This is a genomic window from Enterobacter sp. 168J2 (assembly GCF_034107265.1).
In the GTDB taxonomy this organism is placed as follows: Bacteria; Pseudomonadota; Gammaproteobacteria; order Enterobacterales; family Enterobacteriaceae; genus Enterobacter; species Enterobacter nematophilus.
Genome location: NZ_JAWNEB010000002.1, coordinates 57,104 through 113,077 on the forward strand (window position 1 = coordinate 57,104; position 55,974 = coordinate 113,077).

Here is a 55,974-nt window from a genome sequence, read left to right on the forward strand (position 1 = left end):
TAGCCATAGTGTAGTTGTCTGCGAATTTAGTTTTGGGGGTATGTTCCCGAAGTGTTATCTGGGACGTAATTTTCGAATGAAAATAGCGTCAAACCGTAATCCAGTTCTCAACATTATGAATCATTCATTCGTACAGGGTCGACAATGATTGAAATTGAAATACGCCATCTCGGTGAACATGAAATTTTACACGCTGTGCCGGCAGGGAAACGTGATAAACCGCTACCTGTTGTGGTTTTTTATCATGGGTTTACCTCATCGAAGCTGGTTTACAGTTATTTTGCGGTGGCGCTGGCGCAGGCGGGTTTTCGCGTGGTGATGCCGGATGCGCCCGACCACGGCGCGCGCTTCACGGGCGATGAACATGCGCGGCTTGGGCAGTTTTGGCACATTCTGCACGGCAGCCTGACCGAGTTTGCCGGGTTGCGCGATGCGCTCTATGAGGCAGGGCTGGTGGCCGACAATCGGCTGGCGGTGGCCGGGGCGTCGATGGGCGGTATGACGGCGCTGGGGATTATGACGCATCATCCTGAGGTGAGGTCTGTCGCCTGTCTGATGGGCTCTGGCTATTTTACCTCGCTGGCGAAGACGCTTTTCCCCCCTCAGGATTTAACGGGAATTACGGCGATGCTGGCAGAGTGGGAAGTGACCCGGGCATTGCCGCGCCTGGCCGATCGCCCGCTGCTGCTGTGGCACGGTGATGCGGACGATGTGGTCCCGCCCGATGGAACCTTCCGCCTGCAGCAGGCGTTAAAGAATGAAGGGCTGGACGGTAACCTGACCTGTTTGTGGGAATCCGGCGTCCGCCACCGCATCACGCCAGCGGCGCTGGACGCCACGGTGGCGTTTTTCCGCCAGCACCTTTAAACGCGGAGAACTTTGACGCCCTGATCTTCCAGCTTCTGTAGGATCTCGGGGTTCGCCCCTTTGCCGGTGATCACCATGTCGATCTGTTCTGCGCGGCTGAACAGCATGCCTGCGCGTTCACCGACTTTGCTGCTGTCGACCAGCACAACGAGCTTGCCCACGACGTTGAGCATGTTTTGTTCCGCCATCGCGGTCAGCATATCGGTTTTATACAGGCCGTCAGCGGTCAGGCCTTTGCCGCTGGTAAACATCCAGTGCCCGGCGTAGAGACTGTTTTCGCTGTCCTGAGGGCTGAGCGTGATGGACTGGCTTTTGTTGTACTGGCCGCCCATGATCACGACGCTCTCATGTTCCTGATCGATCAGGTAGTTAGCCAGCGGCAAATAGTTGGTGATGATTTGCACCGGCTTGCCGCACATCTCGCGACCCAGCAAAAACGCCGTGGAGCCGCAGTTGATGACGACGCTCTCACCGGGGTTCACCAGCTGCGAGGCCGCTCTGGCAATCCGTACCTTTTCATCGTGATTCTGGGCCTGATGAATATTCATCGGCGACCAGCGTGGACGCTGCTGGCTGATGGCTTCCGCGCCGTTGCGGACTTTTTTCAGCTTGCCGCTCTCATCCAGCTTGTTGATGTCTCGCCGCGCGGTGGCTGGTGAGATCCCTAAACGTTCGATCACTTTCTCGACGGTGATAAACCCTGTTTGCGCCAGGAGTTCCAGTAAAATTTGATGCCGTTGCGCTTCCGTCATGAGCTATTCCGATAAGAATTGATTTGAAAAGATGATATTTGAAATAGCGTGAAATTACTAAAATAAATATGAAATCGCCAGACACAGGGTCTGGCGATGTGGCCTCACAATCAGAGGAAGGACTTGAACGGCAGATCTGGCTCAATGGTGAAGCAATCATCGAAGCCGCGTGGGTAGTGATACTCGAGATTGTCTTTGTCCAGAGGCCAGGTGAACTTGCCGCCAACCTGCCAGATAAAGGGCTTGAAGCCGTACTTCAGGCGGTCTTTTTTCATCTCCCACAGCACGCGGATTTCCTGCGGATCGGCCTGGAAGTTTGACCAGATATCGTGGTGGAACGGGATCACCACTTTGGTGTTCAACGCTTCCGCCATGCGCAGCATATCGGCGCTGGTCATTTTGTCCGTAATACCGCGCGGGTTTTCGCCGTACGAGCCCAGCGCCACGTCAATCTGATGTTCGTTGCCGTGCTTCGCGTAATAGTTGGAGTAGTGGGAATCACCGCTGTGATACAGGGAGCCGCCCGGCGTTTTGAACAGGTAGTTCACCGCGCGCTCGTCCATGCCATCCGGCAGTACGCCCGCGGCTTTCTGATCGGCCGGCAGGGTAATCAGCGCGGTACGGTCAAAGGCATCCAGCGCGTGGATTTCAATGTCTTTAATTTTAACCACGTCGCCAGGCTTCATCACGATGCAGCGCTCTTTCGGCACGCCCCAGCCAATCCAGAGATCTACGCAGGTTTGCGGCCCAATAAACGGCACGTCGTCCGCGCAGTTTTGCATCACCGCTGCCGCCACGTTCACGTCAATATGGTCGTTGTGATCGTGGGTAGAGAGAACGGCGTCGATCTGACGAATGGCAAAAGGATCAAGCACAAACGGCGTGGTGCGCAGGTTCGGCTGCAGTTTTTCCACGCCGGCCATACGCTGCATCTGGTGGCCTTTTTTCATCAGCGGGTTACCGTGACTCTGTTTGCCGGTGCCGCACCAGAAATCGACGCAGATATTGGCGCCGCCTTCTGATTTCAGCCAGATACCGGTGCAGCCCAGCCACCACATAGCAAACGTGCCAGGAGCAACCTGTTCCTGCTCGATCTCTTCGTTCAGCCAGCTACCCCACTCAGGGAATGTGCTCAGAATCCATGATTCACGGGTGATGGTTTTCACTTTACTCATCGTTTTGACTCCTGGTTTTAATCAAAAGTAATCACATGGTGATTTGTTATGATTAATGCTGGCACCATTTGACGCGCTTTGCAATGGTAAAAATGAGGAATTTTATCTGCGCGACTTCACGGACTCTCCGCTATTTACTTGTTAGATTATCCTGTATTAAACATTAATTTGATGAATTATAAGGATTAATTTATTTTCGTGGTGCGGTAGTGAAAATCATTACTAACAGCGTGGAAATAAATTGCGTGATGCGTCACAAATAATCAAATGCAATCTTGTGGTGATTATTTGTGATTAATAGAGTGATGGCACCAACCGCACAGGGATTGCCCCTCGTGTTCTCATTTCTGGAGAGAGTTATGGAGATCCTCTACAACGTCTTTACCGTTTTCTTTAATCAGGTAATGACCAACGCCCCGCTGTTGCTGGGTATCGTGACGTGCCTGGGGTATATCCTGCTGCGCAAAAGCGTCAGCGTGATTATTAAAGGCACCATCAAAACCATTATCGGTTTCATGCTGTTGCAGGCGGGGTCAGGCATTCTGACCAGCACGTTTAAGCCAGTTGTCGCCAAAATGTCGGAAGTGTATGGCATTAACGGGGCTATCTCTGATACCTACGCCTCAATGATGGCGACCATCGATCGCATGGGCGATGCCTATAGCTGGGTGGGGTATGCGGTGCTGCTCGCGCTGGCGCTCAACATTATCTATGTTCTGCTGCGCCGCATTACCGGTATTCGCACCATCATGCTCACCGGGCACATCATGTTCCAGCAGGCGGGACTGATCGCGGTTTCTCTCTATATCTTCGGTTACCCGATGTGGACCACGATTATCTGCACCGCCGTGCTGGTCTCGCTCTACTGGGGTATCACGTCCAACATGATGTACAAGCCAACGCAGATAGTAACCGACGGCTGCGGCTTCTCCATCGGTCACCAGCAGCAGTTTGCCGCCTGGCTTGCTTATAAAGTCGCGCCGTACCTGGGTAAAAAAGAAGAGAGCGTTGAAGACCTTAAGCTGCCTGGCTGGCTCAATATTTTCCACGACAATATCGTCTCAACCGCGATTGTGATGACCCTCTTCTTTGGCGCCATTCTGCTCTCCTTCGGTATTAACGTCGTGCAGGCGATGGCGGGTAAAACCCACTGGACGGTCTATATCCTGCAGACCGGTTTCTCCTTCGCGGTAGCGATTTTCATCATCACTCAGGGCGTGCGTATGTTCGTCGCCGAGCTGTCGGAAGCCTTCAACGGCATCTCCCAGCGCCTGATCCCTGGTGCGGTACTAGCGATTGACTGTGCGGCTATCTATAGCTTTGCGCCAAACGCCGTCGTCTGGGGCTTTATGTGGGGCACCATCGGCCAGCTGATTGCGGTGGGCATCCTGGTGGGCTGCGGCTCCTCAATCCTGATTATTCCTGGCTTTATCCCGATGTTCTTCTCCAACGCCACTATCGGCGTATTTGCGAACCACTTCGGCGGCTGGCGCGCGGCGCTCAAGATCTGCCTGGTGATGGGCATGGTGGAAATCTTCGGGTGCGTGTGGGCGGTCAAGCTCACCGGTATGAGCGCCTGGATGGGCATGGCGGACTGGTCAATTCTGGCCCCGCCGATGATGCAGGGCTTTGCCTCCGTCGGGCTGGTCTTTATGGCCGTCATCATCCTGATTGCTCTGGCTTATATGTTCTTCGCTGGCCGTTCGCTGCGAGCAGAAGAAGATGCAGAAAAACAAACAGCAGAAGTTTCTGCTCACTAAGGAGTTTCGATTATGACCGTACGTATCCTGGCTGTGTGTGGCAATGGGCAAGGTAGCTCCATGATCATGAAGATGAAAGTGGACCAGTTTTTAACCCAGTCAAACATCGACCACACGGTGAACAGCTGCGCAGTGGGTGAATACAAAAGTGAACTGAACGGCGCGGACATCATCATCGCTTCAACTCACATTGCCGGTGAGATTAGCGTGTCGGGCAACAAATATGTGGTAGGCGTACGCAACATGCTGTCGCCTGCGGATTTCGGGCCAAAACTGCTGGAAGTGATCAAAGAACACTTCCCACAAGACGTGAAGTAAGGACGCCACATGAAACTACGTGATTCGCTGGCAGAGAATAACTCCATCCTTTTACAGGCCGACGCCAGCACCTGGCAGGAAGCGGTGAAGCTGAGTGTGGATCTGCTGGTTAAGGCGGACGTTGTCGAGCCGCGCTATTACCAGGCCATTCTGGATGGCGTGGCGCAGCACGGCCCCTATTTCGTGATTGCGCCGGGCCTGGCGATGCCGCACGGCCGCCCGGAAGAGGGCGTCAAGAAAACCGGTTTTGCGCTGGTGACCCTGAAAACGCCGCTGGTGTTCAACCACGAAGATAACGACCCGGTCGACATTCTCATCACCATGGCGGCCGTTGATGCCAACACCCATCAGGAGGTGGGCATCATGCAGATCGTCAACCTGTTTGATGACGAAGCCAATTTTGATCGTTTACGCGCCTGCCGCACCGCGCAGGACGTGCTGGATTTAATTGATAACGCCACTGCGGCGGCCGTTTAAGAGGAATTGAACATGTCATTACCAATGTTGCAAGTTGCGCTGGATAACCAGACGCTGTCTCACGCTTACGAAACCACCCGCCTGATTGCGGAAGAGGTGGATATCATCGAAGTGGGCACCATTCTGTGCGTGGGCGAAGGCGTGCGCGCCGTTCGTGACCTGAAGGCGCTCTATCCGCACAAAATCGTGCTGGCGGATGCCAAAATTGCCGACGCAGGCAAAATCCTTTCCCGCATGTGCTTTGAAGCTAACGCCGACTGGGTCACCGTGATCTGCTGTGCGGATATCAACACCGCCAAAGGCGCGCTGGACGTGGCAAAAGAGTTTAACGGCGACGTGCAGATTGAACTGACCGGTTTCTGGACCTGGGAGCAGGCGCAGGAGTGGCGCGAAGCGGGCATCCAGCAGGTGGTGTATCACCGCAGCCGTGATGCGCAGGCCGCAGGCGTGGCGTGGGGCGACGCGGATATCAGCGCAATTAAGCGTCTGGCGGATATGGGCTTTAAAGTCACCGTCACCGGTGGCCTGGCGCTGGAAGATCTGCCGCTGTTCCAGGGCATCCCGATTCACGTCTTTATCGCTGGCCGCAGCATTCGCGACGCGGCCTCTCCGGTGGAAGCGGCGCGTCAGTTCAAACGCTCAATCGCTCAGCTTTGGGGCTAAGGAGCGGGTATGTTGTCAAAACAGGTCCCGCTTGGCATCTATGAAAAGGCACTCCCTGCGGGGGAGTGCTGGCTGGAGCGGTTACGGCTGGCAAAACAGCTGGGTTTCGATTTTGTCGAAATGTCCGTGGATGAAACAAACGAGCGACTCTCTCGCCTGGACTGGAGCCGCGAGCAGCGTCTTGCGCTGGTGAGCGCCATTGCCGAGACCGGCGTGCGCGTCCCGTCCATGTGCCTGAGCGCTCATCGTCGTTTCCCGCTGGGAAGTGAAGATGATGCCGTGCGCGCTGAAGGGTTGGAGATCATGCGCAAAGCCATTCGTTTTGCGCAGGATGTCGGCATCCGCGTGATTCAGCTGGCGGGTTACGACGTTTACTATCAGGAAGCCAACGACGAAACGCGCCGTCGTTTCCGTGACGGCCTGAAAGAGAGCGTTGAGATGGCAAGCCGCGCGCAGGTCACGCTGGCGATGGAGATCATGGACTACCCGTTGATGAACTCCATCAGCAAGGCGCTGGGCTATGCGCACTATCTGAATAACCCCTGGTTCCAGCTTTACCCGGATATCGGCAACCTGTCGGCCTGGGATAACGACGTGCAGATGGAGCTGCAGGCGGGCATCGGGCATATCGTGGCGGTGCACGTTAAAGATACCCGTCCTGGCGTGTTTAAAAACGTGCCGTTCGGCACCGGGGTGGTGGAGTTCGAACGGTGCTTCGAGACGCTCAAGCAGACAGGGTATTGCGGGCCTTACCTGATTGAGATGTGGAGCGAAACGTCAGACGACCCGGCTGCGGAAGTGGCAAAAGCGCGGGACTGGGTGCGCGAGCGGATGGCGCGGGCGGGTTTGCTGGAGGTTGAACATGCTTAAGCTGAAACAGCAGGTCTTTGAGGCCAATATGGATCTGCCGCGCTATGGCCTGGTAACGTTCACCTGGGGCAACGCGAGCGCCATCGACCGCGAACAAGGTCTGGTTGTGATCAAGCCGAGTGGCGTGGCGTATGACTCCATGAAAGCGGACGATATGGTGGTGGTCGATCTCGAAGGAAACGTCGTTGAGGGCAAATGGCGGCCTTCCTCAGATACGGCGACCCATCTGGCGCTGTACCAGCGTTATCCGTCGCTGGGTGGTGTTGTCCACACCCACTCCACGCACGCCACCGCCTGGGCACAGGCGGGGCTGCCTGTCCCGGCGCTGGGCACGACGCATGCGGACTACTTCTTCGGCGACATTCCCTGCACGCGGGCATTAACGCAGGCTGAAGTAGAAGGGGAGTACGAACGCAACACCGGCAAGGTGATTATCGAAACGCTGGGTGAAACGGAACCGCTGCATACGCCGGGGATTGTGGTGTACCAGCACGGTCCGTTCTCCTGGGGTAAAGAGGCTCACGACGCGGTACACAATGCTGTCGTGATGGAGGAGGTGGCTAAAATGGCGTGGATTGCCCGCGACATTAATCCACAGCTTCAGGGCATTGACGATTACCTGATGAACAAGCATTTCATGCGCAAGCACGGCCCGAATGCCTACTACGGGCAGAAGTGAATAAGTGCTCTGGAATACCGAAAACAGTTGTAACCGGTGGTATTCCGGAGCCATTCACAAAAAAAGCCCCCGGACAGGGGGCAACGTCAACTATGGCTATGTTCTCGTTGTTGGCTTTCCTGGTGCTAGCGTTAAGCGTTACCGGTAGATATCTGCACTGGCGTGCATGTTGCCGTTGCTGCCGGGCTCACGGGTTAATATCACGTGGTAATAGGTTGCGCCCTGGGCATCGGTCTCTTCATTTAGTGCCTGATCTGCTTCGCTTTCAGTGGCGAAATTATGATTGATATAGATTACGCCCAAGCTGTGCACATCATCCATGTTTCTGGCCTGCTGGCCGTCTATTTTGATGGCTGCCATCGCGTTTGCACTGAGCAAAAGCGCCGCCATTATGGCTACTGCGATTTTTTTCATGATATGCGCTCCACGACTGCGTGCTGTGTGAGGGGAATGCTTCTTCTTTAATTCAGTGGGTCTCTAATTAAAGTGTAATCACTCATCCGGCGGGGATGCGTGACCATTTCTGATGCAGTTGTTCAAAAAAACAACGCTTCCTGATGCGATTAATTTTAAATCACCCACTTAGACCAGCTTTACGCTTTGTGCGAATTATTTGTGCAATCAGCTTGAGTTTCCGGGGGCGCGCAAGTATTATGACGCGTCAATTTTTCAGCCGACCTTTAACACGTTCCTTGCCTCCCCGGGCCTCGGCTGACCCAGACAGGAGGCTGAATAATCCGTAAGGAGCAATTCGATGCGTCATTACGAAATCGTTTTTATGGTCCATCCTGACCAGAGCGAACAGGTTCCGGGTATGATCGAGCGTTACTCTGCTGCCATCACTGGTGCAGAAGGTACGATCCACCGTCTGGAAGACTGGGGCCGCCGTCAGCTGGCTTACCCGATCAACAAACTGCACAAAGCACACTACGTTCTGATGAACGTTGAAGCGCCGCAGGAAGTGATCGATGAGCTGGAAACTACCTTCCGCTTCAACGATGCCGTTATCCGCAGCATGGTTATGCGTACCAAAAACGCAGTTACCGAAGCATCTCCGATGGTTAAAGCGAAAGACGAGCGCCGTGAGCGTCGCGATGATTTCGCAAACGAAACCGCAGATGATTCTGATGCTGGGGATTCTGAAGAGTAATTTCTGATGACCAACCGTCTGGCGTTGTCCGGCATCGTATGCAGGGCTCCCCTTCGAAAGGTCAGTCCATCAGGAATTCCGCATTGCCAGTTCGTGCTTGAGCATCGTTCTGTGCAAGAGGAAGCCGGGTTTCACCGGCAGGCGTGGTGCCAAATGCCCGTTATTATTAGCGGACACGAAAACCAGGCCATTACTCACAGTTTAACGGTCGGTAGCGCAGTAATCGTTCAGGGGTTCATCTCTTGCCACAAGGCAAAGAACGGCCTGAGCAAAATGGTTCTGCATGCCGAGCAGATTGATTTGATAGATTCTGGAGACTAGCCATATGGCACGTTATTTCCGTCGTCGCAAGTTCTGCCGTTTCACCGCGGAAGGCGTTCAAGAGATCGACTATAAAGATATCGCAACGCTGAAAAACTACATCACCGAAAGCGGTAAGATTGTCCCAAGCCGTATCACCGGTACTCGTGCAAAATATCAGCGTCAGCTGGCTCGCGCTATCAAACGCGCTCGCTACCTGTCCCTGCTGCCGTACACTGATCGTCATCAGTAATCGGGCACGGTCCATTAATACGACTTTAAGAGGATAAGGTAATGCAAGTTATTCTGCTTGATAAAGTAGCAAACCTGGGCAGCCTGGGTGATCAGGTAAACGTTAAAGCGGGCTACGCTCGTAACTTCCTGGTTCCACAGGGTAAAGCTGTTCCAGCTACTAAGAAAAACGTAGAGTTTTTCGAAGCACGTCGCGCTGAACTGGAAGCCAAACTGGCTGACGTTCTGGCGGCTGCTAACGCTCGCGCTGAAGCAATCAACGCACTGGGCACTGTTACCATCGCTTCCAAAGCTGGCGACGAAGGTAAACTGTTCGGTTCCATCGGTACCCGCGATATCGCTGATGCAGTTACTGCAGCAGGCGTTAAAGTGGCTAAGAGCGAAGTTCGCATGCCGAACGGCGTTCTGCGTACCACTGGTGAGCACGAAGTTGACTTCCAGGTTCACAGCGAAGTGTTCGCTAAACTGGTTGTTAACGTTGTAGCTGAGTAATTTTTTACTCTGCTCGCGTCGAAGCGCCGGCCTTGTGCCGGCGTTTTGCTTTTTAGCGTGACCCTACGTCATGTTTTGCTATTGTAAGGTCGCTATTCCTGACGCATTCTCTGATAATAAAATGAAACGCAATTTTATTTATGAGATTTGTCATGGATACCGCTCTGCCCACGCCCGTCTTTGCCCGTCGACATGTGGCCTACGCCTGCGCTACGCTCTGCTGCCTGCTTTGGGGTAGCTCGTACCCGGCCATTAAAAATGGCTACGAACTCTTTCAGATAGCGACCGATGACATCCCGTCCAAAGTTGTTTTTGCCGGATACCGTTTTCTGTTTGCCGGTGTGTTGCTGCTGCTGTTTGCGCTGGCCCAGCGCAAGCCGATTGGCAGGCTCACGTCCGCGCAGTTTGGACAGCTCACGATCCTCGGGCTGACCCAGACCACCATTCAGTACACTTTCTTCTATATAGGGCTGGCCTACACGACGGGGGTAAACGGCTCAATCATGAATGCCACCGGGACTTTCTTCAGCGTGCTGCTGGCGCACTTTATCTACCACAACGACAAACTCAGCTATAACAAAACGCTGGGCTGTATTCTCGGGTTTGCCGGGGTGATGCTGGTGAACTTCCACAGCGGGTTAAGCGATTTCCAGTTTATCTGGAAAGGCGACGGCTTTGTGGTGCTGGCTGCCTTTATTCTCTCTGCCGCCACGCTTTACGGGAAACGTATTTCCCAGACCGTTGACCCAACGGTGATGACAGGCTGGCAGCTGGCGATAGGCGGGGCTGCGCTGGTTGCGGGAGGTTATGCCACGGGCGGGACGCTGGAAGTGCACAGCATGAAGGCCGTTGCGGTGCTGGGGTATCTGACGCTGCTCTCATCCGTGGCGTTCGCCCTGTGGAGCGCGCTGCTGAAAGTGAACCGGGTAAGCATGATTGCCCCGTTCAACTTTGTCATTCCTGTGGCAGGGACGGTGCTTTCCGCCATTTTCCTCGGCGAAAACATTCTGGATATCAAATACGCGATTGCGCTGGTGCTGGTCTGCTCGGGGAGCTGGTGGGTGAATAAACGGAGTGCCTGAGAACAAAAGTGCCGGGTGGCGGCTTCGCCATACCCGGCCTGTGCCATTAACGTGCTCTGATGAAACTGCCGTCCGGCTGGCGGGTAAACAGCACCTGCTGCCCATTTCCGGTATCAATCGTTAGCCCGGTGACCACCCCGCTGGCGTTCTGGCGAATCTGCACCATCTGGCCGTTCTGTAAGTTGCTCAGCGGTTTACCTGCACCTTCCACTTTTGCCATGGCATACACGTCGGTCGGCGGCAGGTTATGGTCGCGGAAAAGCTGTGCCAGGGTTTTGCCCGGCTCCACGCGATAGGAACGCCACTGCTGCTCAATGCCGGTCGGCTGCTGGGTTTGCGGCTCAGACGGGGCTGCGGCCTGCTCCTGCGGCTGTTCATCCTGAACGGGTTCAGGTTCAACCGGCGCGACCTGGCCAGGATCGTTAGACGGAGTTACCAGCTGTGTCTGCATAGGCTGCGCGTCAGGCTGTGGCCGCGTTTGCGACTGAATATCCAGCTGCGCATTGCGGGTGACAGGCGCGGTATCGACATCATCACCGCCGGATGGAAGCAGGAAGCCCACGATGACCATCAGCGCACCAATGATGATCCCCCTGCGGTGCAGAGGAGGCAGCGGGTCCATAATGCGAAAATTGTCCGGCGCCTGCCAGATTTTCGCCAGGGTAGGTTTCAGTTCAAATCGCCCGGGCATGGCTCTCCTCCTGCTCCGCGTCTTTTATATCCTGTGCTTCGAAGTATAGTTCGCTAACTGCCTGAACGACGTAGCAAACCCGACATCCGTGACATCAGTTCGGGATTAATCCTGGTTGTCTCTATTGTTTCTGTTTCGTCGCGGTTTGTCACCTTAACTTAAGACAAAGTTTTACCCATAAGGGCATGGCTGATATGCTGCCCGCTACTTTAAATGTGATGGAAGGAAAACCCATGACCACCCCGACTTTTGACACTATCGAAGCGCAGGCAAGTTACGGTATCGGCTTGCAGGTAGGACAGCAGCTGAGCGAATCCGGCCTGGAAGGTCTGTTACCTGAAGCGCTGGTGGCGGGTATCGCTGATGCGCTGGAAGGTAAACAGCCTGCCGTTCCGGTTGACGTTGTGCACCGTGCGCTGCGTGAAATCCACGAACGTGCTGACGCCGTGCGTCGCGCGCGTTTCGAAGAGATGGCCGCCGAAGGCGTGAAATATCTGGAAGAGAACCGCGAGCGCGAAGGTGTGAACAGCACCGAGTCTGGCCTTCAGTTCCGCGTGATCAACCAGGGCGACGGCGCTATCCCGGCGCGTACCGACCACGTTCGCGTGCACTACACCGGTAAACTGATCGACGGAACCGTGTTCGACAGCTCCGTGGCGCGCGGCGAACCGGCTGAATTCCCGGTCAACGGCGTTATCGCGGGCTGGATCGAAGCCCTGACCCTGATGCCAGTGGGTTCCAAATGGGAACTGACCATCCCACATAACCTGGCTTACGGCGAGCGTGGCGCCGGCGCGTCCATTCCGCCATTCAGCACTCTGGTATTTGAAGTCGAGCTGCTGGAAATCCTGTAATCGACTTTTCTTATTTCCTCTCTCCGTCCGGGGAGAGGAAAGTAGTGATAAAACCTATAGTTACGACAGAATCAACATTTTATCTTGCAAACGAAACTGTTGCGTGTATTTTTGTGAGCTGTTTCGCGCTGTATGAGTGATATGACACTCACTTCCAACATATTATTAACATAATATCTAAATCATAGTATTCATCCCGCCGATTCTTACCTAATATCGATAAACCCTTACAAAGGGACCGTCATTTATTTGACGTTTTTAAAGGCCAGAAGAGCCTTAACAACACAGACAGGCATAAACAGGAAAATTACATGGTAGATCAGGTCAAAGTCGCCGCTGCAGAAGAGGCGACGTCTGAACAGTCGCTACGGCGCAATCTCACAAACCGTCATATACAGCTTATCGCCATCGGCGGTGCCATCGGCACCGGGCTGTTTATGGGGTCGGGCAAAACCATCAGTCTTGCCGGGCCGTCGATCATTTTCGTCTATATGATCATCGGTTTTATGCTCTTCTTCGTGATGCGCGCAATGGGTGAATTGCTGCTCTCGAACCTCGAATACAAATCCTTCAGCGACTTCGCGTCTGACCTGCTCGGCCCGTGGGCGGGCTACTTTACCGGCTGGACCTACTGGTTCTGCTGGGTGGTCACCGGCATGGCGGACGTCGTGGCGATTACCGCCTACGCGCAGTTCTGGTTCCCGGGGCTGTCGGACTGGGTCGCCTCGCTGGCGGTAATTATTCTGCTGCTGAGCCTCAACCTCGCCACCGTGAAAATGTTCGGTGAGATGGAGTTCTGGTTCGCGATGATCAAGATTGTCGCCATCGTGGGGCTGATTGTGGTGGGCCTGGTGATGGTCCTGACGCACTTCCAGTCGCCAACGGGCGTTCAGGCGTCCTTCACCCATCTGTGGAACGACGGCGGCTGGTTCCCGAAAGGCATCAGCGGGTTCTTTGCCGGTTTCCAGATTGCGGTGTTTGCGTTTGTGGGGATTGAGCTGGTGGGAACCACGGCTGCGGAAACCAAAGATCCGGAGAAATCCTTGCCGCGCGCCATCAACTCCATTCCGCTGCGCATCATCATGTTCTACGTCTTCGCGCTGATCATCATCATGTCCGTGACGCCGTGGAGCTCCGTGGTGCCCAGCAAGAGCCCGTTCGTTGAGCTGTTCGTGCTGGTAGGGCTGCCTGCTGCCGCGAGCCTGATTAACTTCGTAGTGCTGACCTCTGCGGCATCGTCTGCGAACAGCGGCGTGTTCTCAACCAGCCGTATGCTGTTTGGTCTGGCGCAGGAGGGCGTGGCGCCGAGCGCGTTCGCTAAGCTCTCTAAACGTGCGGTGCCGGCGAAAGGGCTGACCTTCTCCTGCATGTGCCTGCTGGGTGGCGTGGTGATGCTCTACGTGAACCCAAGCGTGATTGGCGCGTTCACCATGATCACCACGGTCTCTGCGATCCTGTTCATGTTCGTCTGGACCATTATCCTGTGCTCGTACCTGGTGTACCGCAAACAGCGTCCACACCTGCACGAGAAATCGATCTACAAGATGCCGCTGGGTAAGCTGATGTGCTGGGTGTGCATGGCGTTCTTCGTGTTTGTGCTGGTGCTGCTGACGCTCGAAGATGACACCCGTCAGGCGCTGATCGTCACGCCGCTGTGGTTTATCGCGCTGGGGCTGGGCTGGCTGTTTATCGGCAAGAAGCGTATGGCTGGCGTAAGATAAAAGCAAAACGGCAACTTCGGTTGCCGTTTCTGGTTTTTGCACCCTCTCCCAGAGGGTGAGGGCATCTGCAGGCCGCAGCGGCCTTTTTTATGCCCCCGCCAATGCCCGCGGGAACAGCACGTTATTCTCAAGACTGATGTGTTCCATCAGGTCGTCGATCATCTCGTTAATGCCGTTGTACATCGCTTTCCAGGTGGTGCACGCTTCCGGCGGCGGCGTGACGTTGTTGGTGGTATGTTTGATCACCTCCAGCAGTTCGCCCGCGTCATCGTGCTCGCTTTCCATTACGCTGATAGGCCCCATCGCCTGGCTTCCCATTCCCTGTTTAATCATCGGGAAGAGGATCTGCTCTTCTTTCATCATGTGGCTGGAAAGCTCTTCGTGCAGCATGGTCAGGTATTTTGCCAGACCGCGCGGTACGGAAGGCTTGTCGGCATGTACGCGCTCAACTTTCGTTGCCTGCAGGATCAGCTCAGGCAGCTGTTCACGGTGGCGGTCGTGGTAACGCACGATGATATGGTCGATGATTTCCGCGAGCGGGGCGGTGCGCCAGTCTTTGTCGACAGGCTGTTCGGCCAGAAGTGCCAGCTCCGCTTCGATAGCCTCAACGTCCAGTTCCTTGCGAGAGGCCGCTCGCGCCAGGGTTTGCTTCCCGCCGCAGCAGTAATCCATATCGTATTTGCGGAACAGCGCGGAAGCGCGAGGGATGGAGAGCGCCAGCTCGCCGAGGGGTTGGTCGCGAAAGGCCATAGCAGTTACCTCGTCATTAAGAATATAACTTGCATATTAAATGCATCTTTAAGGTGGCGCTATAACCCTTTAGAGGGAAGGGGAAAAATGCGACACCGATCACAAAAAAATGTCCCGTTTAACTCCCTGAATGGACTTAGGAAAGTGGTTTAGAAACTTTTTAAAGGTGGAGAAACAGTAAACAACCCGCCGCGCGTGCCGATAGATACTCGTCAGAGAAACCTGCATATAACAAAGGCAACGTATGTTTAAACGTATAAAAGTCATTACTCTTCTTATTTCGGTGCTGCTTGTGCTCGGCATCATGCAAGTGATTTCCGCGGGTATCTTTATCAACGCGCTGAATAACGATAAAGACAACTTCACCGTATCCCAGCTCTCCAGCAAAAACGTGGCGGAGTTTACCGATGCGTGGATCAGCCTCAACCAGGCGCGGGTGACGCTAAACCGCGGCATGCTGCGCCTGCAAAGCAGCATGGCCTCCCAGATTAACGGTGGGCAGCTGAACGAGCTGGTTAACACCGCGAAAAATCTGCTGGTCGATGCGCAGGTCCATTACGATAAATACTACGCCCTGCCGAATACGCCGGGTCTGGACGAGAACCTGGCCAAGCGTCTGGAAGAGCAGTACCGCATTTACTCCTCCACGCTGACGCAAATGAACGTCCTGCTGAGCCAGGGCAATCTGGAAGACATGTTCAAGCAGAACGCGGAGCAGAAACAGACCGCGATGCAGGCGGTTTACCGCGAGTGGCGCGAAGCGCAGGCGACGCTTACCGATAAAGGCATTCAGGATAACGAAAGCGACTACAAGCGCATCCTGTGGATCCTCTCTGCGGTGATGCTGCTGGTGATTGTGGTGATTATCTCCAGCTGGGTCGCCATGCGCCGCGTGCTGCTCCTGCCGCTGGAAGAGGTGATCAACCACATTCGCGCCATCGCGGCGGGGGATTTAACCCAGCCGATTCAGGCTGAAGGTAAGAACGAAATGGCGATCCTGGCGCGCAACGTTCAGGAGATGCAGACCTCGCTGGCGAACACCGTGGGCGTAGTGCGTGAAGGCGCGGACACCATCTACACCGGTGCCGGTGAAATTTCTGCCGGGAGTAACGACCTCTCTTCCCGTACCGAGCAGCAGGCCGCGTCTCTGGAAGAAACGGCAGCCAGCATGGAACAGCTGACGGCAACCGTGAAGCAGAACGCCGATAACGCGCGTCAGGCGTCTCGTCTGGCGCTGGATGCCTCCTCAACCGCGAAGAAGGGCGGCAACGTGGTGGAAGGCGTGGTGCGTACGATGGATGAAATCGCGACGAGTTCCAGCAAAATCGCGCAAATTACCAACGTGATCGACGGCATTGCCTTCCAGACCAACATTCTGGCGCTGAACGCGGCGGTGGAAGCGGCGCGCGCGGGCGAACAGGGTCGTGGCTTTGCGGTAGTCGCAGGGGAAGTACGAACGCTTGCCCAGCGCAGCGCCCAGGCGGCGAAAGAGATCAAAGCGCTGATCGATGATTCCGGCGAGCGCGTGAACGCCGGCTCGCAGCTGGTGAACGAAGCGGGCGCGACGATGGCGGAAATCGTTAACGCGGTTACCCGCGTGACCGACATCATGGGCGAAATTGCCTCTGCCTCTGACGAGCAGAGCCGCGGTATCGACCAGGTAGGTCAGGCGGTGGCCGAGATGGACCGCGTGACCCAGCAGAACGCCTCGCTGGTGGAGGAGTCTGCGGCCGCGGCGGCGGCGCTGGAAGATCAGGCGGCACGCCTGAACGAAGCGGTGGCGGTGTTTAAAATCGCCCGCAGCCAGGCGGTTAAAGCGGCGCCGGTGAAAACCTATGTGCCAAAAGCGCAGCCTGCTGCGACCGTAGCTGAAGCGAACTGGGAAACGTTTTAACAACATGCCGGGTAAGGCGTAGCCGCCACCCGGCAAAAATCACATCTCCGACGCCGGAACGACCCTCGGTTTTTCCGGCTTCGCCCTCACCGCCATCACCACCCCAATGACCAGCAGCGCAATCCCACAGGCCGTTAGCAAAGGCGGCACGCTCTGGCGCATCAGGAAGGTATACAGCAGCCCGGCCAGGGTTTCGAAGACAATCAGCGGCCCTAAAATCACCGTCGGCAGCTTCTGGCTGGCAATGTTCCAGCACAGCGCACCCACCCAGGAACACAGCACCGCAATCGCAACCATTAAGCCAATAAATATCCACGGTCTTGGCCCGAAGGGCTGGGCGAAGTCTGGCTGTTGATGGCCTAACCAGACGCACGCGCCGATATACCCCACCAGTGAAACGGGCAAGGTGACCAGCGCCTGCGCCGTCGCCCACATCATCGGGTGCTTGTCCGGGTTTTCCCGCAGCCAGCGCGCATTGCGCAGGGCGTACCAGGCCCAGCACGCCACCGAGATGAACGCTAAAACGATCCCCGAACCGTAATGCCATAAGCTGAAATCGCCCAGCCCGTGGCGCAGCTCGGCGATATTGACGCACACCAGCCCCACTGCGGTGCAGGCCAGGGCGGGCACCATTTTTGACCACGCCAGCTTGCCGTCCCGGTGGCTATAGAGCAGATTCGCGAAGATGGGGATGACCACCGGCAGCGTGCCGATAATCATGGTAGAGACCGGCGCGCCGGTACGCTGAATGGCGCTTGCCAGACAAACGTAATAGATGAGATTGCCCATCATGGTCAGCGCCAGCGCGGTGCCCCAGTCCTGACGGCTGAGCTGGCGCAAGCGCGTGCGGCCCAGCCATGCCAGAGGAAGGGCAATCAGCCCCAGCGCCAGATAACGTCCGGTCGACTGCAATATCGCCGGGTATTCCGGCACGATCAGAGGGCCGACAAAGATCAGCCCCCACATTAAACCCGCAAGCAGGGCATACAACACGCCGCTAATCATTTTTCCATCCAGAGTGATTCACGTTGCAGTCAGTGTAGGAGGGGCAAACAGGCGCGTATTGTATGAGATTGCTCATTAGCGCCGGGTGACCTGCTTCTGGTAGCGAACGGGAGTAATGCCGTAGCGGCGGGTAAACGCGCGGGTTAAATGAGACTGGTCGGTCAGCCCCGTTGCGGCGGCGACTTCGGCGGCGGGCATGCCGTGGGTGAGGAACGCTTTGGCGCGCCACAGGCGGATGGCCATCAGCATCTGGTGCGGCGTAACGTGGAAATGGGCTTTGAACTGGCGCTGGAAATGGTACGGGCTGAGGGAGGCAACGTTCGCCAGCTCGTCCAGCGTCAGGGCGCGCATATAGTTGTCGTGCAGATACTCGCGCACGCGTTCGAACCGGTGTGCGCCTTCCTGAACCACCGGCGCGTGATGGGCTAGCGGCTGAAAGGTCTCAATCAGATCCAACAATAAGCCTTTTTGCGCCAGCGGATCGTCCGTATGCCACAGGCCGTAAATCAGCTGGCCGATCTGCTGCGAGCGCAGCGGGTCATAGCGGGTTACGTCGCTGAACCACCAGTGGCGCAGGCCGGTTACCTCTTCCAGCAGGTCAGGTTCGATGTAAACCATCCGGTAGCGCCAGCCGTCTTCGGTCGCGGACTCCCCGGTATGGATCTCGTCCGGGTTCATGGTCACAACGGATTTTTCAGGTGCGAGATGCTGGGTGCCGCGATAGCGAAAGCGTTCGGCGCCGGTTTCAATCGTGCCTATGCCGAAGGCTTCATGGGTGTGAGGCTCAAAGGCGTAGTCAGAGATATGCGCGTGATAGAGTTCAAGACCCGGCAGCTGCGCCAGATGGCGAAAGCGCGCGCTGTCTCTCTCATCAATGAACTGTTCCGGTACGCCTTGCACGTTGAGCCTCCTCATGGGTCATCGCTTCATTATCAGAGATGACCCGAGGGGATGCCACAAAAAATAACCAATCCGTAACAATTACAGAATGGCTTTGACGCTCTCCGCCAGCGGCGTGGTTGGCCGGCCGATCAGCTTGCTCAGGGTGCGGCTGTCGTCAAACAGGCCGCCTTTGGACGCGCCCACGTCGGAGTCCGCCAGCATATCCGCCAGCCCTGCAGGAAGGCCAACGCCCTTCAGCGCGGCGGCGAAATCCGCCTCGCTGAGATTCTGATAGGTTACCGGCTTCCCGCTCTGCTTGCTGAGCTCCGCCGCCAGTTCACTCAATGTCCAGCCGTGATCCCCCGCCAGCTCGTATACCTTGCCCGCATGTCCCTCTTCAGCGATAACTTTGGCGGCCGCCGCGGCATAGTCTGCACGGGTCGCAGAGGCAATTTTGCCTTCGCCTGCGGCACCAATGAATACGCCGTGCTCCAGCGCGGGCGGCGTGCTCGCCAGGTAGTTTTCGGTATACCAGCCGTTGCGCAGCAGGGCATAAGGAATGCCGGACGCCGCCAGCGCTTTTTCAGTGGCAACGTGTTCAACGTGCAGACCCAGCGGTGATTTGTCCGCATGGAGCAGGCTGGTGTAGGCGATAAATTTCACGCCTGCCGCCCTGGCGGCGTTAATGACGTTCTGGTGCTGGGTTGCGCGCTGGCCCACTTCGCTGGAGGAGATCAGCAGCAGTTTATCCACGCCGTTCAGCGCGGCAGTGAACGCCGCCTGGTCGGTGTAGTCCGCCTGACGAACCATAATGCCCTGCTGGCTCAACGCTTCAGCTTTCGCCGGGTTACGCACGATGGCCACAATCTGGCTGGCCGGTACGGTTTTTAACAGCTGCTCGATAACGAAATGGCCAAGCTGGCCGGTAGCGCCGGTAATCGCGATCATGATGAATCTCCTTCGTGTTTGTCTGGTGTTGTGGCACACTATCACCATAGCTAACTTTTAGTAAGTACGTACAAAAAGGTAAGTATGAAAACAACGATACCGACGCTCAGCGAACAAATGCGCGATGGCAATCTTTTCGCGGAACAGTGCCCCTCACGGGAGGTGCTCAAGCACGTGACCAGCCGCTGGGGGGTACTGATTCTGCTGGCCCTGCGGGAGGGAACGCACCGCTTCAGCGATCTGCGCCGTAAAATGGGTGGGGTAAGCGAAAAGATGCTGTCCCAGTCGCTTCAGGCGCTGGAGCAGGACGGGTTTGTCGACCGCGTGTCGTATCCGGTCGTACCGCCGCACGTCGAGTATAGCCTGACGCCGATGGGTGTTGAGGTGAGTGAGAAAGTCGCCGAGCTGGCGGACTGGATTGAGGTCAATACGCCGAAGGTGATGGCGAATCGGGAAGAGCGGGCGGCGTAAAAGCCGGGTGGCGGTTTCGCCTTACCCGGCACAATCATCGCTACCTGCTTAAATCCACCTGATAAATCGCGAACCCAATATCATCCGTCGCAACCTTCTTCATCGGGTACTGCGCCTTATCCTTAATAAACGCGGCTGCCTTAGCGGACGGTGACGTTTCAAAGCGGATATCCAGTTTCGTCTCGCTGTGAATTGGCGCAAGACGCCAGTTGTTGTCCACCGCCGGGTGAATTTCGCCCGCCTTCTTCGACTCCGCGCCGATCCACGCCGCCAGTACGGAGCGGTTTTCGTCCGGTGACGCAAAAGCGATGTGGCTATCGCCCGTACCGGCGAACTTACCGCCGTAGGCGCGATAGTTATTGGTCACCACCAGGAAATTGGCATTCGGATCGATCGCTTTGCCGTTGAAGGTCAGGTTTTTAATGCGCTCCGCCTGCGGGTTAATGGCCTGGCACTCGCCGTCATATTTCGCCGGCTGGGTGACGTCAATCTGGTAATTCACGCCGTCGATCACGTCGAAGTTGTAGGTGCGGAAGCCGTCCCAGTTAATCAGCGACTGCGGTTTACTGCTCTTCGGATCGATCTGGTTAAACTGCCCGGCGGAGCACTCCAGCCACTCCTTCACCTCTTTCCCCGTGGCTTTAACCACCACCAGGGTATTCGGGTAGAGGTAGAGATCGGCGGCGTTACGGAAGGTCAGCTGGCCTTTTTCGACCTCAACGTAGCTTGCCGGGTCATTCTTGCGTCCGCCCACTTTGAATGGCGCCGCGGCAGACAGCACCGGCAGTTTGGCCAGATCCGGATCGCCCTGAACAAAGTGTTCGGCATAGGCTTTCTGCGCCATATTGACCACCTGGACGGTCGGATCGTCCTGAACCAGCGCCAGGAAGCTGTACATATTGTCGGCGGATTTGCCGATCGGCTTGCTGACGAATTCGCGGGTGGCGTCATGGTCGTGCTTCAGCACGTCGACCAGCTTTTTATCTTCACCAGCCAGGGATTTTTTAGCCGCCGCGTCGTAAATCGGGCGCGCTTCGGCTTTTGACTGCGTCACCTTCCAGCTGCCGCCGTCGTTATTCAGCACTAGATCCACCACGCCGAGATGGTCGCCCCACATGCCCGGCATCACGGACGGCACGCCGTTGAGCGTCCCTTTCTCGATATCCGCCCCTTTGATGCCGGCGAAATCTTTGCCCGGGAAAACGGCGTGAGCGTGGCCGAACAGGATCGCGTCAACGCCCGGGACTTCACTCAGGTAATAAACGGAGTTTTCAGCCATGGCCTGGTACGGGTCGGCTGACAGTCCTGAGTGAGCCACCACGACAACGACATCCGCACCTTTCGCACGCATTTCCGGCACATATTTGCGCGCGGTTTCGGTAATGTCGTTAACGGTCACTTTGCCGTCGAGGTTGGCTTTATCCCAGGTCATGATCTGCGGCGGTACGAAGCCGATATAGCCGATTTTCAGCGTCTGCTTTTTACCGTCCCGATCGCCAACCTCAGTCTCTTTAATCAGGTACGGGGTAAATAGCGGCTTTTGCGTCTTAACGTCGATGATATTGGCGTTAACGTACGGGAATTTCGCGCCGTCCAGCGCATCATGCAGGTATTTCAGGCCGTAGTTAAATTCATGGTTTCCAAGGTTACCGACGGCATAATCCAGCGTGTTCATCGCTTTATAAACCGGATGGATCTCGCCTTTCTTCAGGCCTTTCGCCGCCATGTAATCGCCGAGCGGGCTGCCCTGAATGAGATCGCCGTTGTCCACCAGCACGCTATTTTTGACTTCACCGCGCGCGGCGTTAATCAAACTTGCTGTGCGTACCAGTCCGAATTTTTCCGTAGGGGTATCTTTGTAGTAATCGAAGTCCATCATATTGCTGTGCAGATCGGTCGTTTCCAGAATACGCAGATCTACCGTCGCCGCCTGCACGCTCGCTGCAATCAGCGTCGCCAGAAGCGTTGCACTAAACTTAATCATCAGAGGAGTCCTTTTTTCGATCCGTTCCACAAAAGAGTATGTATCTATCGCTTGTTGCTTACAGAAATGTGAATCCTGACAGAAAAAAGCGCACTGAAACCGGAATTGCTTCACAGATAGCGGAATTGTTCACATTACGATATAACTAAAACAAAGAGTTAACCTCACTGCGTTAACAAAGAGGTGGAAAATGCTAGATAAGATTTGTCAGCTCGCACGGGATGCGGGAGATGCCATCATGCAGGTGTATGACGGTGTAAAACCGATGGAGGTCGTCAGCAAGGCGGACGACTCCCCGGTCACGGCGGCCGATATCGCCGCGCATAAGGTGATCCTGCAGGGTCTGCAGGCCTTAACGCCGGAGATCCCCGTACTGTCAGAAGAAGCGCCGCAAAGCTGGGATGAACGCCAGCACTGGCAGCGTTACTGGCTGGTCGACCCGCTGGACGGGACAAAAGAGTTCATCAAGCGCAACGGTGAATTCACCGTCAATATCGCCCTGATTGAGAACGGTAAAGCGGTGCTCGGCGTAGTCTACGCGCCGGTAATGAACGTGATGTACAGCGCCGCAGAAGGCAAGGCCTGGAAAGAGGAGTGCGGCGTACGCAAGCAGATCCAGGTGCGCGATGCGCGTCCGCCGCTGGTGGTGATTAGCCGCTCGCACAGCGACAGCGAGCTGGAGGAATACCTGCAACAGCTGGGTGAACACCAGACCACCTCGATTGGCTCGTCGCTGAAATTTTGCCTGGTGGCGGAAGGTCAGGCGCAGCTGTATCCGCGCTTTGGGCCAACCAACGTCTGGGATACCGCGGCAGGTCACGCCGTGGCTGCGGCCGCCGGGGCGCACGTGCATGACTGGCAGGGCAAGCCGCTGGACTATACCCCGCGCGAATCATTCCTCAACCCCGGCTTCCGCGTCTCTCTTTACTGAGCCAGCAGCTTGTGCAGCAGGGCGACAACCTGCTGCACCTCTTCCTGCGTTAACGCCCCGTCTTTCACCCACTGCACGCGGCCGTCCTTATCCAGCACGACAATCGCGGAACTCTCTTCCTCAAGCTGCCAGGCCTTACGCGTCACGCCGTTGCTGTCGACGATAAACTGCGACCACGGGTAGAGCTTTTTGTTGCTCTCAAGGCTTGAGCGCACAAACATTCCGGAGCCTGGAATGGCGTCATCGGTGTTCACAATCGTAGTGGTCTGGTAGCGGTCATGGGGGAATTTTGCGGCCTTGATCGCCTCCACGAGGTTGGCATTCTTCTCTTTTGCGGATGTACGACCGGCAATATGTTGTACAACTCTCACTTTGCCCGCGAGCTGCGCGCTATTCCAGGCTTTATAGCTAAACTTATCATTGTCGAGAATCAATTCTCCCCGGTCAGCAATGCCGACTGGCGGTACACGTTGTCCTTTTTCAATGCTGTGAGCGGAAGCCCACAGGGGCAGCAGCAGGCAAGCTGCCGCAAGGATGTTACGTAGGGTCATGGCGTTTCCTTATTGTTTGCAGGTGATCCGACCACTTGGTCATACGCTTTTAATCATAAGTGCGATCAATATGGTTTTCCCGCAATCCCAGTGCCAGTTTGCGGGTGAACGCACATATCCATGAAAAAACGACGGCTTATACTGCTCCCTGTCACGCTTTGCAAAGATTATTCTGAATAATTGTAATCAAACGGTAAATAAACTTATGCACACTGGGTAACACCGTAGTTCTGGTCTATAGTCATTGGGCATCAAAATTTGCGCTCAGGACAGTCGGGCCGATTGTGGCACCGCAAGAGCGTATGATTCGCAGGAGATACAAGAATGAAAATTTTCCAACGCTACAACCCGCTTCAGGTGGCGAAGTACGTGAAGATCCTGTTCCGTGGACGGTTGTACATCAAGGATGTTGGCGCTTTTGAGTTTGATAAGGGCAAGATCCTTGTCCCAAAAGTGAAGGACAAACAGCACCTGTCTGTGATGTCCGAAGTCAACCGTCAGGTTATGCGTCTGCAAACTGAGATGGCTTAACCAACGTGCTATGCAGTAAGTAGTTAAAAAGACGGCTCCCGATGGGAGCCGTTGATGTTTGTGGGGGCAGGAACGTTACGCTGACACCTTCTCTTCCGCGTCCGGCAGCTTCGGCACCAGCACGGTCGGCTTGTTGTCGATACGCGTCACCAGCAGCTGGTCGATGCGGTAGTTATCAATATCCACCACCTCAAACTTGTAGCCGGAGAACTTCACCGAGTCGGTGCGTTTCGGGATTTTACGCAGCATAAACATCATAAAGCCGCCGATGGTTTCATAGTTACCGGACTGCGGGAACTCGTCGATATCCAGCACGCGCATGACGTCTTCAATCGGCGTACCGCCGTCGATCAGCCATGAATTATCGTCACGCTGAACTATCTGCTCTTCCAGCCCCTGGCCTACCAGGTCGCCCATCAGCGTGGTCATGACGTCGTTCAGGGTGATGATGCCCACCACCAGCGCGTATTCGTTCATGATCACCGCGAAGTCTTCCCCGGCGGTTTTGAAACTTTCCAGCGCTTCGGAGAGCGTCAGGGTGTCCGGCACAATCAGGGTATTGCGGATCTGCACGCCGCTGTTGAGCGCCAGGCTCTGGTTTGCCAGCACGCGGTTCAGCAGGTCTTTGGAGTCGACGTAGCCGATGATGTGGTCGATATCTTCATTACAGACCAGGAACTTGGAGTGCGGATGCTGCGCCACTTTGTTCTTCAGGCTCTGCTCATCTTCATGTAAATCGAACCAGATAATGTTTTCTCGGCCCGTCATGGAAGAGGGCACGGTACGGGATTCCAGTTCAAATACGTTCTCAATCAGCTCGTGTTCCTGCTTGCGCAGCACCCCGGCCAGCGCGCCGGCTTCCACCACCGCATAGATATCGTCAGAGGTGATGTCGTCTTTACGCACCATTGGCAGCTTAAAGATGCGGAAAATCACGTTCGCCAGGCCGTTGAAGAACCACACCAGCGGACGAAACACGTACAGACAGAAGCGCATCGGGTTGATGATACGCAAAGCCACAGCTTCTGGCGCAATCATACCGATGCGTTTCGGGGTCAGGTCTGCAAAGAGGATGAACAGGCCGGTTACCAGCGAGAAGGAGAGAATAAAGCTCAGCTGTTCGGCAAGCTCAGCGGACATGTACTTCACAAAGAGGCTATAAAACGCCGGAGAAAAGGCCGCATCGCCCACGATACCGCCGAGAATGGCGACCGCGTTAAGGCCAATCTGCACCACGGTGAAGAACATGCCGGGGTTTTCCTGCATTTTCAGGATGCGGGTGGCATTGATGTTGCCCTCGTCGGCAAGCAGCTTAAGTTTGATTTTGCGGGACGCGGCCAGCGAGATCTCAGATATCGAGAAAAATGCACTGACGGCAATAAGACAAAGTATTACTAAAATACTGTTTAACATAGTTTATCCGGCTTCTCGCCAGATCCTCAGAAGGGGAGTTGATACCATTTGTGTGAAAACACGTAGAACGTCAGCTCGTAGCGTTGAGCCGATTATTTCAGCGGGTAGTATAGCGTAAAGGCGTGTAAATCTGCCAGAGGTCACGTTTTTGGCATAAAAACAGACCGGACAGCGGGGCGCTGCCCGGTACGCGAGGCTATTTCACGGGAGACAAGTGGGCACTCCCAACCGTCCTTCGCGTGGCATCGCCTCCCCACACCTGATCATACTCATAACCCGTTAACTGCTTGATTATCAGCCGGGTATTGGCATCGCAGTCGCGGTAATCTCCGCCCAATTTCCGGCGAGCGATCTCCTTGAGCAGCAGCTTATGCGTTTCGCGGGTGAGCTTAAATTTGTAGGTGGTAAAGAAGCTCACCGCCAGAAGGGCTGCCGTCGCGAAGATCATCAGGCCGATAATTGCCCCCAGCGCGCTTTCTGGCTGTGCGCCGCTGCCCTTCACGAAGCCGGACTCCTGCAGCACCAGGCCAATAATCATGATGGCAATCGCCACGGTGCTTTTGCGGGTCAGGACCATCACGCCGGCAAAAATGCCTTCGCGGCGCTGCTGCGTCACCATCTCGTCGATATCCGGAATGAAGCTATAAATATTCCACGGAATATAGTAGAGCCCGGAACGGGCGGCCCCCAGCAGAATAAAGACCGCCGAGAACAGCAGCGTCGGCACCTGCGTTTTGGTCAGGTAGACCGTAAACAGGAATACCAGCACGCAGAAAATACAGCCGTAGGAGAGGCGCAGAGCGGCCGAAGGGGTAACATTCAGCCGGTTCAGCAGCAGCATAAACCCGTACGTGCCGGGTACCGAGGCGAAGGCCGCAATGCTCAACCAGCCGGATACCGCAGCCGCATCCTGGCTCAGACAGTACACGACATAATAGGTAAACACCGACCCGAATACGTCCATCGCCGTAAACGAAAAGATATAAATAATAATGTGCAGGCGGAACGCGCGAATGCGGAATGAGGAAAAGAGATCCAGTACCAGATATTTCAGATGATTAAGCATCCCGCTGCTGCGCTGGTTATCCACTTTAAAATCGGACTCCTGCTGCACATCTTTGGCTTCCCAGGTGGTGTACCAGGTAATAAATACCGCGATGCAAAATACGCAGGAAAATATCAGCCCGGTAAGGGTATAGGTAAACGGATTATCTTTCCCCGTGAACTGCATGATCACGCCGGGGACGGAAACCGCAAGGAAACCGCCCAGCTGGGAGCAGATCATACGCACGCCGGAGAGGCGGCTACGCTCTTCATAGCGGTTGGTCATTTCCGCCGCCAGCGTCTCCCAGGGCACCAGCACCATCGCCGACAGCAGTTCAATCGAGAGATAGGTTCCCAGGTAATACCAGTAGCCCATATCCGTTAGCCACAGCAGGGCATACAAAAACATTAATGGGGAGCTGAGTAATAAAAAGAAGCGGCGACGGCCAAATTTACGGCCGAGCCACGTATTGCCGAAATTATCGGTGATATAGCCCATAATCGGGCTTAAGAGTGCATCAATGACGCGGGCAATCGCGAATATCGAACCCGCTTCAATAACCGAGAGCCCGCAATAGGTGGTGTAAAAAAATAGCAGCCAGGTGCCGATAATGGCGAAAGCGCCTCCGCCAAACAGATCGGTTATGCCGTAGCCAAGCGCTACGCCATAACCAACTCTACGTTCAGTTGGTTTGACCATAATAATATCCAGTGTAGGGTAATGATTAACCTGTTTTTCAGGTCGTATTTTTATTTACTGCTGGACGACACATTACGTTCTAGTTATTGATATCTATCCATTGTCTTAATTGAGATGAGCGATAGAGAGCCTCCACAATCGTGAGTGATTTTCCGGCAGAATGGATATCGGTGTAGTCCGTTTCTCCCGAGTGATTAATGGCGTGATAAAACCGGCGGATTGCCTGCTGATGTCCCAGCCCCCAGTAGCTTTTGACCGAGCCGTCAGGGGAGTCATCGCTCACCAGCCTGCGACGATCGCCGGGGGTAATGCGCCAGAGCACGTTGTTATTCAATAACAGCGAGCCCCGTTCGCAGTGGATTTCCAGCCAGAGAGGGGAATCCACGGTATTGCAGTTGCTGGCATAAAACAGGCCGCGCGCGCCGTTGGTAAAGTGCAGCGTTGCCATCGCGCTGTCTTCTCCTTCGGTGACGTCCGCCAGCTCACCGCTATCCACCACGCCTTTCAGGCGCGTCACGCCGCCGGCGAACCACTGCATCAGGTCAAGGGTATGGATCGCCTGGTTGATCAGCAGGCTGCCGCCTTCCGTTGCCAGCCGCCCGCGCCACGGGCTTTCGGTGTAGTACGCCCCCGAGCGTGACCACGTCAGCACCGCTTTCATACTGAGCATCTTCCCAAGTTCGCCATCGCTCAGCGCCTGCCGGATGCGCAGGCTGCTGGGGTTGAGCCGGTTCTGATAGCAAACGCCAAGCAGGCCCGGAGCCTGCTCAACGGCGCGGGCGATATCGTCGAGCTCGCTGCTGTTCATCCCTACCGGTTTTTCGCAGAACACATGCTTCCCGGCAGAGAGCGCGTCCAGGATCATGCGCTTATGTTCGAAATGCGGCGTGCAGATATGGACCACGTCGATGGCATCGTCCAGCAGCATTTCCCGGTAATCCTGATAAAAGCGGCACTGGTAATCCATCGCCAGCTTTAGTCCTTTGACGCTGTCGATGTCTACCAGCGCGCGCAGCGCGACGTTGGGGATCTGGCGTAAGGCGTTCACATGGCAGCCGTGGATCGCGCCGGCGCCGATAACCGCCGTATTCAGGATCGTCATCGTTACCTCCCGTTATGCCGTCGCGTTGGCCAGCATCTGTGCCTTCACGCAGAGCTCCGCCGCCTTGAAGGCGTGCGCCTGCGTCATGGCGTTTTCGGTTCGGTGCAGGCAGTCGAGGATCAGCTCGCCAAAGAACGGGAAGCCGACCTGCCCGGCCACCGGATAACGGAATTCCCCCTCTTTATTGACGAGGTAAACCACATCCTGCTCGCCGCGGGTGAGATCGACATATTTACGGATTTCGATATAGCCTTCGGTGCCGAGCAGCGTCAGGCGACCGTCGCCCCAGGTAGAAAGCCCGTCCGGTGTAAACCAGTCGCAGCGGAAATAGCCGCTGGCGCCGTTTTCCCCTTTCAGCATGGCATCGCCAAAATCTTCAAATGCCGGGTACTGCGGGTGTTTAACGTTGCGAACCTGGCTTGCCACCACGGAGGCCTCGCTGTTTCCGGTGTAAAACAGGAACTGCTCAATCTGGTGGCTGCCGATATCGCACAGAATGCCGCCGAAGTAACGACGATCGTAGAACCAGTCCGGGCGACCGGTGCCTTCCCGGTGCGGGCCGGTTCCGAGGGTTTGCACCACGCGGCCAATCGCGCCCTGCTGCACCAGCTGTCCGGCAAACACCGCGCTCTCGACGTGCAGGCGTTCGCTGTAGTACACCGCGTATTTCTTCCCGGTTTTCTCCACCATCGCTTTGGCGTCGGCCAGCTGGTCAAGGGTGGTGAGCGGCGCTTTATCCGTGAAGTAGTCCTTGCCCGCCGCCATCGCTTTCAGCCCCAGCGCGCAGCGCTCGGACGGGATGGCGGCTCCCGCCACCAGACGCACCTCATCGTCGTTAAGGATCGCGTCCAGCGAGTCCGCCGCTTTGGCCTGCGGATACTGCTGAAGGAATTTATCCACTTTCGCCGGGTCGGGGTCGTACACCCACTTCAGCGTGGCCCCGGCTTCAATCAGGCCGTTACACATCCCGTAGATATGGCCGTGGTCGAGCGCGGCGGCGGCAAACACAAATTCCCCCTCGCGAACCACCGGCTGGGGTTTGCCGACAGGCGCATAGTTCATTCCGTCATTCTTGTTCATGCTGACACTCCTCGATCCAGATCTTTGCCCAGAGGGATAGCGCCCACTTCGCTGAAGTTGGCGACGCTTGCGGATTTCTCATAAAAACGGGGGGCGACGGCGTTGATTCCGCCGGTACGGTAAAACGGGTCGTCGCGCTGAATCGGCAGCGTGACGAAGCTGCGCGTAATGGCGGATTTATAAATCGCGGCGATCAGCTCCAGCGAGCGTTTGCCCTGTAGCCCATCCACTAGCGGCGCCGTGTCGTGCTCGATGGCATAAAGCAGGTCGTTAATCTGCCCGGCGTGCAGCGTCCACTCGAGCTTCGGCGTGTCCTGAAAAACGGCGTTGAGCTGCGCTTCTCGCTGCTGGTCGTTAGTTTCCTGCGGGAAGCCGTTATCGGCGCTGACGCTGGCAAAGGCCTGCCACGGCGCGGAGATGCGCGCCTTATCGCCCTGAATAATAATTTTCTGATCTTCGCCGTGGTGCACGACCGAGGCGGTAAGCTGCGCGAGCGCGCCGCCGGGATATTTGAAAATTGCCGCGCTGAGGTCTTCCACTTCGGCGTTGTCGTGCGCCACGTTGGTCATCATCGCCACCACCTCGGACGGGAAGCCGAGCATCCACTGCATAGCGTCGATATGGTGTACCGCGTGGTTAAGCGTGCAGCCGCCGCCCTCTTTTTCCCAGGTGCCGCGCCACCACAGGTCGTAGTAGCAGTGCCCGCGCCACCAGAGCGAATCCACCTGCGCGTAGCAAACCTTACCTGCGAGCCCCGAGTCCAGCGCGGCTTTTAAGCGCCAGAAGGCATCGGTAAAGCGGTTCTGGGCAATGATGGAGAGGGTCTTGCCGCTGGCCTGCTGTGCGGCGATCATCGCGTCGCACTCCTCCAGCGAGGCGGCCATCGGTTTTTCGCACAGCACGTGGCACCCCGCGTTCAGGGCATCAATGCCGATCTCTGCATGGACGTAGGGTGGGGTGCAGACGTCGACAATGTCGATATCCGTCTCTGACGCCAGCATCTGCTGGTGGCTTGCATACACGCGGGCGTCCGTCAGGCCGTAGCGCGCTTTTTTCTCGTGGGCTTTTTCCGGGTAGATATCGACCAGCGCGACGATCCGGCAGCGCTGGCCAAACTGCAAATAGCCCTGAATATGGTTATGCGAGATATTCCCTGTTCCCACGATGGCGACATTTAACATCGTTTATCTCCGAAGTTACCAGGTGCCAGAGGCGTCCAGCGTGATGCTGGCGGTCTCTTTAGCCACTGAGGTGCTGATACGCTGTTGAAGCAGGCGCAGATACTGTTTCTCGTTGAGCGGCAGGTCGACCCAGTCGTCTGTCCAGGTGGAGAGGTGCATGGCGTTGGAGAGCGTCAGCCCGCGGATCCCTTCCAGACCCGGCGCAATCAGCGTTTCACCGCGCAGGATGGCGGCAGCAAAGTTGGCGGTAATGACGTGGTGTTCGCTGCATTCCGGGGCGACGGGGAGCGTCACCTCCCAGCATTCGGGTTCACCAAAGCCGTTTTGCCAGCGGGCGTTGAAGGCGGTTTCGGATTCGCGCAGCCGCCAGTAGCGCAGCTTGCCCTCTTCGACGACCACCTTGCCGCGGTCGCCGACGATTTCCAGCCGGTTGGTTCCGGGCGTTTCCGCCACGGTGGTGATAAACACGCCGGTCGCGCCGTTGGCATACTCCGCGTAGGCGGTGACCTCGTCTTCCACTTCGATATCGCGATGCTTGCCGAACTGGCAGAACGCCCGCAGGCGGACCGGCATCCCCACCAGCCACTGCCAGAGATCGAGCTGATGCGGGTCCTGGTTGAGCAGCACGCCGCCGCCTTCCCCTTTCCAGGTGGCGCGCCAGCCGCCGGAGTTGTAGTAGCTTTGCGAGCGATACCAGTTGGTGATGATCCAGTTGGAGCGGCGGATCTCACCCAGCTCGCCGCTGTCGATAAGATCTTTCACCTTCTGGTAAAGCGGGTTGGGGCGCTGGTTGTACATGATGCCAAACACCACGTCGCACTCACGTGCGCAGGCGTTCATCTCCTGCACCTGCGCCGTGTATACGCCCGCCGGTTTTTCACACAGGGTGTGGATGCCGTTGCGCATCGCCAGCATCGACAGGCGCGGATGCTCGTAGTGCGGCGTGGCGACAATTACCGCGTCGATAAGCCCGCTCTGGAGCATCTCCTGCGCGTCGCTGAATAACGGGAGGGTGCCGACCAGCTGGCGAATCGCCGGGTGCTTTTCGACGGCATTATCGCAAACCGCCGCCAGGCAGGCGTCGTTGACCGTACCCGCCAGCAAATAGCGTGCGTGGACCGTACCGATATTACCTATTCCAATAATGCCAAAACGTACCTTCTCCATGTCACACCTTAATTTCTGTTGAAAAGAAGTGATGACCGGAAAATAGGAAAGGCGAGCCGCAGCGACAATGTGTTTTTGTGAGAATACTCGCAAGGTGATTAAGTAATCTCCAGGCTTTCTGAAATTTAGTTTTAAAATCAAAAGGCTGTTTCTGCAAATATTTGCAAAAACTGAATGAGAGCGAGGTCACACTATGCCCGGCAGGTTAAAAATGGAGGAAATTGCGGCTCTGACGGGCTATTCCGTCAGTACTGTGTCGCGGGTATTAAGCGGCAAATCGTATACCAGCGATAAAGCCCGGGAGGCGATCGTTCGCACCGCCAGAGAATTAGGCGTTCTGGAGTCCATGGCGAGCGGCAGACTATTAATTAACGGAATCGCTGTTTTTGCGCCAGAAAGAACCTTTCAGGGACGCGGGGATATTTTTTATCTGGAGGTGACGAAAGGGATTGCGGAAGCCTGCGCGCGGCACAACGTGTGGGTCAGCTGCTGTGGATTAGAAGAGCAGCACGCCGATGTGAAATTATTTATGGAAAAGGCCAGTCAGAAGAATATTAACGCGATAATTATTATTGGGACTGATGATTCCACCATATTTAAACTCGCCAGCACGCTGAATAAGCCCTGCGTATTAATTAATTCCGTTGACCGGGATCGGGAGCTGGATGCCGTCTCACCCGACCACCGGGCGATTGGCTTCACCGCCATGCAGTATCTTTTTGAGCAGGGACACCGGCGAGTATTAACCCTCACCTGCCTGCGGCGAGAAACGCTGTATGCACGTCTGGACGGCATCAAAGAGGCGTACCGCCATTTTCACGTGGCTTTTGATCCCCAGCGCGATTTGCTGGTGACGGAGTGGTTTACCGCAGAGGAGGCCGAGCGGGCGCTGGACGCGTGGCTGATGAGTCATGACAGATCCCAGTGGCCGGAGGTCATTTTCCCGAACAGTACCAGCATGGTGGAAGGGGTGATCAGGGCGTTAACCCGCCACGGCCTGCGCATTCCGGAAGACATTTCGCTCATTACGACCGATTTTGCATGGAACCTGGCGCACCGTCTGGAAAAACCGGTCACGGGCGTGACGGTGCCCTGTCGCGAGCTGGGGATTGAAGCCGTACACCTGCTGCAAACGCGGCTCAACCGACCGCAGGCGCCGGTCTTTAACCTGCTGCTACAGGGAAAGGTGATGGATTACGGTTCGGTCAGCAACGCGACGCGCCACGCGGCTCGCGTGGCGCTGGAGCGCTGATCAGGCCAGCTGTGGCGGCAGGCAGACGCCGATGCCCCCGATACCGCAGTAGCCGTACGGGTTTTTGTGCAGGTACTGCTGGTGATCGTCCTCGGCGTAGTAGAACGGTTTTGCGGTAGTGATTTCAGTCGTCACGTCGCGCGTGTCGCCCGCCTCACGCATGGCCTGCTGGAAACGCTCAAGGCTGGCGCGGGCGGCGGCATCCTGCTCAGGCGTGAGCGGATAAATCGCCGAGCGGTACTGCGTGCCGTGGTCGTTGCCCTGACGCATGCCCTGCGCCGGGTCGTGGTTTTCCCAGAAGACCTGCAGGAGCTGTTCGTAGCTAATGACCGCAGGGTCGTACACCACGCGGACCGCTTCTGCATGACCGGTTTCGCCGGAGCAGACTTCGCGGTAGGTTGGATTCGGCGTGTAACCGCCCGTGTAGCCGGCCGCGGTGCTGTAAACGCCGGGCAGCTGCCAGAAGAGGCGCTCAACGCCCCAGAAGCAGCCCATGGCAAACAGGGCGATTTCCATTCCATCAGGAACGTTGGTCATTGAATGGTTATTGACGGCGTGTAAGGTTGCCACAGGCATAGGGGTGTTGCGTCCCGGTAATGCATCAGCTTGTGAAACCAGATGCTTTTTGTCGAATAAACTCACGGTGGGGCCTCCCGGGGTGCGATGTTTCGGTTAAGGTTGTCACGAAGCGTTTAATTGAACACAATAAATGCGCTGAATGAGACTAGATTTAATCATAAGAAATATTTGGGTGTTACACCCGTTTTCAACCCACGATTTGGGTTTTTGGCTTCCAGGCCGTATTTTGCCGCACCGCGGCACTTCATTTGCTTCCAGGGTGGAAAAGGGATATTCAGGAGAAAACGTGACAAAAATCCGCCAGTTATGTTTAGTCAGTGTATTGCTGACAAGCGGGGTTGCCAGCGCGGCGAATGTCCGTTTGCAGGTTGAGGGGTTATCCGGGACGCTGGAAAAAAACGTGCGTGCGCAGCTGTCGACCATCCAGAGCGATGAGGTGACGCCGGACCGGCGTTTTCGCGCGCGCGTGGATGACGCGATCCGTGAAGGGCTAAAAGCGCTGGGGTATTACGAACCCACCATTGATTTCGATCTCCGCCCGCCGCCAAAGAAGGGGCGTCAGGTGCTTATTGCCCGCGTCTCGCCGGGCGAGCCGGTGCTGATTGGCGGCACGAACGTCATCCTGCGCGGCGGCGCGCGTACCGACCGGGATTATCTTGATCTGCTCAGCACGCGGCCAAAAATCGGCACCGTGCTCAACCACGGCGACTACGATCGCTTCAAAAAAGAGCTGACGAGCGTCTCCCTGCGCAAGGGCTACTTTGACAGCCAGTTCAACAAAAGCCAGCTGGGCATCGCGCTGGCGCGACGTCAGGCCTTCTGGGATATCGATTACGACAGCGGTGAGCGCTACCGCTTTGGCGATGTAACGTTTGAAGGTTCGCAAATTCGTGAAGAGTATCTGCAAAACCTCGTGCCGTTTAAAAAAGGCGATTACTACCAGTCGAGCGATCTGGCGGAGCTGAACCGTCGTCTCTCCGCTACCGGCTGGTTTAACTCCGTGGTTGTCGCACCGGAATTTGATAAGTCTCGCAAAACCAAGGTGTTGCCGCTGCATGGCGTTGTCTCGCCGCGCACCGAGAACACCATTGAGACCGGTGTTGGCTACTCGACGGACGTTGGACCACGGGTGAAAACCTCGTGGAAAAAACCGTGGATGAACTCGTACGGTCACAGCCTGACCACCAGCCTGAGCCTCTCTGCGCCCGAGCAGCAGCTGGATTTCAGCTACAAAATGCCGCTGCTGAAAAATCCGCTTGAGCAGTATTACCTTGTGCAGGGTGGCTTTAAGCGCACCGATTTGAACGACACCGAGCAGGATTCGACGACGCTTGCGGTCTCCCGCTTCTGGGATCTCTCCAGCGGCTGGCAGCGCGCCATTAACCTGCGCTGGAGCCTCGATCACTTTACCCAGGCCAACGTCACCAACACCACCATGCTGCTTTATCCGGGGGTGATGATCAGCCGTACCCGCTCGCGTGGAGGTTTGATGCCAACCTGGGGCGACTCCCAGCGCTACTCCATCGATTATTCCAACACCGCCTGGGGCTCCGACGTGGACTTCTCCGTCTTTCAGGCGCAAAACGTCTGGATCCGCACGCTGTATGACAAACACCGCTTTGTGATGCGCGGCAATCTCGGCTGGATTGAGACGGGTGATTTCGAGCGCGTTCCGCCGGACCTGCGCTTCTTCGCCGGGGGCGACCGCAGCATCCGCGGGTATAAGTACAAATCAATTTCACCCGAAAACGAAAAGGGCCAGCTGACCGGGGCATCCAAACTGGCGACCGGCTCGCTGGAGTATCAGTACAACGTCAGCGGCAAGTGGTGGGGCGCCATGTTTGTTGACGGCGGTGAAGCGGTGAACGATATCCGCCGCAGCGATTTCAAAACCGGTGCAGGCGTTGGCGTACGCTGGCAGTCACCCGTCGGGCCCATCAAGCTCGACTTCGCCGTGCCGGTCGGCGACAAAGACGAACACGGATTACAGTTTTACATCGGTCTGGGGCCTGAATTATGAGTTTATGGAAGAAAATAAGCCTCGGGGTGCTGATTTTTATCGTGCTGCTGCTCGGTACGGTGGCGTTTCTGGTGGGAACGACGACCGGGCTGCATCTGCTGTTTAACGCCGCGAACCGCTGGGTGCCGGGGCTGGAGATTGGCCAGGTGACGGGCGGCTGGCGCGACCTGCGTCTGAAGAACATCCGCTACGAGCAGCCGGGCGTGGCGGTCAACGCCGGGGAATTCCACCTCGCGGTGAAGCTGGGCTGCCTGCGGGACAGCAAGCTCTGCGTAAACGATCTGTCGCTAAAAGACGTTAACGTCGCGATAGATTCGAAAAAAATGCCGCCGTCTGCGCCGGTCGAGGAAGAGGACAGCGGCCCGCTGAATCTCTCCACGCCGTACCCGATTGCTCTCTATCGGGTGGCGCTGGATAACGTCAATATCAAAATTGATGACACCACCGTTTCCGTGATGGATTTCACGTCCGGCCTGCGCTGGCAGGAGAAAAACCTCACCCTGACGCCAACCTCGCTGCAGGGGTTGCTGATCGCGCTGCCAAAAGTGGCGGACGTGGCGCAGGAAGAGATCGTCGAGCCAAAAATCCAGAACCCGCAGCCGGAAGAGAAGCCGCTGGGCGAAACGCTGAAAGACCTCTTCTCGAAGCCTGTCCTGCCTGAAATGACCGACGTTCATCTGCCGCTGAACCTCAACATTGAGGAGTTTAAAGGCGAACAGCTGCGCCTGACCGGCGATACGGATCTGACGGTCTTTAACATGCTGCTGAAAGTCAGCAGCATTGACGGCAACATGAAGCTCGACGCGCTGGACATCGACACCAACCAGGGCTCGGTTAACGCGTCAGGCAACGCCCTGCTGCGCGACAGCTGGCCGGTGGATATCACCCTCAATAGCGCCCTGAACATCGACCCGCTCAAAGGCGAAAAAGTGAAGGTCAAAGTGGGCGGGGCGCTGCGCGAGAAGCTGGATATCGGAGTCAATCTCTCCGGCCCGGTAGACATGGCCCTGCGTGCGCAAACCCAGCTGGCGGAAGCCGGACTGCCGCTCAATCTTGAAGTTGTCAGCAAGCAGCTTTACTGGCCGTTTACCGGCGAAAAACAGTACCAGGCCGACGATCTGAAGCTGAAGCTGAGCGGCAAAATGACCGACTACACGCTCTCGTTCCGCACCGCGGTGAAGGGGCAGGGCGTGCCGCCCGCCACCATCACGCTGGATGCAAAAGGTAACGAACAGCAGGTTAACCTCGACAAGCTGACCGTCGCGGCGCTGGAAGGGAAAACGGAACTGACCGCGCTGCTCGACTGGCAGCAGGCAATCAGCTGGCGCGGCGAGCTGAAGCTGACGGGGATTAACACCGCCAAAGAGGTGCCGGACTGGCCGTCTAAGCTGGACGGGCTAATCAAAACCCGCGGCAGCCTCTACGGCGGCACGTGGCAGATGGAAGTGCCGGAAATCAAGCTCACCGGGAACGTGAAGCAGAACAAGGTGAACGTTGAAGGCTCGGTGAAAGGCAACAGCTATCTGCAGTGGGTAATTCCGGGGCTGCACGTGGCGCTGGGCCGCAACACGGCGGATATCAAAGGCGAGCTGGGGGTGAAAGATCTCAATCTTGACGCCACCATCGACGCGCCGAAACTGGATAACGCCCTGCCGGGTCTGGGCGGCACGGCGAAAGGGCTCGTGAAAGTGCGCGGCACCGTGGAGGCGCCGCAGCTGCTGGCGGATATCACCGCCAATAATCTGCGCTGGCAGGAGCTGAGCGTCGCCCGCGTCCGCGTGGAAGGGGATGTGAAATCCACCGATCAGATCGGCGGCAACCTGAACCTGCGCGTGGAGCGCATTTCCCAGCCGGACGTGAACATTAGCCTGGTCACTCTGGACGCCAAAGGGAACGAGAAGCAGCACGATCTCCAGCTGCGCGTGCAGGGCGAGCCCGTCTCCGGCCAGCTTCACCTGACCGGCAGCTTCGACCGCAAAGAAACGCGCTGGAAAGGGACGCTGGACAACACTCGCTTCAACACCCCAGTGGGTCCGCTGGTGCTGTCGCGCTCCATTGCGCTGGACTACCGCAACGCCGAGCAGAAGATCAGCATTGGGCCGCACTGCTGGACCAACCCGAACGCGGAACTCTGCGTGCCGCAGACCATTGATGCGGGCGCGGAAGGGCGCGCGCAGATCAACCTCAACCGCTTCGATCTGGCGATGCTAAAACCGTTTATGCCGGATACCACGCAGGCAAGCGGCGTCTTCAGCGGGAAAGCCGATGTCGCCTGGGACACCACCAAAGAGGGGCTGCCGCAGGGCAGCGTCACGCTTTCCGGCCGCAACGTGAAGGTGACGCAGGAGGTGAACGACGCGCCGCTGCCGGTGGCCTTCGACACCCTGAACCTGAGTGCAGACCTGCATAACAACCGTGCGGAGCTGGGGTGGCTTATCCGTCTGACCAACAACGGCCAGATGGACGGGCAGATACAGATTACCGATCCGCAGGGGCGGCGCAATCTGGGCGGTAACGTCAATATCCGCAACTTCAACCTGGCGATGGTCAACCCGATTTTCGCCCGCGGGGAAAAAGCCGAGGGCATGGTGAATGCCAATCTGCGCCTGGCCGGCGACGCGCAAAGCCCGCAGCTGTTCGGCCAGTTGCGGCTTAGCGGCGTGGATATCGACGGTAACTTCATGCCGTTTGATATGCAGCCCAGCCAGATCGCGATGAACTTCAACGGCATGAGCTCAACGCTGAACGGCTCGGTATTAACTCAGCAGGGGCAAATCAACCTGAGCGGCGACGCGGACTGGAGCCAGCTCGACAACTGGCGCGCCCGCATTGCCGCGAAAGGCAGTAAGGTGCGCATCACCGTACCGCCAATGGTGCGCCTGGACGTCTCGCCAGACGTCGTCTTTGAGGCGACGCCAAGCCTCTTCACCCTGGATGGCCGCGTGGACGTGCCGTGGGCGCGCATCGTGGTTCACGAGGTGCCGGAAAGCGCGGTCGGCGTCTCCAGTGATGAAGTTATGCTCAATGAAAATCTGAAACCTGCCGAAGAGAAGAGCGCTGGCATACCGATTAATAGTAACCTTATCGTGCACGTGGGAAATAACGTGCGGTTGGATGCGTTTGGGCTGAAGGCGAGGCTCACGGGCGACCTGAAAGTGGCGCAGGATAAACAAGGGCTTGGCCTCAACGGGCAGATCAATATTCCTGAAGGGCGTTTCCATGCCTATGGTCAGGATCTGATTGTCCGTAAAGGCGAGCTGCTGTTCTCCGGCCCACCGGATCAGCCGCTGTTGAACATCGAAGCAATTCGTAACCCGGAAGCGACGGAAAACGACGTCATTGCTGGCGTACGCGTCACCGGCTCTGCCGATGAACCGAAGGCGGAGATCTTCTCTGACCCGGCGATGTCGCAGCAGGAAGCCCTCTCTTATCTGCTGCGCGGACAAGGTCTGGACAGCGGGCAAAGCGACAGCGCGGCGATGACCTCGATGTTGGTCGGTCTGGGGGTTGCACAAAGTGGGCAGGTTGTGGGTAAAATCGGCGAGACGTTCGGCGTAAGCAATCTGGCGCTGGACACCCAGGGCGTGGGTGACTCCTCGCAGGTGGTGGTCAGCGGCTATGTACTGCCGGGTCTGCAGGTAAAATATGGTGTGGGGATCTTTGACTCACTGGCAACACTCACGTTACGCTATCGCCTGATGCCTAAGCTATATCTGGAAGCAGTGTCCGGCGTAGACCAGGCACTTGATCTGCTCTATCAGTTTGAGTTTTAGCAATGCGAATATTTGTCTACGGCAGTTTACGAACCAGGCAAGGCAACAGTCACTGGATGACCAATGCCCAGCTACTGGGGAATTACAATATCGAGAACTACCAGTTGTACAGCCTGGGCCACTATCCAGGCGCGGTTCCCGGCGAAGGAACAGTACAGGGTGAAGTTTATCGTATTGATAATGCGACACTTGCCGAACTTGATGCCTTGCGCACCAGGGGCGGTGAATACGCTCGCCAGTTGATCCAGACACCGTACGGAAGCGCGTGGATGTATGTCTACCAGCGTCCGGTCGACGGGTTAACGCGGATTGTAAGCGGTAACTGGTTAGACAGAGACCAGTACTGAAAAACGACAACGCCACCGTGAGGTGGCGTTGTTTTTTGTGCTTTCAGCTCTCTTCTGCATCCCGGCGCCGGGTTAAAAACAGAGGAACGAACAGCATGATGTATGGTGCAATAAGCCATAACAAGCACAGCGCGCGTGAACGTCCATAGTAGTTTATGCACCGCGTATTGCTTGAAATGACGGGCAGGAAAAACAGTAAAAACAGCAGAATCGCATAATCGCTTCTATACGGGATCCATAAGTAAAACAAAAACCAGGCAAGCTGGAATGTCATGATGCAGAGATACTGCCATTTGCTGTCTTTGCCGTAACAGTCAAACGCCTTTATGTAGCCCATTTTTATGCTTTGAAGAAAGAAACTTAGCATGTGTAACGCTCACGATCGCGACGGTCAGACGTTAGGTTTTTTCAGACACAAAAAAGCCCCGACTCGCGGGGCTTTATTGATCGGCAGTAAGAATTACTTCTTAGCAGCGCGTTCGAAGGAGGCGATGATTTCTGCTTTCGCCGCTTCTGCGTTGTCCCAGCCGTCAACCTTAACCCATTTGCCTTTTTCGAGATCTTTGTAGTGCTCGAAGAAGTGGGCGATCTGCGCTTTCAGCAGCTCTGGCAGGTCGTTCACATCTTTAATGTGATCGTACTCTTTGCTCAGCTTGGTGTGCGGTACCGCAACCAGCTTCGCATCTTCACCCGCTTCGTCAGTCATCTTCAGCACGCCGACAGGACGGCAGCGAATGACGGAGCCTGGCTGCAGTGGGTATGGCGTTGGGACCAGCACGTCAACCGGGTCACCGTCCAGAGACAGGGTGTGGTTGATGTAGCCGTAGTTGCACGGATAGAACATGGCGGTAGACATGAAACGGTCAACGAACAGCGCACCGGTGTCTTTGTCGATTTCGTATTTGATTGGATCTGCGTTGGCCGGGATTTCGATAACAACGTAGATGTCTTCTGGCAGTTCTTTACCCGCTGGGACGTTGAGTAAGCTCATGTCGGTGTCCTTTAAAATGGATGGTAAACAAGTGGCAGGTATTATAGCCAACTCACGCTGAATGTCTCCGCCTGTTTTCGCTTTCTCTCCCCGCTAGCCCCACTTTTCAGACCGTTTCCATGACAGGAAAATCCATAAACTCAGCCGCATTTTTAATGGTGAAATGAAAGCGATTACAAACTTGTGATTAACGTTTTATTCACTTTTCTGAAGTGTGATGTAACGCAATTCGTTACATATTTCATTGGCTATAGTCATTTCGCAGAACATCTTTTAACCAACAATAAACACCCCTACGAGGACGCTCATATGTGGAAGCGCTTACTTCTTGTCACAGCAGTTTCGGCAGCCATGTCGTCTATGGCGATGGCCGCTCCCTTAACCGTAGGTTTTTCGCAAGTTGGCTCTGAATCCGGCTGGCGTGCGGCAGAAACCAACGTTGCGAAAAGCGAGGCTCAGAAACGCGGCATCACCCTGAAAATCGCCGATGGTCAGCAAAAGCAGGAAAACCAGATCAAAGCCGTGCGCTCGTTTATCGCCCAGGGCGTGGATGCCATCTTTATTGCGCCAGTGGTGGCGACCGGCTGGGAACCGGTTCTGAAGGAAGCGAAAGATGCTGAAATTCCGGTCTTCCTGCTCGACCGTTCCATCGACGTAAAAGACAAATCTCTCTATATGACCACCGTCACCGCTAACAACGTGCTTGAAGGGCAGTTAATTGGCGACTGGCTGATTAAACAGGTCGACGGCAAGCCGTGCAACGTCGTTGAACTGCAGGGCACCGTCGGCGCGAGCGTGGCCATCGACCGTAAGAAAGGCTTTGCTGAGGCCATTGCCAAAGCGCCAAACATCAAGATTATCCGCTCTCAGTCCGGCGATTTTACCCGCAGTAAGGGTAAAGAGGTGATGGAGAGCTTTATCAAGGCTGAAAAAAACGGCAAGAACATCTGCATGGTTTACGCCCACAACGATGACATGGCGATCGGGGCGATTCAGGCGATTAAAGAAGCGGGCCTGAAGCCGGGCAAAGATATCCTCACCGGCTCTATCGACGGCGTGCCGGACATTTACAAAGCGATGATCGACGGTGAAGCCAACGCCAGCGTGGAGCTGACGCCGAACATGGCGGGCCCGGCATTCGACGCGCTGGAGAAATTCAAGAAAGACGGCACGATGCCTGAGAAGGTGACCGTCACCAAATCCACGCTCTACCTGCCGGATACGGCGAAAGAAGAGTTAGAGAAGAAGAAAAATATGGGCTACTAAGCCCCAGTCTCCCTCACCCTAGCCCTCTCCCCGGAGGGGAGAGGGAAAAGGGCGGTTTGGGCAGAAAATGAAAGACTGGCACGAATAGTCCCCTCTCCCCTCCGGGGAGAGGGTCAGGGTGAGGGGGAAAACCATGACCACTGAACAACACCAGGAAATCCTCCGCACAGAGGGCTTAAGCAAATTCTTCCCCGGCGTAAAGGCGCTGGATAGCGTTGATTTCAGCCTGCGGCGCGGTGAGATCATGGCGCTGCTGGGCGAGAACGGCGCGGGAAAATCGACGCTGATTAAATCGCTGACCGGCGTTTATCACGCCGATCGCGGCACCATCTGGCTGGAAGGCAACGCCATTTCGCCAAAAAACACCGCCCATGCCCAGCAGCTGGGGATCGGAACGGTTTACCAGGAAGTGAACCTGCTGCCGAATATGTCGGTGGCGGATAACCTGTTTATTGGCCGCGAGCCACGCCGCTTTGGCCTGCTCCGCCGCAAAGAGATGGAGGCGCGCGCCACGAAGCTGATGGAGTCCTACGGCTTTTCCCTCGACGTCCGCGAGCCGCTGAACCGCTTCTCCGTGGCGATGCAGCAGATCGTCGCCATCTGTCGTGCGATCGATCTCTCTGCGAAGGTGCTGATCCTCGATGAACCCACCGCCAGCCTCGATACCCAGGAAGTGGAGATGCTCTTCACCCTGATGCGCCAGCTGCGCGATCAGGGCGTGAGCCTGATCTTCGTTACGCACTTCCTCGATCAGGTGTATGAGGTGAGCGATCGCATTACGGTGCTGCGCAACGGCAGCTTTGTCGGCTGCCGCGAAACCCGTGAGCTGCCACAGATCGAGCTGGTGAAAATGATGCTGGGCCGCGAGCTGGAAACCAACGCGCTCCAGCGCGCGGGCCGCACGCTGCTGAGCGAGAAACCGGTCGCCGCGTTCAGCGATTACGGCAAAAAAGGCACTATCGCGCCGTTTAACCTGGAAGTGCGTCCCGGCGAAATAGTCGGGCTGGCGGGCCTGCTGGGCTCGGGCCGTACCGAAACCGCCGAGGTGATCTTCGGGATCAAGCCTGCCGACAGCGGCACCGCGCTGATCAAGGGCAAACCGCAAACGCTGCGATCGCCGCATCAGGCCTCCTGCCTGGGGGTCGGCTTCTGTCCGGAAGACCGGAAAACGGACGGCATCATTGCCGCCGCCTCGGTGCGCGAAAACATCATTCTGGCGCTTCAGGCCCAGCGCGGCTGGCTGCGCCCGATCCCCCGTAAAGAGCAAAACGCTATCGCCGAGCGCTTTATCCGCCAGCTCGGCATCCGCACCCCGAGCGCGGAACAGCCGATTGAATTTCTCTCCGGCGGTAACCAGCAGAAGGTGCTGCTCTCCCGCTGGCTGCTGACCAAACCCCAGTTCCTGATCCTCGACGAGCCGACGCGCGGTATCGACGTGGGCGCGCACGCCGAAATTATCCGGCTTATCGAAACTCTCTGTGCGGACGGGCTGGCCCTGCTGGTTATCTCATCCGAGCTGGAGGAGCTGGTGGGCTATGCCGATCGCGTCATCATCATGCGCGATCGCAAACAGGTGGCAGAGATCCCGCTGGATAAACTGTCCGTTCCGGCAATCATGAATGCCATCGCGGCGTAAGGAGTGAATCGTGATGTCCCGTTCGCTTTCGCAAACCGGTGAGTCAAAGCGCCGCTTTAGCTGGCCAACCGGCACGCCGCAAATTGCGGCGCTGCTGGTGGTGCTGCTGGTAGACAGCCTTGTCGCACCGCATTTCTTCCAGATTATTGTTCAGGATGGCCGCCTGTTTGGCAGCCCGATCGATATTTTAAACCGCGCCGCGCCCGTGGCGCTGCTGGCGATTGGGATGACGCTGGTGATCGCCACCGGCGGGATTGATCTCTCCGTCGGCGCGGTGATGGCTATCGCCGGCGCCACGGCAGCCTCCATGACCGTGGCCGGTCACAGCCTGCCGGTGGTGCTGCTGGCGGCCTTAGGCGCCGGCGTACTGGCCGGACTATGGAACGGTATTCTGGTGGCGGTACTGAAAATTCAGCCCTTCGTCGCCACCCTCATTTTGATGGTGGCCGGGCGCGGGGTGGCGCAGCTGATTACCTCCGGACAGATTGTCACCTTCAACTCCCCGAGCCTGGCGTGGCTCGGTAGCGGCAACCTTCTGTTTTTCCCGACGCCGGTGATTATTGCTCTGGTCACGCTCGTTGTCTTTTGGCTCTTCACCCGCAAAACGGCGCTCGGCATGTTTATTGAGGCGGTGGGGATCAACATCCGCGCCGCGCGCAACGCCGGAGTTAACACCCGATTGATGGTCATGCTGACCTACGTGCTGAGCGGCGTCTGCGCCGCCATTGCCGGTGTCATCGTCGCCGCCGATATTCGCGGGGCAGATGCCAACAACGCCGGACTCTGGCTGGAGCTGGATGCGATCCTCGCGGTGGTTATTGGCGGTGGATCGCTGATGGGCGGGCGTTTTAACCTGCTACTCTCGGTGATCGGCGCGCTGATCATTCAGGGCATGAACACCGGGATCCTGCTGTCGGGGTTCCAGCCGGAACTCAACCAGGTGGTAAAAGCGGTAGTTGTACTCTGCGTGCTGATCGTCCAGTCGCCGCGCTTTGTCAGCATCATTAAGGGGATCCGTGGCCATGATAAAACGTAATTTACCGTTAATGATCACGCTGGGCGTGTTTGTGCTGGGGTATCTCTACTGCCTGACCCAGTTCCCGGGGTTCGCCTCGACGCGTGTGATTTGTAACATACTGACAGATAATGCCTTTTTAGGCATTATCGCGGTCGGTATGACCTTTGTGATCCTCTCCGGGGGGATTGATCTCTCCGTCGGATCGGTGATCGCCTTTACCGGCGTGTTTCTTGCCAAAGCGATCGGTTTCTGGGGCATCTCGCCGCTGGTGGCGTTTCCGCTGGTGCTGGTGATGGGCTGCGCGTTTGGCGCTTTTATGGGGCTGCTGATTGACGCGCTGAAAATCCCGGCGTTTATCATTACCCTGGCGGGAATGTTCTTCCTGCGCGGGGTGAGCTATCTGGTATCGGAAGAGTCGATTCCGATTAACCACCCGGTGTACGACACGCTCTCCAGCCTGGCGTGGAAAATCCCCGGCGGCGGTCGTTTAAGCGCGATGGGGCTGCTGATGCTGGGCGTGGTGGTGATCGGCATTTTCCTCGCCCACCGCACCCGGTTCGGCAATCAGGTGTACGCCATCGGCGGCAACGCTACGTCGGCAAACCTGATGGGGATCTCAACCCGCAGCACCACCATCCGCATCTATATGCTCTCGACCGGCCTGGCGACGCTGGCAGGTATTGTCTTCTCGGTGTATACCCAGGCGGGCTATGCCCTTGCAGGCGTCGGCGTGGAGCTGGATGCGATTGCCTCGGTGGTTATCGGCGGCACGCTGCTCAGCGGCGGGGTAGGGACGGTGCTCGGCACGCTGTTCGGCGTAGCGATCCAGGGGCTGATACAGACCTATATCAACTTCGACGGCACGCTCAGCTCATGGTGGACCAAAATCGCCATCGGCATTCTGCTGTTTATTTTTATCGCCCTGCAGCGCGGCCTGACGGTGCTCTGGGAGAACCGACAAAGCTCGCCTGTTACCCGCGTGAACACATCGGTAACAGAGCCATAACATGCTGAAATTGCTTAAACTCTAAACATTTTCCGGTAGCGGCCGATACTCTTTTTTTATGCCCAGAAATATCTCGCTACCGGAAATAACATCATGCTTAAAACGCTATCGATTCGTACCGGCTTGCTCTCTTTACTGGCCGTTATGACCCTTCTGCTGCTGATTGTCAGCGGCATCGGCATTTATGCCCTCACACAGAGTTCTTCTTCACTGCAGCGCATTAATCACCTTCAGGGTGAGCAGATGGTGCAGCTGAATACCGGCTATACGCTGATCCTGCGCGCGCGCAATGAGGCGGGGCAGGCCGTCCGCATGATGGAAATCGGCATGCTGGACGATGCGGCCAAAGCGGTAAAAAACATTAATCAGGAAGTCGCCCTGGCCCAGAAAACGTTAAAAGGCGTGATTGACGGCGGCGTGGCTGACGAGCAGGGGCAGCAGCTTCTCGATAAAGTCGCGGCCAGCCTGGCGACGTATAACCAGCAGGGGATTGGCCCGATGCTAAAAACCCTGAATGACCAGAGCGCGGACAGCTATTACGATCTGCTGGAGAACACGCTGATCCCGGTGGCGAAGCAGTTCGATAACGATATGCAGGCGTTTCAGAAATGGAGCGAAGCGCGAGGCCAGGCGGAAGTGAGCGCCGTGCAGACGAGCAAAACCCGCGTGCTGATCCTGATTATCGTCGCCGCGCTGCTGACGGCGGGCATTATCGTGCTCGCCTGGCTGGTGCTGCGCCATATGCTGCTTAAGCCGCTGTCGGCCTCCATTGCGCAGCTGGAGAACGTGGCGGCGGGGGATTTAACCCATACGCTGAATGCCCCGGCGAGCCAGGAGTTTAACCGCCTCAACGCGGCGATAGAGGAGATGCGCCAGTCGCTGATGAGCTCGGTTCTGCGGGTACGTGACGCAAGCTCGCAAATTGACACCGGCAGCCGCGAGCTGACGGCGGGGAACCGGGATCTTGCCGAGCGCACCGAATCCACCGCCACGTCGCTGGAGCAGACCGCCGCCAGCATGGAGCAGATCACCGCCACGGTGAAGCTCAACGCCGACAACGCCGAGCAGGCGCACCAGCTGGCGAAGTCCGTTTCCGACACCGCCGATCACGGCAGCGAAATGGTCTGCTACGTGATTGAAAAAATGCGCGATATCTCCGGCAGCTCGGCGCGCATCGCCGACATCCTGAGCGTGATCGACGGTATTGCCTTCCAGACCAACATTCTGGCGCTTAACGCCTCCGTGGAAGCGGCGCGCGCGGGCGAGCAGGGGCGCGGGTTTGCCGTTGTCGCGGGTGAAGTCCGCAACCTTGCCAGCCGCAGCGCCGACGCGGCGAAAGAGATCCGTTCTCTTATCAGCGATTCGCAGACCCACGTTAACGAGGGCAGCGAGCTGGCCCAGCAGGCGGGTGAAACGATGGACGAGATTGCTACCGAAGTGCTGCGCATGACCAAACTGATGCGTGAAATTGCCACCGCGTCTCAGGAGCAGAGCCGCGGCATCGAGCAGGTGAATATTGCGGTGAACCAGATGGATGAAACCGCGCAGCAGAATGCGGCGCTGGTGCAGCAATCCTCCGCCGCGACCCGCTCCCTTGAGGAGCAGTCGCGTCAGCTGATGGAGGCCATGTCATCATTTAAAGTGACGGCTCAGACTGCGGCATAATATTCCCCAGCCCCGGGGCGTTCTGTGCCGGGGTTTTATTTCTCGCAGAATTTATCGCCGCAATATTATCGTGAATATCACCCATTAATATTTCCAGCGAGCTGGTTAACGCTAACGCTTTTTCAGTCGGCTCAAGATATAAACCTTTGCGGAAAAATAACGGCTCATCAAACAGTTGATTAAAGCGCTTCAACGCCAGGCTCACCGCGGGACGGGACATCTCCAGGCGCAAAGAGGCTTTTGCCATACTGCCGCAGCGGACGACTTCAATAAATACAGGAATAAGATTTAAATCAATGCCGGTATTAGCCCGGGAATAATTTTTCATTGTGACGCTGCTCCAGGAAATAATTGTCAAACTGTTATGGAAATAATGCAGGAGCAGGGGTGAATATTAAAGCGTGTTTTTTATAAACACTTATACGGTAAAATATATAAATGTGTTGGGGAGCCAGACTGGCTCCCCGGGAGAGTGGCGTTACACGTCCGGGTACTCACGGATAAAACGTTCAACGTCTTCAACCATATGGTTGTTGCCGACGAAGAACGAACGACGCTGGTGAAGGCTTTCCGGCACGATGTCCAGAATACGCTCTTTACCGTCGCTCGCCTTGCCGCCCGCCTGTTCGGCCAGGAACGCCATCGGGTTGCATTCGTACAGCAGGCGCAGCTTCCCGTCCGGGTGGCTTGCGGTGCTTGGGTAGAGGTAGATACCGCCTTTCAGCAGGTTACGGTGGAAATCCGCGACCAGTGAGCCAATGTAGCGGGACGTGTACGGGCGCTGGGTCGCTTTATCTTCTTCCTGACAGAATTTGATGTACTTCTTCACGCCGCTCGGGAATCGGATGTAGTTGCCTTCGTTGATGGAGTAGGTGTTGCCCTTCTCCGGGAAGCGCATACGTTCCTGGCTCAGGCAGAACACGCCCAGCGATGGATCGTAGGTAAAGGCGTGAACGCCGCAGCCGGTGGTGTAGACCAGCATGGTGGAGGAGCCATAGACAACGTAACCGGCCGCAACCTGGTTACTGCCCGGCTGCAGGAAATCTTCCTCGGTTACCGGCGTGCCGACAGGCGTAACGCGGCGGTAGATGGAGAAAATGGTACCGACAGAAACGTTAACGTCGATGTTGGAGGAGCCGTCGAGCGGATCCATCAGTACGACGTATTTCGCGTGTTCACACCCTTCGAAAACAACAATTTCATCTTCTTCTTCGGAGGCGATACCCGCAACGATGTCGCGCGCGCGCAGTGCAGCTTTCAGTTTTTCATTTGCGAACAGATCGAGTTTCTGCTGAACCTCGCCCTGAACGTTCTCGGCACCGCTGGCACCCAGGATATCGACCAGACCGGCCTTGTTGATATCACGGTGGATGATCTTAGCGCCCAGCTTTATTGCCGACAGCAAAGCAGTGAGTTCACCCGTAGCATGAGAGAACTCGTGCTGCTTTTCGACAATAAATTCACCTAACGTTTTCATAACACTTTCCCTGCATCTTTGTGAGTAGAGCGATTGTATGTTCACTAAAACGACTAAAGCCCAACAATCTTAACAAATATTCAAATAGTAGCGCAGAGGTGAATCGCGCCAGCAATATACGGATTTACCTGAAATGCGTTTCACAGCCGCTAACATGTGAGTAAAATGTGCGCCACATTGAAGAAGGATAGTGACGTATGCGCATTCATATATTGGGGATTTGTGGCACTTTCATGGGCGGACTGGCAATGCTGGCGCGCTCGCTGGGCCATGAAGTGACAGGTTCGGACGCCAATGTGTATCCGCCGATGAGCACGCTTCTGGAGAAACAGGGCATCTCGCTGATTCAGGGCTACGATGCCAGCCAGCTGGATCCGCAGCCGGATCTGGTCATCATTGGCAACGCCATGACCCGCGGCAACCCGTGCGTTGAAGCGGTGCTGGAACGCAATATTCCGTTCATGTCCGGCCCACAGTGGCTGCATGACTTCGTCCTGCGCGACCGCTGGGTGGTTGCCGTTGCCGGTACCCACGGCAAAACCACCACCGCCGGCATGGCGACCTGGATCCTCGAAGCCTGCGGCTACAAGCCGGGCTTCGTGATTGGCGGCGTGCCGGGTAACTTCGACGTCTCTGCGCGTCTCGGCGACAGCCCGTTCTTCGTGATTGAAGCGGATGAATATGACTGCGCATTCTTCGACAAGCGCTCCAAGTTCGTGCATTACTGCCCGCGCACGCTGATCCTCAACAACCTTGAGTTTGACCACGCGGACATCTTTGACGACCTGAAAGCGATTCAGAAACAGTTCCACCACCTGGTGCGCATTGTTCCGGGCCAGGGCCGCATTATCCTGCCGGAGAACGACATCAACCTGAAGCAGACCATGGCGATGGGCTGCTGGAGCGAGCAGGAGCTGGTGGGCGAGCAGGGTCACTGGCAGGCGAAAAAGCTCAACGCGGATGCCTCGGAGTGGGAAGTGCTGCTCGACGGTGAGAAAGTGGGCGAGGTGAAGTGGGGCCTGGTGGGCGAGCACAACATGCACAACGGCCTGATGGCGATCGCTGCGGCGCGCCACGTGGGCGTGCTGCCTGCAGATGCGGCCAATGCGCTGGGGACGTTTATCAACGCCCGCCGCCGTCTGGAGCTGCGCGGTGAAGCGAACGGCGTGACGGTGTATGACGATTTCGCGCACCACCCAACCGCCATTCTGGCGACGCTTGCGGCGTTACGCGGCAAGGTTGGCGGTACCGCGCGAATTCTGGCGGTGCTGGAACCGCGCTCGAACACCATGAAAATGGGCATCTGCAAAGACGATCTCGCGCCGTCCCTGGGACGCGCCGATGAAGTCTTCCTCTTACAGCCGCAGCATATTCCGTGGCAGGTGGCTGAAGTGGCCGATGCCTGCATTCAGCCTGCGCACTGGAGCGCGGACGTGGATGCCTTAGCGGATATGGTGGTGAAAGCCGCACAGCCTGGCGACCACATTCTGGTGATGAGCAACGGCGGGTTCGGTGGGATCCATCAGAAGCTGCTGGACGGTCTGGCGAAGAAAGCCGAGGCCGCAGAGTAAAATAAAGCCCGGTGGCGCTAGCGCTTACCGGGCCTACATTACTCTTCTCCCTCTCCCCTATGGGGAGAGGGCTGGGGTGAGGGGGAAACAGGCGGTTCGATATTACTCTGCGTTCTCAGACAGCTCGCGCAGATACTGGAAAATCAGGCGCGCGGACTTCGGCGGCTTATTCCCTTCTTTCTCTTTCTTCGCGTTGCGGATCAAAGAACGCAGCTGCTGGCGGTCGGCATCCGGCCACAGGTTCAGCACTTCCGGTACCGCATCATCACCCTGTTCAATCAGACGATCGCGGATCTGCTCCAGCTTATGGAACAGCGCAACCTGCTGGTTGTGGCGGTTTTTCAGCTTGTCCAGCGCCTGACGGATCGGATCCACGTCGCGCTGACGCAGCATTTTACCGATAAGCTGAAGCTGGCGACGACGGCCTTCTTTTTTGATTTTCTGTGCCAGTTCAATGGCATCACGCAGATCCTGGTCGAGCGGGATCTTATCCAGCGCGTTTTTACCCAGTTCTACCATTTCCGCGCCAAGCTGTTTTAACTCTTCGGCGTCACGTTTAATTTCACTTTTACTGACCCAGATGATCTCATCATCTTCGTCTTCGATGTCATCACCGGGAACGTCGTCGAGCCAGTCTTCGGGCTGCTTAGTCATGTCAGGCTCCTTAAAAAAAGAGGCTAATGTTACCAGTTAAGACGCGCACTGAAAAACGGTTCTCTGTTAGACTTCACTTAACTCTCTCTTACAGTATGGCATTTGCGATGAAAGTAACCTCACAAGTTGAAGCGCAGCGTAAGATTTTGGAAGAAGCCGTCTCCACCGCGCTGACGCTCGCTTCAGGTAAATCAGATGGCGCCGAAGTGGCGGTCAGCAAAACCACCGGCATTAGCGTTAGCACCCGCTATGGCGAAGTGGAGAATGTAGAATTTAACAGCGATGGCGCGCTTGGGATCACGGTGTATCACCAGAACCGCAAAGGCAGCGCGTCGTCTACCGATCTCAGCCCGGATGCCATTGCCCGTACGGTGCAGGCGGCGCTGGATATCGCCCGTTACACCTCGCCGGATCCTTACGCAGGCGTGGCGGATAAAGAGCTGCTGGCGTTTGACGCGCCGGATCTCGATCTTTTCCACCCGGCGGAAGTGACGCCGGATGAAGCCATTGAACTGGCCGCGCGCGCCGAGCAGGCGTCTTTGCAGGCCGACAAGCGCATCACGAATACTGAAGGCGGCAGCTTCAACAGCCACTACGGCATCAAAGTCTTCGGCAACAGCCACGGCATGCTGCAGGGCTACTGCTCAACCCGTCACTCGCTCTCAAGCTGCGTCATCGCCGAAGAGAACGGCGACATGGAGCGCGACTACGCCTACACCATTGGCCGCGCGCTGGGGGATTTACAGTCCCCTGAGTGGGTGGGTAAAGAGTGTGCCGAACGCACGCTGTCTCGCCTGTCGCCGCGTAAGCTCTCCACCATGAAAGCCCCGGTCATTTTTGCCAATGAAGTGGCGACCGGCCTGTTTGGCCATCTGGTGGGCGCTATCGCGGGCGGTTCGGTTTATCGTAAATCGACCTTTCTGCTCGACTCGCTGGGCAAGCAGATCCTGCCGGACTGGCTGACTATCGAAGAACATCCGCACCTGCTGAAAGGGCTGGCCTCCACGCCGTTCGACAGCGAAGGCGTGCGCACGGAACGCCGCGATATCGTTAAAGACGGCATTCTGACCCAGTGGCTGCTGACCAACTACTCCGCGCGCAAGCTGGGGCTGAAAAGCACCGGACATGCGGGCGGGATCCACAACTGGCGCATTGCCGGTCAGGGCCTGAGCTTTGAGCAGATGCTGAAAGAGATGGGCACCGGCCTGGTCGTCACCGAGCTGATGGGCCAGGGCGTAAGCGGCATCACCGGCGACTACTCGCGCGGTGCGGCGGGCTTCTGGGTCGAAAACGGCGAAATTCAGTATCCGGTGAGCGAAATTACCATCGCCGGCAACCTGAAGGACATGTGGCGCAACATCGTTACGGTCGGTAACGATATTGAAACACGTAGCAATATACAGTGTGGTTCTGTATTACTGCCGGAAATGAAAATCGCCGGCCAGTAATACCCGAAAAGCGTTTTAATAATAAAAAAGGAAGTGAGCAATGCGTAAACACCTGTTAGCGATCGTCGCGGCTTCAACGCTGGTTCTTGGCTCTTCTGCGTTTGCTGCCGATCTCGAAGACAACATGGACATCCTCAGTCAAAACCTGAAGGTCGTGCAGAAAACGGACAATGCGGCGGAAATGAAAGGCGCACTGACCAAAATGCGTGAAGCGGCGCTGGACGCGCAAAAAGCGACGCCGCCAAAGCTGGAAAGCAAAGCGGCAGACAGCGCAGAGATGAAGGACTATCGCCACGGCTTTGACGTGCTGGTCGGCCAGATCGACGGTGCGCTGAAGCTGGCTAACGAAGGCAAAGTGAAGGAAGCCCAGGCTGCGGCTGACCAGTTTGTGGCGACGCGCAACACGTATCACAAAAAATATCGTTAATTGGGTGCCTGAGCTGTACGTCCTTTCCCCGTATGCGGAGGCGCACTAAGCGCCCCCGCATCCTTGCTCCCTACTGGCCGGAGCGACAATCCATCCGCGCTGTCACTTCAAGCGAGCCGTTTCGAAAACGGATCTCGCACAGTGTTTTCCTCGTCACCAGCGTTAAAATGATTATTGTCAAAGCAACAATCATCGAAACCCGGATAATTGGGGATTGGCGTTTCATGGGTGCCTCCTTGCTTTAAAGCGGGCGAGGTAGCGAACTCCACGGTCGTGACGTGTCGTTTCGAGCCCCCGCCCTGATTTTCTATCAGGCGGGGCTTTCCACTTTCCGTCCCATGCCTGAGACGGTCAGTCTCAAGCACCCGCAGCCACTCTAGCGAATCCTCATAAGAAAACCTTATCCACGTCACATTTCTACGAGCCTGCTCGTAAACTTTTCCACTCTGCTTACCTGTTTAGTACCGCTTAATAGCGTGATATTCATCACGTAAATACAGCGGTTTAACCATATTCACCATATTTATGTGGCACAGATCACTGCTGCGGCTCGCCTTTCCACTTTGAAGTGGAAAACAACTCGCTACAAACAATTCCCCCCCAACGTTAGTTTTATTCCAGAGCCATTAACGGGGTAAGACGAGTGATTAACGGAGCGGTAATGAACGACGTTGGGGAACAGGCGGTGCAAACAGAACAGCTCGCGACCACCATGCTGCAGCAGGTTTATGCCCTGCTGGCCCGGCACAACATCATCCCCAATGCGGTACAGGAGCAGATGCTCACCTCCCACGTGCGCGCAATGGCGCACCGGTCAGTAACCGGCGAGCCGCTGCCGGAGGTAGAAGCAGAGCTGTTCGACGAAATTTCACCAGATTCAATGCAGCTTGCCCGTGAAGTGGTGGCGCAGTTTGGCAACCTTCCTGATGAAGAAGCCTGGCTGCTCTCCGTTCACTTTGAAGTCGCGAAAGACAACCTTTAAGGAGCAACACATGGAACAGATTACAGTCGTGATTGGCGATCGCCTGGGCAAAGGTCAGAAAGTGGCTGCTGGCGTGGAAAAAGCCGGCGGACGCGCGGTTGTCGTGCCGGGCATGGCGGCGGATATGAAGCTCGGCGACGTGATGAAAGCGGAAAACGCCACCTTCGGCATCTCCTTCTGCGGCAGCGGCGGCGCGGGCGCTATCACCGCGCAAACCAAATATGGCTACAAGGCCAAATACGGCATGCGTTCGGTTGAAGAGGGCGTGACCGCCATCAACGAAGGCTGCAACGTGCTGGGCTTCGGCTTTATGGATAAAGAAGAGCTGGGCGAGCGTCTTGTGCAGGCGTGGCAGAAAAAATACGGCGCATAAGCATGAAAGAACAGTTCACAACCACGGTGAGAGTGAAGGGGAAGGGCGACGCCAAAGCGCGCGCCTTTGCCGACGCGCTCAACCACGTTCAGGCCGCGGTGATGAAAGCCTCACCGCATATCTTACTGCGTATTGAGCCACAGGATGTGCAGGTTGTTCAGGCGCAAGAAGCGGTGCGTAAAGAAGCGTTTCTGTTCTTCTTTTTGCGCCGGGAAAGACGCACCTACAGCGTGGAGCTGGATGTGACCGTCAACGTGACCGCCATCAATCTCGACCAGGTGGATTTCGTCACGCAACGCTGATTATTCATAAAAAGGGCAGACTGATGTTCTTAATTATATTAATAAAATCGCTCATCATTGGCGGCCTGGTTGGCGTCGGTGTCGGAGCCGGGGCTGCACGCATGTTTCATGCGCCTACCACTCAGGGTATGGGCGCGTTTCGTACGTTGGGGGAACTGAACTCCTGTGAAGGGGATCCGGCGTCCCACTTCTCCTTTGGGTTAGGTTTCTTCTTTAACGCCTGGGCCTCTTCCGTGGCTGCGGGTGCCTTCACACAGGACGTAGACCACCGCATCATCCCGAACTGGGGTGCTGCTGCACTGATGATCAAAAACCGTAACGTCGGCGAAACGCTGCACGACCCGCGCAAAATGGCGATTGCCTGCGGCGTGATTGGCATGCTCGTCGTCACCTTCCTGAACCTGACCGCCTCCTCCGTGCCGGCAGCGCTTCAGGTCACCGCCGTGAAGGTGCTGGTGCCTGCCGCGAACCTGCTGGTTAACACCGTGATGCCGGTGATCTTCTGGCTGGCGGCCATCGACGCGGGTAAAAAATCGGGCTTCTGGGCCACCATCTTTGGCGGCGCGGCGCAGCTGATCATGGGCAACGCCGTACCGGGCCTGGTGCTGGGGATCCTGATTGGGAAAGGCGTGGAAGAGAGCGGCTGGAACCACGTCACCAAAGTGATGATGGCGGCGATCGTCCTGCTCTTCGTGCTGAGCGGCTTCTTCCGCGGCTTCGACATGAAGATGATCGAATCCTTCCATCTGACCGTGCCGAACTGGCTCGACATGATCCACAACTCGCTCAGCGGTAAATAACAGGAGCCTCTAAATGGAACAGAATAAAGGTTTTTGGTATGCCGACTGGTCGTTCCCGATCTTTGTTGGCCTGCTCTCCTCCGGCGTCTTCGCCGGGACGCACATGTACTACCTCTACGGCATCGGCGCGTTTAACGAAGTGGCCTTCGTGGCGATGCTGAAAGCGGGAATCGACACCGGCGTCTATGGCGCGGTAGCGGCGTTCGGCGCAAGCTTCCTGTTCGCCCGCATTATCGAAGGGTCGCTGGTGGGTATTCTCGACATCGGCGGGGCGATCCAGACCGGCGTGGGCCTCGGCATACCGGCGCTGCTGCTGGGCGCGGGGATCATGTTCCCGGTGACTAACTTCATCGCCTCGCTGATTACCGGCCTGGTGATTGGCCTGGCGATCGGCTACGTCATCATCCTGGCGCGTAAGTTCACCATCAACCAGAGCAACTCCACCTACGGTGCAGACGTGATGATGGGCGCGGGCAACGCCTCCGGCCGCTTCCTCGGGCCGTTGATTATCCTCAGCGCCATGACCGCCTCCATTCCAATCGGCGTTGGCTCTCTGGTCGGTGCGCTGCTGTTCTACATCTGGCAGAAGCCGATTACCGGTGGCGCCATCCTCGGCGCAATGATTTTGGGCTGGCTGTTCCCGGTCGCCC

At 56.6% G+C, this 55,974-nt stretch carries 58 protein-coding genes (2 of these 58 only partly in view); 35 read left to right on the plus strand and 23 right to left on the minus strand.

Annotated features, from left to right (window positions below; all coding sequences use genetic code 11):
- Positions 1-7, minus strand: the 5' portion of a protein-coding gene (gene bsmA, locus USG84_RS08345) for a biofilm peroxide resistance protein BsmA (RefSeq protein ID WP_028015263.1). 323 nt of this gene lie to the left of the window's left edge; the window shows 7 of its 330 coding nt (coding positions 1-7); it begins with the start codon at positions 5-7; its stop codon lies beyond the left edge, outside the window.
- 137 nt (positions 8-144) lie between these two features.
- On the opposite strand from bsmA, the gene yjfP reads away from it, so the two are divergent.
- A complete protein-coding gene (yjfP, locus tag USG84_RS08350) occupies positions 145-867 on the plus strand; it encodes an esterase (protein WP_151412994.1) in 723 nt (240 codons plus the stop codon).
- On the opposite strand, the gene ulaR is transcribed toward yjfP, so the two are convergent.
- Both ulaR and ulaG read right to left on the minus strand, forming a co-directional pair.
- Positions 864-1,619: an HTH-type transcriptional regulator UlaR gene (gene ulaR, locus USG84_RS08355; protein WP_024907324.1), complete on the minus strand. Its 756-nt coding sequence runs from the start codon at positions 1,617-1,619 to the stop codon at positions 864-866. The two genes, yjfP and ulaR, sit on opposite strands and share 4 nt — an antisense overlap.
- Before the next feature lie 110 nt (positions 1,620-1,729).
- A complete protein-coding gene (gene ulaG / locus USG84_RS08360) occupies positions 1,730-2,794 on the minus strand; it encodes an L-ascorbate 6-phosphate lactonase (RefSeq protein WP_006810379.1) in 1,065 nt (354 codons plus the stop codon).
- A 359-nt stretch (positions 2,795-3,153) separates the two neighbouring features.
- Here ulaG and ulaA point away from each other — a divergent pair, with 359 nt between their 5' ends.
- The 6 genes from ulaA to USG84_RS08390 are packed head-to-tail and all read left to right on the plus strand — an operon-like array spanning position 3,154 to position 7,561.
- Entirely contained in the window at positions 3,154-4,554 is a 1,401-nt protein-coding gene (gene ulaA / locus USG84_RS08365) for a PTS ascorbate transporter subunit IIC (RefSeq protein WP_151412995.1), read from the plus strand.
- A 12-nt stretch (positions 4,555-4,566) separates the two neighbouring features.
- Positions 4,567-4,872: a PTS ascorbate transporter subunit IIB gene (gene ulaB, locus USG84_RS08370; protein ID WP_003856022.1), complete on the plus strand. Its 306-nt coding sequence runs from the start codon at positions 4,567-4,569 to the stop codon at positions 4,870-4,872.
- A gap of 9 nt (positions 4,873-4,881) precedes the next feature.
- Complete coding sequence (gene ulaC, locus USG84_RS08375; RefSeq protein WP_061099468.1) at positions 4,882-5,349, plus strand: PTS ascorbate transporter subunit IIA; 468 nt, start codon at positions 4,882-4,884, stop codon at positions 5,347-5,349.
- Between the two features lie 12 nt (positions 5,350-5,361).
- Positions 5,362-6,012 (plus strand): 3-keto-L-gulonate-6-phosphate decarboxylase UlaD, encoded by a 651-nt coding sequence (ulaD, locus tag USG84_RS08380; RefSeq protein ID WP_061099467.1) that lies wholly within the window; start codon positions 5,362-5,364, stop codon positions 6,010-6,012.
- Between the two features lie 9 nt (positions 6,013-6,021).
- Entirely contained in the window at positions 6,022-6,882 is an 861-nt protein-coding gene (locus tag USG84_RS08385; protein ID WP_151412997.1) for an L-ribulose-5-phosphate 3-epimerase, read from the plus strand.
- The gene (locus USG84_RS08390) at positions 6,875-7,561 is read left to right on the plus strand and encodes an L-ribulose-5-phosphate 4-epimerase (protein WP_253540437.1); all 687 of its coding nucleotides are present in this window, start codon (positions 6,875-6,877) and stop codon (positions 7,559-7,561) included. The genes USG84_RS08385 and USG84_RS08390 overlap by 8 nt, the downstream gene beginning before the upstream one ends.
- Before the next feature lie 138 nt (positions 7,562-7,699).
- Here USG84_RS08390 and yjfY read toward each other — a convergent pair whose 3' ends face one another.
- Positions 7,700-7,975: a DUF1471 family protein YjfY gene (yjfY, locus tag USG84_RS08395; RefSeq protein WP_151412998.1), complete on the minus strand. Its 276-nt coding sequence runs from the start codon at positions 7,973-7,975 to the stop codon at positions 7,700-7,702.
- Between the two features lie 340 nt (positions 7,976-8,315).
- Here yjfY and rpsF point away from each other — a divergent pair, with 340 nt between their 5' ends.
- The 5 genes from rpsF to USG84_RS08420 all read left to right on the plus strand — a co-directional run bounded on the left by rpsF (position 8,316) and on the right by USG84_RS08420 (position 10,837).
- The gene (gene rpsF, locus USG84_RS08400) at positions 8,316-8,711 is read left to right on the plus strand and encodes a 30S ribosomal protein S6 (RefSeq protein WP_014068637.1); all 396 of its coding nucleotides are present in this window, start codon (positions 8,316-8,318) and stop codon (positions 8,709-8,711) included.
- Between the two features lie 6 nt (positions 8,712-8,717).
- Positions 8,718-9,032, plus strand: coding sequence for a primosomal replication protein N (gene priB / locus USG84_RS08405; protein WP_008502895.1), 315 nt, complete (start codon positions 8,718-8,720; stop codon positions 9,030-9,032).
- Positions 9,033-9,036: 4 nt separating this feature from the next.
- On the plus strand, positions 9,037-9,264 hold the full coding sequence (rpsR, locus tag USG84_RS08410; protein ID WP_000135199.1) for a 30S ribosomal protein S18: 228 nt from the start codon (positions 9,037-9,039) through the stop codon (positions 9,262-9,264).
- A gap of 41 nt (positions 9,265-9,305) precedes the next feature.
- Entirely contained in the window at positions 9,306-9,755 is a 450-nt protein-coding gene (gene rplI / locus USG84_RS08415; protein ID WP_006810372.1) for a 50S ribosomal protein L9, read from the plus strand.
- A gap of 152 nt (positions 9,756-9,907) precedes the next feature.
- On the plus strand, positions 9,908-10,837 hold the full coding sequence (locus tag USG84_RS08420) for a DMT family transporter (RefSeq protein ID WP_151412999.1): 930 nt from the start codon (positions 9,908-9,910) through the stop codon (positions 10,835-10,837).
- A gap of 46 nt (positions 10,838-10,883) precedes the next feature.
- Here USG84_RS08420 and USG84_RS08425 read toward each other — a convergent pair whose 3' ends face one another.
- A complete protein-coding gene (locus USG84_RS08425; protein ID WP_163330679.1) occupies positions 10,884-11,528 on the minus strand; it encodes an OapA family protein in 645 nt (214 codons plus the stop codon).
- A 233-nt stretch (positions 11,529-11,761) separates the two neighbouring features.
- Between USG84_RS08425 and fklB the strand changes: the two genes are divergently transcribed.
- Together fklB and cycA are read left to right on the plus strand one after the other, a co-directional pair.
- Positions 11,762-12,382, plus strand: a complete 621-nt coding sequence (gene fklB / locus USG84_RS08430) for an FKBP-type peptidyl-prolyl cis-trans isomerase (RefSeq protein ID WP_008502892.1) — start codon at positions 11,762-11,764, stop codon at positions 12,380-12,382.
- A 311-nt stretch (positions 12,383-12,693) separates the two neighbouring features.
- Positions 12,694-14,103 (plus strand): D-serine/D-alanine/glycine transporter, encoded by a 1,410-nt coding sequence (gene cycA / locus USG84_RS08435; RefSeq protein WP_151413000.1) that lies wholly within the window; start codon positions 12,694-12,696, stop codon positions 14,101-14,103.
- An 87-nt stretch (positions 14,104-14,190) separates the two neighbouring features.
- Here cycA and ytfE read toward each other — a convergent pair whose 3' ends face one another.
- Complete coding sequence (gene ytfE, locus USG84_RS08440; RefSeq protein ID WP_061099460.1) at positions 14,191-14,853, minus strand: iron-sulfur cluster repair protein YtfE; 663 nt, start codon at positions 14,851-14,853, stop codon at positions 14,191-14,193.
- 244 nt (positions 14,854-15,097) lie between these two features.
- Between ytfE and USG84_RS08445 the strand changes: the two genes are divergently transcribed.
- The gene (locus USG84_RS08445; RefSeq protein WP_253540441.1) at positions 15,098-16,747 is read left to right on the plus strand and encodes a methyl-accepting chemotaxis protein; all 1,650 of its coding nucleotides are present in this window, start codon (positions 15,098-15,100) and stop codon (positions 16,745-16,747) included.
- A gap of 39 nt (positions 16,748-16,786) precedes the next feature.
- On the opposite strand, the gene USG84_RS08450 is transcribed toward USG84_RS08445, so the two are convergent.
- From USG84_RS08450 to USG84_RS08460, 3 genes are all read right to left on the minus strand, one after another.
- Positions 16,787-17,752 carry a DMT family transporter gene (locus USG84_RS08450; RefSeq protein WP_320738238.1) on the minus strand — a complete coding sequence of 322 codons (966 nt, stop codon included), beginning with the start codon at positions 17,750-17,752 and terminating at the stop codon, positions 16,787-16,789.
- Between the two features lie 75 nt (positions 17,753-17,827).
- Positions 17,828-18,652: an AraC family transcriptional regulator gene (locus tag USG84_RS08455; RefSeq protein ID WP_151413002.1), complete on the minus strand. Its 825-nt coding sequence runs from the start codon at positions 18,650-18,652 to the stop codon at positions 17,828-17,830.
- Positions 18,653-18,733: 81 nt separating this feature from the next.
- Complete coding sequence (locus tag USG84_RS08460; RefSeq protein ID WP_151413003.1) at positions 18,734-19,582, minus strand: SDR family oxidoreductase; 849 nt, start codon at positions 19,580-19,582, stop codon at positions 18,734-18,736.
- 84 nt (positions 19,583-19,666) lie between these two features.
- Here USG84_RS08460 and USG84_RS08465 point away from each other — a divergent pair, with 84 nt between their 5' ends.
- Positions 19,667-20,053 carry a winged helix-turn-helix transcriptional regulator gene (locus USG84_RS08465; protein ID WP_151413004.1) on the plus strand — a complete coding sequence of 129 codons (387 nt, stop codon included), beginning with the start codon at positions 19,667-19,669 and terminating at the stop codon, positions 20,051-20,053.
- Between the two features lie 40 nt (positions 20,054-20,093).
- Here USG84_RS08465 and USG84_RS08470 read toward each other — a convergent pair whose 3' ends face one another.
- Positions 20,094-22,037, minus strand: coding sequence for a bifunctional 2',3'-cyclic-nucleotide 2'-phosphodiesterase/3'-nucleotidase (locus USG84_RS08470; RefSeq protein ID WP_253540447.1), 1,944 nt, complete (start codon positions 22,035-22,037; stop codon positions 20,094-20,096).
- A gap of 190 nt (positions 22,038-22,227) precedes the next feature.
- Between USG84_RS08470 and cysQ the strand changes: the two genes are divergently transcribed.
- Positions 22,228-22,968, plus strand: coding sequence for a 3'(2'),5'-bisphosphate nucleotidase CysQ (gene cysQ / locus USG84_RS08475; protein WP_151413005.1), 741 nt, complete (start codon positions 22,228-22,230; stop codon positions 22,966-22,968).
- Here the strand turns inward: cysQ and USG84_RS08480 are convergent.
- A complete protein-coding gene (locus tag USG84_RS08480) occupies positions 22,962-23,519 on the minus strand; it encodes a YtfJ family protein (protein WP_063154911.1) in 558 nt (185 codons plus the stop codon). The genes cysQ and USG84_RS08480 overlap by 7 nt on opposite strands.
- Before the next feature lie 324 nt (positions 23,520-23,843).
- Here USG84_RS08480 and USG84_RS08485 point away from each other — a divergent pair, with 324 nt between their 5' ends.
- Positions 23,844-24,050, plus strand: coding sequence for a DUF1107 domain-containing protein (locus USG84_RS08485; protein ID WP_008501430.1), 207 nt, complete (start codon positions 23,844-23,846; stop codon positions 24,048-24,050).
- A 75-nt stretch (positions 24,051-24,125) separates the two neighbouring features.
- Here USG84_RS08485 and USG84_RS08490 read toward each other — a convergent pair whose 3' ends face one another.
- The 6 genes from USG84_RS08490 to USG84_RS08515 all read right to left on the minus strand — a co-directional run bounded on the left by USG84_RS08490 (position 24,126) and on the right by USG84_RS08515 (position 31,737).
- Positions 24,126-25,463: a hemolysin family protein gene (locus USG84_RS08490; protein ID WP_028015283.1), complete on the minus strand. Its 1,338-nt coding sequence runs from the start codon at positions 25,461-25,463 to the stop codon at positions 24,126-24,128.
- Between the two features lie 196 nt (positions 25,464-25,659).
- Positions 25,660-27,207: an MFS transporter gene (locus USG84_RS08495; RefSeq protein WP_151413006.1), complete on the minus strand. Its 1,548-nt coding sequence runs from the start codon at positions 27,205-27,207 to the stop codon at positions 25,660-25,662.
- 79 nt (positions 27,208-27,286) lie between these two features.
- Complete coding sequence (locus USG84_RS08500) at positions 27,287-28,309, minus strand: Gfo/Idh/MocA family protein (RefSeq protein WP_253540450.1); 1,023 nt, start codon at positions 28,307-28,309, stop codon at positions 27,287-27,289.
- Positions 28,310-28,321: 12 nt separating this feature from the next.
- The gene (locus USG84_RS08505; RefSeq protein WP_061099449.1) at positions 28,322-29,389 is read right to left on the minus strand and encodes a Gfo/Idh/MocA family protein; all 1,068 of its coding nucleotides are present in this window, start codon (positions 29,387-29,389) and stop codon (positions 28,322-28,324) included.
- The gene (locus USG84_RS08510) at positions 29,386-30,570 is read right to left on the minus strand and encodes a Gfo/Idh/MocA family protein (RefSeq protein ID WP_253540452.1); all 1,185 of its coding nucleotides are present in this window, start codon (positions 30,568-30,570) and stop codon (positions 29,386-29,388) included. Before USG84_RS08510 ends, USG84_RS08505 begins: the two co-directional genes overlap by 4 nt.
- Before the next feature lie 15 nt (positions 30,571-30,585).
- Positions 30,586-31,737: a Gfo/Idh/MocA family protein gene (locus tag USG84_RS08515; RefSeq protein WP_253540454.1), complete on the minus strand. Its 1,152-nt coding sequence runs from the start codon at positions 31,735-31,737 to the stop codon at positions 30,586-30,588.
- A gap of 193 nt (positions 31,738-31,930) precedes the next feature.
- On the opposite strand from USG84_RS08515, the gene USG84_RS08520 reads away from it, so the two are divergent.
- Positions 31,931-32,989, plus strand: coding sequence for a LacI family DNA-binding transcriptional regulator (locus USG84_RS08520; RefSeq protein ID WP_253540456.1), 1,059 nt, complete (start codon positions 31,931-31,933; stop codon positions 32,987-32,989).
- Here USG84_RS08520 and msrA read toward each other — a convergent pair whose 3' ends face one another.
- Positions 32,990-33,631 carry a peptide-methionine (S)-S-oxide reductase MsrA gene (gene msrA, locus USG84_RS08525; protein WP_061099445.1) on the minus strand — a complete coding sequence of 214 codons (642 nt, stop codon included), beginning with the start codon at positions 33,629-33,631 and terminating at the stop codon, positions 32,990-32,992.
- A gap of 223 nt (positions 33,632-33,854) precedes the next feature.
- On the opposite strand from msrA, the gene tamA reads away from it, so the two are divergent.
- Genes tamA through USG84_RS08540 form a run of 3 tightly spaced genes read left to right on the plus strand, consistent with a single transcriptional unit; the run spans position 33,855 to position 39,708 of the window.
- Positions 33,855-35,588 carry an autotransporter assembly complex protein TamA gene (gene tamA / locus USG84_RS08530; protein ID WP_253540458.1) on the plus strand — a complete coding sequence of 578 codons (1,734 nt, stop codon included), beginning with the start codon at positions 33,855-33,857 and terminating at the stop codon, positions 35,586-35,588.
- Positions 35,585-39,361: an autotransporter assembly complex protein TamB gene (gene tamB / locus USG84_RS08535; protein WP_253540459.1), complete on the plus strand. Its 3,777-nt coding sequence runs from the start codon at positions 35,585-35,587 to the stop codon at positions 39,359-39,361. Before tamA ends, tamB begins: the two co-directional genes overlap by 4 nt.
- Before the next feature lie 2 nt (positions 39,362-39,363).
- Entirely contained in the window at positions 39,364-39,708 is a 345-nt protein-coding gene (locus tag USG84_RS08540) for a gamma-glutamylcyclotransferase (protein ID WP_008501424.1), read from the plus strand.
- Positions 39,709-40,168: 460 nt separating this feature from the next.
- Here the strand turns inward: USG84_RS08540 and ppa are convergent, their stop codons facing one another.
- Entirely contained in the window at positions 40,169-40,699 is a 531-nt protein-coding gene (gene ppa, locus USG84_RS08545; protein ID WP_041911466.1) for an inorganic diphosphatase, read from the minus strand.
- A 309-nt stretch (positions 40,700-41,008) separates the two neighbouring features.
- Here ppa and ytfQ point away from each other — a divergent pair, with 309 nt between their 5' ends.
- The 5 genes from ytfQ (at position 41,009) to USG84_RS08570 (ending at position 47,290) form a co-directional block, all read left to right on the plus strand.
- Positions 41,009-41,965, plus strand: coding sequence for a galactofuranose ABC transporter substrate-binding protein YtfQ (ytfQ, locus tag USG84_RS08550; RefSeq protein ID WP_151413007.1), 957 nt, complete (start codon positions 41,009-41,011; stop codon positions 41,963-41,965).
- A 133-nt stretch (positions 41,966-42,098) separates the two neighbouring features.
- Complete coding sequence (gene ytfR, locus USG84_RS08555; protein WP_253540460.1) at positions 42,099-43,601, plus strand: galactofuranose ABC transporter, ATP-binding protein YtfR; 1,503 nt, start codon at positions 42,099-42,101, stop codon at positions 43,599-43,601.
- Between the two features lie 10 nt (positions 43,602-43,611).
- Complete coding sequence (gene ytfT, locus USG84_RS08560) at positions 43,612-44,637, plus strand: galactofuranose ABC transporter, ATP-binding protein YtfT (protein ID WP_253540461.1); 1,026 nt, start codon at positions 43,612-43,614, stop codon at positions 44,635-44,637.
- Positions 44,624-45,625, plus strand: coding sequence for a galactofuranose ABC transporter, permease protein YjfF (gene yjfF / locus USG84_RS08565; protein WP_119917020.1), 1,002 nt, complete (start codon positions 44,624-44,626; stop codon positions 45,623-45,625). Before ytfT ends, yjfF begins: the two co-directional genes overlap by 14 nt.
- A gap of 93 nt (positions 45,626-45,718) precedes the next feature.
- Positions 45,719-47,290: a methyl-accepting chemotaxis protein gene (locus tag USG84_RS08570; protein ID WP_151413008.1), complete on the plus strand. Its 1,572-nt coding sequence runs from the start codon at positions 45,719-45,721 to the stop codon at positions 47,288-47,290.
- On the opposite strand, the gene USG84_RS08575 is transcribed toward USG84_RS08570, so the two are convergent.
- Entirely contained in the window at positions 47,262-47,618 is a 357-nt protein-coding gene (locus USG84_RS08575; protein WP_061099438.1) for a helix-turn-helix domain-containing protein, read from the minus strand. The two genes, USG84_RS08570 and USG84_RS08575, sit on opposite strands and share 29 nt — an antisense overlap.
- Before the next feature lie 150 nt (positions 47,619-47,768).
- Entirely contained in the window at positions 47,769-48,767 is a 999-nt protein-coding gene (gene fbp, locus USG84_RS08580; protein ID WP_151413009.1) for a class 1 fructose-bisphosphatase, read from the minus strand.
- Positions 48,768-48,964: 197 nt separating this feature from the next.
- Between fbp and mpl the strand changes: the two genes are divergently transcribed.
- Positions 48,965-50,338: a UDP-N-acetylmuramate:L-alanyl-gamma-D-glutamyl-meso-diaminopimelate ligase gene (mpl, locus tag USG84_RS08585; protein ID WP_151413010.1), complete on the plus strand. Its 1,374-nt coding sequence runs from the start codon at positions 48,965-48,967 to the stop codon at positions 50,336-50,338.
- A 102-nt stretch (positions 50,339-50,440) separates the two neighbouring features.
- Here the strand turns inward: mpl and yjgA are convergent, their stop codons facing one another.
- On the minus strand, positions 50,441-50,992 hold the full coding sequence (gene yjgA / locus USG84_RS08590; protein ID WP_028015295.1) for a ribosome biogenesis factor YjgA: 552 nt from the start codon (positions 50,990-50,992) through the stop codon (positions 50,441-50,443).
- A 95-nt stretch (positions 50,993-51,087) separates the two neighbouring features.
- Here yjgA and pmbA point away from each other — a divergent pair, with 95 nt between their 5' ends.
- Positions 51,088-52,440: a metalloprotease PmbA gene (pmbA, locus tag USG84_RS08595; protein ID WP_151413011.1), complete on the plus strand. Its 1,353-nt coding sequence runs from the start codon at positions 51,088-51,090 to the stop codon at positions 52,438-52,440.
- A gap of 40 nt (positions 52,441-52,480) precedes the next feature.
- The gene (cybC, locus tag USG84_RS08600; protein ID WP_028015297.1) at positions 52,481-52,867 is read left to right on the plus strand and encodes a cytochrome b562; all 387 of its coding nucleotides are present in this window, start codon (positions 52,481-52,483) and stop codon (positions 52,865-52,867) included.
- A 70-nt stretch (positions 52,868-52,937) separates the two neighbouring features.
- Here cybC and USG84_RS08605 read toward each other — a convergent pair whose 3' ends face one another.
- Positions 52,938-53,093 carry a Hok/Gef family protein gene (locus USG84_RS08605; protein ID WP_041911460.1) on the minus strand — a complete coding sequence of 52 codons (156 nt, stop codon included), beginning with the start codon at positions 53,091-53,093 and terminating at the stop codon, positions 52,938-52,940.
- A 417-nt stretch (positions 53,094-53,510) separates the two neighbouring features.
- On the opposite strand from USG84_RS08605, the gene USG84_RS08610 reads away from it, so the two are divergent.
- The 5 genes in view from USG84_RS08610 to USG84_RS08630 are tightly spaced (at most 23 nt apart) and all read left to right on the plus strand, a layout consistent with a single transcriptional unit that may run on beyond the window.
- The gene (locus tag USG84_RS08610) at positions 53,511-53,849 is read left to right on the plus strand and encodes a PRD domain-containing protein (protein WP_119917024.1); all 339 of its coding nucleotides are present in this window, start codon (positions 53,511-53,513) and stop codon (positions 53,847-53,849) included.
- Positions 53,850-53,859: 10 nt separating this feature from the next.
- Positions 53,860-54,222, plus strand: a complete 363-nt coding sequence (locus USG84_RS08615) for an SFCGS family glycine-rich protein (RefSeq protein WP_023293430.1) — start codon at positions 53,860-53,862, stop codon at positions 54,220-54,222.
- A gap of 2 nt (positions 54,223-54,224) precedes the next feature.
- A complete protein-coding gene (locus USG84_RS08620; protein ID WP_006810338.1) occupies positions 54,225-54,524 on the plus strand; it encodes a DUF4312 family protein in 300 nt (99 codons plus the stop codon).
- A 23-nt stretch (positions 54,525-54,547) separates the two neighbouring features.
- Positions 54,548-55,324 (plus strand): DUF4311 domain-containing protein, encoded by a 777-nt coding sequence (locus USG84_RS08625; RefSeq protein ID WP_023310182.1) that lies wholly within the window; start codon positions 54,548-54,550, stop codon positions 55,322-55,324.
- A 13-nt stretch (positions 55,325-55,337) separates the two neighbouring features.
- Positions 55,338-55,974, plus strand: partial view of a DUF4310 family protein gene (locus USG84_RS08630; RefSeq protein WP_151413012.1) — the 5' portion only. Its footprint extends 5 nt past the window's final position; only the first 637 of its 642 coding nucleotides appear in the window; the start codon lies at positions 55,338-55,340; the stop codon falls past the right edge of the window.

Coding starts and splice junctions, on each gene's coding strand:
- yjfP (WP_151412994.1), top strand. CDS start 145: ATGATTGAAATTGAAATACGCCATCTCGGTGAACATGAAATTTTACAC.
- ulaR (WP_024907324.1), bottom strand. CDS start 1,619: ATGACGGAAGCGCAACGGCATCAAATTTTACTGGAACTCCTGGCGCAA.
- ulaG (WP_006810379.1), bottom strand. CDS start 2,794: ATGAGTAAAGTGAAAACCATCACCCGTGAATCATGGATTCTGAGCACA.
- ulaA (WP_151412995.1), top strand. CDS start 3,154: ATGGAGATCCTCTACAACGTCTTTACCGTTTTCTTTAATCAGGTAATG.
- ulaB (WP_003856022.1), top strand. CDS start 4,567: ATGACCGTACGTATCCTGGCTGTGTGTGGCAATGGGCAAGGTAGCTCC.
- ulaC (WP_061099468.1), top strand. CDS start 4,882: ATGAAACTACGTGATTCGCTGGCAGAGAATAACTCCATCCTTTTACAG.
- ulaD (WP_061099467.1), top strand. CDS start 5,362: ATGTCATTACCAATGTTGCAAGTTGCGCTGGATAACCAGACGCTGTCT.
- USG84_RS08385 (WP_151412997.1), top strand. CDS start 6,022: ATGTTGTCAAAACAGGTCCCGCTTGGCATCTATGAAAAGGCACTCCCT.
- USG84_RS08390 (WP_253540437.1), top strand. CDS start 6,875: ATGCTTAAGCTGAAACAGCAGGTCTTTGAGGCCAATATGGATCTGCCG.
- yjfY (WP_151412998.1), bottom strand. CDS start 7,975: ATGAAAAAAATCGCAGTAGCCATAATGGCGGCGCTTTTGCTCAGTGCA.
- rpsF (WP_014068637.1), top strand. CDS start 8,316: ATGCGTCATTACGAAATCGTTTTTATGGTCCATCCTGACCAGAGCGAA.
- priB (WP_008502895.1), top strand. CDS start 8,718: ATGACCAACCGTCTGGCGTTGTCCGGCATCGTATGCAGGGCTCCCCTT.
- rpsR (WP_000135199.1), top strand. CDS start 9,037: ATGGCACGTTATTTCCGTCGTCGCAAGTTCTGCCGTTTCACCGCGGAA.
- rplI (WP_006810372.1), top strand. CDS start 9,306: ATGCAAGTTATTCTGCTTGATAAAGTAGCAAACCTGGGCAGCCTGGGT.
- USG84_RS08420 (WP_151412999.1), top strand. CDS start 9,908: ATGGATACCGCTCTGCCCACGCCCGTCTTTGCCCGTCGACATGTGGCC.
- USG84_RS08425 (WP_163330679.1), bottom strand. CDS start 11,528: ATGCCCGGGCGATTTGAACTGAAACCTACCCTGGCGAAAATCTGGCAG.
- fklB (WP_008502892.1), top strand. CDS start 11,762: ATGACCACCCCGACTTTTGACACTATCGAAGCGCAGGCAAGTTACGGT.
- cycA (WP_151413000.1), top strand. CDS start 12,694: ATGGTAGATCAGGTCAAAGTCGCCGCTGCAGAAGAGGCGACGTCTGAA.
- ytfE (WP_061099460.1), bottom strand. CDS start 14,853: ATGGCCTTTCGCGACCAACCCCTCGGCGAGCTGGCGCTCTCCATCCCT.
- USG84_RS08445 (WP_253540441.1), top strand. CDS start 15,098: ATGTTTAAACGTATAAAAGTCATTACTCTTCTTATTTCGGTGCTGCTT.
- USG84_RS08450 (WP_320738238.1), bottom strand. CDS start 17,752: ATGATTAGCGGCGTGTTGTATGCCCTGCTTGCGGGTTTAATGTGGGGG.
- USG84_RS08460 (WP_151413003.1), bottom strand. CDS start 19,582: ATGATCGCGATTACCGGCGCTACCGGCCAGCTTGGCCATTTCGTTATC.
- USG84_RS08465 (WP_151413004.1), top strand. CDS start 19,667: ATGAAAACAACGATACCGACGCTCAGCGAACAAATGCGCGATGGCAAT.
- USG84_RS08470 (WP_253540447.1), bottom strand. CDS start 22,037: ATGATTAAGTTTAGTGCAACGCTTCTGGCGACGCTGATTGCAGCGAGC.
- cysQ (WP_151413005.1), top strand. CDS start 22,228: ATGCTAGATAAGATTTGTCAGCTCGCACGGGATGCGGGAGATGCCATC.
- USG84_RS08480 (WP_063154911.1), bottom strand. CDS start 23,519: ATGACCCTACGTAACATCCTTGCGGCAGCTTGCCTGCTGCTGCCCCTG.
- USG84_RS08485 (WP_008501430.1), top strand. CDS start 23,844: ATGAAAATTTTCCAACGCTACAACCCGCTTCAGGTGGCGAAGTACGTG.
- USG84_RS08490 (WP_028015283.1), bottom strand. CDS start 25,463: ATGTTAAACAGTATTTTAGTAATACTTTGTCTTATTGCCGTCAGTGCA.
- USG84_RS08495 (WP_151413006.1), bottom strand. CDS start 27,207: ATGGTCAAACCAACTGAACGTAGAGTTGGTTATGGCGTAGCGCTTGGC.
- USG84_RS08500 (WP_253540450.1), bottom strand. CDS start 28,309: ATGACGATCCTGAATACGGCGGTTATCGGCGCCGGCGCGATCCACGGC.
- USG84_RS08505 (WP_061099449.1), bottom strand. CDS start 29,389: ATGAACAAGAATGACGGAATGAACTATGCGCCTGTCGGCAAACCCCAG.
- USG84_RS08510 (WP_253540452.1), bottom strand. CDS start 30,570: ATGTTAAATGTCGCCATCGTGGGAACAGGGAATATCTCGCATAACCAT.
- USG84_RS08515 (WP_253540454.1), bottom strand. CDS start 31,737: ATGGAGAAGGTACGTTTTGGCATTATTGGAATAGGTAATATCGGTACG.
- USG84_RS08520 (WP_253540456.1), top strand. CDS start 31,931: ATGCCCGGCAGGTTAAAAATGGAGGAAATTGCGGCTCTGACGGGCTAT.
- tamB (WP_253540459.1), top strand. CDS start 35,585: ATGAGTTTATGGAAGAAAATAAGCCTCGGGGTGCTGATTTTTATCGTG.
- USG84_RS08540 (WP_008501424.1), top strand. CDS start 39,364: ATGCGAATATTTGTCTACGGCAGTTTACGAACCAGGCAAGGCAACAGT.
- ppa (WP_041911466.1), bottom strand. CDS start 40,699: ATGAGCTTACTCAACGTCCCAGCGGGTAAAGAACTGCCAGAAGACATC.
- ytfQ (WP_151413007.1), top strand. CDS start 41,009: ATGTGGAAGCGCTTACTTCTTGTCACAGCAGTTTCGGCAGCCATGTCG.
- ytfR (WP_253540460.1), top strand. CDS start 42,099: ATGACCACTGAACAACACCAGGAAATCCTCCGCACAGAGGGCTTAAGC.
- yjfF (WP_119917020.1), top strand. CDS start 44,624: ATGATAAAACGTAATTTACCGTTAATGATCACGCTGGGCGTGTTTGTG.
- USG84_RS08570 (WP_151413008.1), top strand. CDS start 45,719: ATGCTTAAAACGCTATCGATTCGTACCGGCTTGCTCTCTTTACTGGCC.
- USG84_RS08575 (WP_061099438.1), bottom strand. CDS start 47,618: ATGAAAAATTATTCCCGGGCTAATACCGGCATTGATTTAAATCTTATT.
- fbp (WP_151413009.1), bottom strand. CDS start 48,767: ATGAAAACGTTAGGTGAATTTATTGTCGAAAAGCAGCACGAGTTCTCT.
- mpl (WP_151413010.1), top strand. CDS start 48,965: ATGCGCATTCATATATTGGGGATTTGTGGCACTTTCATGGGCGGACTG.
- yjgA (WP_028015295.1), bottom strand. CDS start 50,992: ATGACTAAGCAGCCCGAAGACTGGCTCGACGACGTTCCCGGTGATGAC.
- pmbA (WP_151413011.1), top strand. CDS start 51,088: ATGGCATTTGCGATGAAAGTAACCTCACAAGTTGAAGCGCAGCGTAAG.
- cybC (WP_028015297.1), top strand. CDS start 52,481: ATGCGTAAACACCTGTTAGCGATCGTCGCGGCTTCAACGCTGGTTCTT.
- USG84_RS08605 (WP_041911460.1), bottom strand. CDS start 53,093: ATGAAACGCCAATCCCCAATTATCCGGGTTTCGATGATTGTTGCTTTG.
- USG84_RS08615 (WP_023293430.1), top strand. CDS start 53,860: ATGGAACAGATTACAGTCGTGATTGGCGATCGCCTGGGCAAAGGTCAG.
- USG84_RS08620 (WP_006810338.1), top strand. CDS start 54,225: ATGAAAGAACAGTTCACAACCACGGTGAGAGTGAAGGGGAAGGGCGAC.
- USG84_RS08625 (WP_023310182.1), top strand. CDS start 54,548: ATGTTCTTAATTATATTAATAAAATCGCTCATCATTGGCGGCCTGGTT.